This window comes from Geodermatophilus sp. SYSU D00698 (assembly GCF_054050335.1).
Window position 1 is genome coordinate 1 of sequence record NZ_JBJGZD010000028.1, and the last position, 56106, is coordinate 56106.

At 70.9% G+C, this 56106-nt stretch carries 47 protein-coding genes and 1 pseudogene; 32 read left to right on the plus strand and 16 right to left on the minus strand.

Translation table 11 applies throughout. From position 1 onward, the window contains the following. On the minus strand, positions 1-231 hold a 231-nt coding region (locus tag ACI8AB_RS20010; RefSeq protein ID WP_456951553.1), incomplete at its 3' end, for a hypothetical protein. A 178-nt stretch (positions 232-409) separates the two neighbouring features. Between ACI8AB_RS20010 and ACI8AB_RS20015 the strand changes: the two genes are divergently transcribed. After that, positions 410-913: a hypothetical protein gene (locus tag ACI8AB_RS20015; protein WP_456951554.1), complete on the plus strand. Its 504-nt coding sequence runs from the start codon at positions 410-412 to the stop codon at positions 911-913. A 7-nt stretch (positions 914-920) separates the two neighbouring features. On the opposite strand, the gene ACI8AB_RS20020 is transcribed toward ACI8AB_RS20015, so the two are convergent. After that, a complete protein-coding gene (locus tag ACI8AB_RS20020) occupies positions 921-2288 on the minus strand; it encodes a glycosyltransferase family 2 protein (protein ID WP_456951555.1) in 1368 nt (455 codons plus the stop codon). 273 nt (positions 2289-2561) lie between these two features. Here ACI8AB_RS20020 and ACI8AB_RS20025 point away from each other — a divergent pair, with 273 nt between their 5' ends. Beyond that, entirely contained in the window at positions 2562-3551 is a 990-nt protein-coding gene (locus tag ACI8AB_RS20025) for a glycosyltransferase family 2 protein (RefSeq protein ID WP_456951556.1), read from the plus strand. A 19-nt stretch (positions 3552-3570) separates the two neighbouring features. After that, positions 3571-4938: a hypothetical protein gene (locus tag ACI8AB_RS20030; RefSeq protein ID WP_456951557.1), complete on the plus strand. Its 1368-nt coding sequence runs from the start codon at positions 3571-3573 to the stop codon at positions 4936-4938. A 68-nt stretch (positions 4939-5006) separates the two neighbouring features. Here ACI8AB_RS20030 and ACI8AB_RS20035 read toward each other — a convergent pair whose 3' ends face one another. Beyond that, positions 5007-6083, minus strand: coding sequence for a glycosyltransferase family 4 protein (locus ACI8AB_RS20035; RefSeq protein WP_456951558.1), 1077 nt, complete (start codon positions 6081-6083; stop codon positions 5007-5009). A 37-nt stretch (positions 6084-6120) separates the two neighbouring features. Further along, the gene (locus ACI8AB_RS20040) at positions 6121-7455 is read right to left on the minus strand and encodes an NAD(P)-binding protein (RefSeq protein WP_456951559.1); all 1335 of its coding nucleotides are present in this window, start codon (positions 7453-7455) and stop codon (positions 6121-6123) included. Between the two features lie 251 nt (positions 7456-7706). Between ACI8AB_RS20040 and ACI8AB_RS20045 the strand changes: the two genes are divergently transcribed. Both ACI8AB_RS20045 and ACI8AB_RS20050 read left to right on the plus strand, forming a co-directional pair. Continuing rightward, positions 7707-9110, plus strand: coding sequence for an oligosaccharide flippase family protein (locus ACI8AB_RS20045; RefSeq protein WP_456951560.1), 1404 nt, complete (start codon positions 7707-7709; stop codon positions 9108-9110). Positions 9111-9230: 120 nt separating this feature from the next. Next, a complete protein-coding gene (locus ACI8AB_RS20050) occupies positions 9231-10274 on the plus strand; it encodes a glycosyltransferase (RefSeq protein ID WP_456951561.1) in 1044 nt (347 codons plus the stop codon). On the opposite strand, the gene ACI8AB_RS20055 is transcribed toward ACI8AB_RS20050, so the two are convergent. Next, positions 10271-11128, minus strand: coding sequence for a glycosyltransferase family 2 protein (locus ACI8AB_RS20055; RefSeq protein ID WP_456951562.1), 858 nt, complete (start codon positions 11126-11128; stop codon positions 10271-10273). The two genes, ACI8AB_RS20050 and ACI8AB_RS20055, sit on opposite strands and share 4 nt — an antisense overlap. A 172-nt stretch (positions 11129-11300) precedes the next feature. Here ACI8AB_RS20055 and ACI8AB_RS20060 point away from each other — a divergent pair, with 172 nt between their 5' ends. Then, complete coding sequence (locus tag ACI8AB_RS20060; protein ID WP_456951563.1) at positions 11301-12392, plus strand: glycosyltransferase; 1092 nt, start codon at positions 11301-11303, stop codon at positions 12390-12392. Here the strand turns inward: ACI8AB_RS20060 and ACI8AB_RS20065 are convergent. Beyond that, complete coding sequence (locus tag ACI8AB_RS20065; protein WP_456951564.1) at positions 12379-13482, minus strand: glycosyltransferase family 4 protein; 1104 nt, start codon at positions 13480-13482, stop codon at positions 12379-12381. The genes ACI8AB_RS20060 and ACI8AB_RS20065 overlap by 14 nt on opposite strands. 380 nt (positions 13483-13862) lie before the next feature. On the opposite strand from ACI8AB_RS20065, the gene ACI8AB_RS20070 reads away from it, so the two are divergent. The 3 genes from ACI8AB_RS20070 (at position 13863) to ACI8AB_RS20080 (ending at position 17167) form a co-directional block, all read left to right on the plus strand. Further along, the gene (locus ACI8AB_RS20070) at positions 13863-15302 is read left to right on the plus strand and encodes a sugar transferase (protein WP_456951565.1); all 1440 of its coding nucleotides are present in this window, start codon (positions 13863-13865) and stop codon (positions 15300-15302) included. A 285-nt stretch (positions 15303-15587) separates the two neighbouring features. Next, the gene (locus tag ACI8AB_RS20075) at positions 15588-16946 is read left to right on the plus strand and encodes a sugar transferase (RefSeq protein WP_456951566.1); all 1359 of its coding nucleotides are present in this window, start codon (positions 15588-15590) and stop codon (positions 16944-16946) included. Between the two features lie 47 nt (positions 16947-16993). Beyond that, positions 16994-17167, plus strand: coding sequence for a hypothetical protein (locus ACI8AB_RS20080; protein ID WP_456951567.1), 174 nt, complete (start codon positions 16994-16996; stop codon positions 17165-17167). A gap of 3 nt (positions 17168-17170) precedes the next feature. Here the strand turns inward: ACI8AB_RS20080 and ACI8AB_RS20085 are convergent, their stop codons facing one another. After that, on the minus strand, positions 17171-17302 hold the full coding sequence (locus tag ACI8AB_RS20085; protein ID WP_456951568.1) for a hypothetical protein: 132 nt from the start codon (positions 17300-17302) through the stop codon (positions 17171-17173). A 702-nt stretch (positions 17303-18004) separates the two neighbouring features. Here ACI8AB_RS20085 and ACI8AB_RS20090 point away from each other — a divergent pair. The 6 genes from ACI8AB_RS20090 to ACI8AB_RS20115 all read left to right on the plus strand — a co-directional run bounded on the left by ACI8AB_RS20090 (position 18005) and on the right by ACI8AB_RS20115 (position 25189). Beyond that, positions 18005-18709, plus strand: a complete 705-nt coding sequence (locus ACI8AB_RS20090) for a methyltransferase domain-containing protein (RefSeq protein WP_456951569.1) — start codon at positions 18005-18007, stop codon at positions 18707-18709. Positions 18710-18831: 122 nt separating this feature from the next. Further along, complete coding sequence (locus ACI8AB_RS20095) at positions 18832-19740, plus strand: polysaccharide deacetylase family protein (RefSeq protein WP_456951570.1); 909 nt, start codon at positions 18832-18834, stop codon at positions 19738-19740. Beyond that, positions 19737-20711, plus strand: a complete 975-nt coding sequence (locus tag ACI8AB_RS20100; protein ID WP_456951571.1) for a glycosyltransferase family A protein — start codon at positions 19737-19739, stop codon at positions 20709-20711. Before ACI8AB_RS20095 ends, ACI8AB_RS20100 begins: the two co-directional genes overlap by 4 nt. A gap of 288 nt (positions 20712-20999) precedes the next feature. Next, a complete protein-coding gene (locus ACI8AB_RS20105) occupies positions 21000-22394 on the plus strand; it encodes a polysaccharide biosynthesis tyrosine autokinase (RefSeq protein WP_456951572.1) in 1395 nt (464 codons plus the stop codon). A gap of 389 nt (positions 22395-22783) precedes the next feature. Then, positions 22784-24094, plus strand: a complete 1311-nt coding sequence (locus tag ACI8AB_RS20110; protein WP_456951573.1) for a methyltransferase domain-containing protein — start codon at positions 22784-22786, stop codon at positions 24092-24094. Positions 24095-24175: 81 nt separating this feature from the next. Further along, positions 24176-25189 (plus strand): hypothetical protein, encoded by a 1014-nt coding sequence (locus ACI8AB_RS20115; protein WP_456951574.1) that lies wholly within the window; start codon positions 24176-24178, stop codon positions 25187-25189. Positions 25190-25786: 597 nt separating this feature from the next. Here the strand turns inward: ACI8AB_RS20115 and ACI8AB_RS20120 are convergent. Then, positions 25787-27145 (minus strand): oligosaccharide flippase family protein, encoded by a 1359-nt coding sequence (locus ACI8AB_RS20120; protein ID WP_456951575.1) that lies wholly within the window; start codon positions 27143-27145, stop codon positions 25787-25789. Between the two features lie 541 nt (positions 27146-27686). Between ACI8AB_RS20120 and ACI8AB_RS20125 the strand changes: the two genes are divergently transcribed. After that, complete coding sequence (locus ACI8AB_RS20125) at positions 27687-28889, plus strand: glycosyltransferase (protein WP_456951576.1); 1203 nt, start codon at positions 27687-27689, stop codon at positions 28887-28889. 31 nt (positions 28890-28920) lie between these two features. On the opposite strand, the gene ACI8AB_RS20130 is transcribed toward ACI8AB_RS20125, so the two are convergent. The 3 genes and pseudogenes from ACI8AB_RS20130 to ACI8AB_RS20140 all read right to left on the minus strand — a co-directional run. Continuing rightward, a complete protein-coding gene (locus tag ACI8AB_RS20130) occupies positions 28921-29907 on the minus strand; it encodes a glycosyltransferase family 2 protein (RefSeq protein ID WP_456951577.1) in 987 nt (328 codons plus the stop codon). Further along, the gene (locus tag ACI8AB_RS20135) at positions 29904-30767 is read right to left on the minus strand and encodes a hypothetical protein (protein WP_456951596.1); all 864 of its coding nucleotides are present in this window, start codon (positions 30765-30767) and stop codon (positions 29904-29906) included. Before ACI8AB_RS20135 ends, ACI8AB_RS20130 begins: the two co-directional genes overlap by 4 nt. A gap of 78 nt (positions 30768-30845) precedes the next feature. Next, positions 30846-31010, minus strand: a pseudogene (locus ACI8AB_RS20140) (SAM-dependent methyltransferase); the annotation flags it as partial. 38 nt (positions 31011-31048) lie between these two features. Between ACI8AB_RS20140 and ACI8AB_RS20145 the strand changes: the two are divergent. Beyond that, entirely contained in the window at positions 31049-31612 is a 564-nt protein-coding gene (locus ACI8AB_RS20145) for a dTDP-4-dehydrorhamnose 3,5-epimerase family protein (RefSeq protein ID WP_456951578.1), read from the plus strand. Positions 31613-31623: 11 nt separating this feature from the next. Here the strand turns inward: ACI8AB_RS20145 and ACI8AB_RS20150 are convergent, their stop codons facing one another. Genes ACI8AB_RS20150 through ACI8AB_RS20160 form a run of 3 tightly spaced genes read right to left on the minus strand, consistent with a single transcriptional unit; the run spans position 31624 to position 34145 of the window. Then, positions 31624-32646 (minus strand): NAD-dependent epimerase/dehydratase family protein, encoded by a 1023-nt coding sequence (locus ACI8AB_RS20150; protein WP_456951579.1) that lies wholly within the window; start codon positions 32644-32646, stop codon positions 31624-31626. Further along, positions 32643-33338: a PIG-L deacetylase family protein gene (locus ACI8AB_RS20155; protein WP_456951580.1), complete on the minus strand. Its 696-nt coding sequence runs from the start codon at positions 33336-33338 to the stop codon at positions 32643-32645. The genes ACI8AB_RS20150 and ACI8AB_RS20155 overlap by 4 nt, the downstream gene beginning before the upstream one ends. Continuing rightward, positions 33339-34145 carry a sugar phosphate nucleotidyltransferase gene (locus ACI8AB_RS20160; RefSeq protein ID WP_456951581.1) on the minus strand — a complete coding sequence of 269 codons (807 nt, stop codon included), beginning with the start codon at positions 34143-34145 and terminating at the stop codon, positions 33339-33341. A 256-nt stretch (positions 34146-34401) separates the two neighbouring features. Here ACI8AB_RS20160 and ACI8AB_RS20165 point away from each other — a divergent pair, with 256 nt between their 5' ends. The 6 genes from ACI8AB_RS20165 (at position 34402) to ACI8AB_RS20190 (ending at position 42522) form a co-directional block, all read left to right on the plus strand. Beyond that, a complete protein-coding gene (locus ACI8AB_RS20165; protein ID WP_456951582.1) occupies positions 34402-35352 on the plus strand; it encodes a TIGR03621 family F420-dependent LLM class oxidoreductase in 951 nt (316 codons plus the stop codon). Positions 35353-36698: 1346 nt separating this feature from the next. Next, complete coding sequence (locus tag ACI8AB_RS20170; protein ID WP_456951583.1) at positions 36699-37331, plus strand: WecB/TagA/CpsF family glycosyltransferase; 633 nt, start codon at positions 36699-36701, stop codon at positions 37329-37331. Beyond that, positions 37328-38320, plus strand: a complete 993-nt coding sequence (locus ACI8AB_RS20175; RefSeq protein WP_387988496.1) for a glycosyltransferase family 4 protein — start codon at positions 37328-37330, stop codon at positions 38318-38320. Before ACI8AB_RS20170 ends, ACI8AB_RS20175 begins: the two co-directional genes overlap by 4 nt. A gap of 23 nt (positions 38321-38343) precedes the next feature. Further along, positions 38344-39378, plus strand: coding sequence for a glycosyltransferase family 4 protein (locus ACI8AB_RS20180; RefSeq protein WP_456951584.1), 1035 nt, complete (start codon positions 38344-38346; stop codon positions 39376-39378). A 280-nt stretch (positions 39379-39658) separates the two neighbouring features. Next, positions 39659-41182, plus strand: a complete 1524-nt coding sequence (locus ACI8AB_RS20185; RefSeq protein WP_456951585.1) for an O-antigen ligase family protein — start codon at positions 39659-39661, stop codon at positions 41180-41182. 392 nt (positions 41183-41574) lie between these two features. Beyond that, positions 41575-42522, plus strand: coding sequence for a hypothetical protein (locus ACI8AB_RS20190; protein ID WP_387988493.1), 948 nt, complete (start codon positions 41575-41577; stop codon positions 42520-42522). Between the two features lie 357 nt (positions 42523-42879). On the opposite strand, the gene ACI8AB_RS20195 is transcribed toward ACI8AB_RS20190, so the two are convergent. Beyond that, complete coding sequence (locus tag ACI8AB_RS20195) at positions 42880-43962, minus strand: LCP family protein (RefSeq protein ID WP_456951586.1); 1083 nt, start codon at positions 43960-43962, stop codon at positions 42880-42882. Positions 43963-44099: 137 nt separating this feature from the next. Between ACI8AB_RS20195 and ACI8AB_RS20200 the strand changes: the two genes are divergently transcribed. From ACI8AB_RS20200 to ACI8AB_RS20215, 4 genes are all read left to right on the plus strand, one after another. Continuing rightward, on the plus strand, positions 44100-44267 hold the full coding sequence (locus tag ACI8AB_RS20200) for a hypothetical protein (RefSeq protein WP_456951587.1): 168 nt from the start codon (positions 44100-44102) through the stop codon (positions 44265-44267). A gap of 553 nt (positions 44268-44820) precedes the next feature. Further along, positions 44821-46359, plus strand: coding sequence for a sugar transferase (locus tag ACI8AB_RS20205; protein WP_456951588.1), 1539 nt, complete (start codon positions 44821-44823; stop codon positions 46357-46359). 122 nt (positions 46360-46481) lie between these two features. Beyond that, positions 46482-47477, plus strand: a complete 996-nt coding sequence (gene rfbB, locus ACI8AB_RS20210) for a dTDP-glucose 4,6-dehydratase (protein WP_456951589.1) — start codon at positions 46482-46484, stop codon at positions 47475-47477. Continuing rightward, the gene (locus tag ACI8AB_RS20215; RefSeq protein ID WP_456951590.1) at positions 47474-48319 is read left to right on the plus strand and encodes an SDR family oxidoreductase; all 846 of its coding nucleotides are present in this window, start codon (positions 47474-47476) and stop codon (positions 48317-48319) included. The genes rfbB and ACI8AB_RS20215 overlap by 4 nt, the downstream gene beginning before the upstream one ends. Here ACI8AB_RS20215 and cysC read toward each other — a convergent pair. Continuing rightward, positions 48300-49337 carry an adenylyl-sulfate kinase gene (gene cysC / locus ACI8AB_RS20220; RefSeq protein ID WP_456951591.1) on the minus strand — a complete coding sequence of 346 codons (1038 nt, stop codon included), beginning with the start codon at positions 49335-49337 and terminating at the stop codon, positions 48300-48302. The two genes, ACI8AB_RS20215 and cysC, sit on opposite strands and share 20 nt — an antisense overlap. A 133-nt stretch (positions 49338-49470) precedes the next feature. Here cysC and ACI8AB_RS20225 point away from each other — a divergent pair, with 133 nt between their 5' ends. The 5 genes from ACI8AB_RS20225 to ACI8AB_RS20245 all read left to right on the plus strand — a co-directional run bounded on the left by ACI8AB_RS20225 (position 49471) and on the right by ACI8AB_RS20245 (position 56034). Beyond that, on the plus strand, positions 49471-50790 hold the full coding sequence (locus ACI8AB_RS20225; RefSeq protein ID WP_456951592.1) for a UDP-glucose dehydrogenase family protein: 1320 nt from the start codon (positions 49471-49473) through the stop codon (positions 50788-50790). 60 nt (positions 50791-50850) lie between these two features. Next, entirely contained in the window at positions 50851-51873 is a 1023-nt protein-coding gene (gene galE / locus ACI8AB_RS20230; RefSeq protein WP_456951593.1) for a UDP-glucose 4-epimerase GalE, read from the plus strand. Positions 51874-51916: 43 nt separating this feature from the next. Next, complete coding sequence (locus tag ACI8AB_RS20235; RefSeq protein ID WP_456951594.1) at positions 51917-52786, plus strand: hypothetical protein; 870 nt, start codon at positions 51917-51919, stop codon at positions 52784-52786. Between the two features lie 720 nt (positions 52787-53506). Then, positions 53507-54973, plus strand: coding sequence for a hypothetical protein (locus tag ACI8AB_RS20240; RefSeq protein WP_456951595.1), 1467 nt, complete (start codon positions 53507-53509; stop codon positions 54971-54973). A gap of 191 nt (positions 54974-55164) precedes the next feature. Beyond that, positions 55165-56034, plus strand: coding sequence for a glycosyltransferase family 2 protein (locus tag ACI8AB_RS20245; RefSeq protein WP_387988483.1), 870 nt, complete (start codon positions 55165-55167; stop codon positions 56032-56034). The last annotated feature ends 72 nt before the right edge of the window (positions 56035-56106 follow it).

The window sequence follows — 56106 nt, forward strand, 5'->3', positions numbered from 1 at the left end:
GCCGGGCGCGGATGCCGGGACGCCGGCCACCGGTACGCCGGCCTCGCCCGGTACGGGCACGCCGGCCACGGACGCGTCGACCCCGACGACCGGCACCCCGACCACCGCCACGCCGACGACCGGCACGCCGACCACCGGCACGCCGACCACCGGCACGCCGACCACCGGCACGCCGACCACCGGCACCGCGACCACCGCCACGCCGACCACCCGCACCGCGACCCCCGGCACGCCCCCCCCCCGCCCCGCCCCCCCCCGCACCGCGACCTCCCGCCCCCCGCCGCCCCCGCGCCCCCCCCGCCCGCGCGCCCCCCCCCGCCCCCCCCCCCCCCCCCCCCCCCCCCCCCCCCCCCCCCCCCCCCCCGCCCGGCAGGCCGGGGCCATGGGGGATGCCGGTACCGGAGCGGACATGGCCGTCCTGCGCGAGCCGGCGCTCGCGCTCGGTGGCTTCGATCCAGCGCTCGACGTGGGCACGCCGACCGGCGGCGCCGGGGACCTCGAGATGTTCTTCCGTGTCGTCGCGGCCGGGCACACGCTCGTGTACGAGCCGTCGGCCGTCGTCCTGCACAGGCACCGCACCACGATGGCCGCCCTCCACCGCCAGCGTCGCGGTGACGGGACCGGCTCCTACAGCTGGTGGCTGGGGGCGGGCCGGCGGTACGGACGCCGGGTGTACGCCGGATTGCGGCGGCAGGCCCTCCGTTGGGCGGTGACGCACCACGGCCGCAACCTCGCGCGCACCCTGCTGTACCCGGAGCTGTGGCCTCCGGGACTCACCTGGGCCGAGGCTCGTGGAGCGGCCCGGGCCGCCACCGGGAGCCTGTATCGAGCCGCGCTCGCTCAGGCGGCCGAGCAGGCGGCCGCGCACCCCGAGGAACCGACGGCGCCGCCGTTGGTCCATCCGCAGGTCTGAGCGGGCGTCACAGTGGGTGGAGAACGGGTTCGTCCGGGTGCGCTGCCGCCTCCCGGCGGGCCTGGGCGACCGCCTGACGGTAGTAGCCGCGGGTGAGGGCGGCGATCCAGCCGCCTGCGGTGGCGAGCGTCAGGGACATGGGGCGAGCGCGCGGCCAGAGCAGGCTGCCGGCCAGCGTCCAGGAGGTGTTCTTGGCGAACCACCGGGCGGCGATGAGCTTCCACTGACGGTGGTGCGCAGGCCCGAGCTTCCGCCCTCCACCCACCAGCAGGCTCGCGCTCCCGGTCCCGTCGCTGCGTCGCTGGGCTCTGAGCTCGGCCATCGTCCGCCGGTGCCGGTGGCGGACCACGGCGGCCGGCTCGTAGACCAGTAGGTCCCCGGCGGTCAGCAGCCGGCACAGCGCCTCGAGGTCACCGCCACCGTGGGTGGGGGTCCCGACGTCGAGTGCCGGATCGAAGCCGCCGACGGCGAGGATGCGCCCCCGGCGGAACGCCATGCTGGCGCCGGTGCCGATCGCACCGATGTGGAAGACGACCCGCGCGGTGTCCCGCGGGTCGGTCGACTCCGCCTGCAGACGTCGCTGCCGGTAGCCGCGGCCGAAGCCGCCGGCCGCCTCGAACTGGACCTGCGCGGGAGTGGAGAGCTCCGCCGGGGTGACGAGGCCGGTGATCGCGCCCGCGTCCGGGTGGGCGGCGAAGGCCATGAGCAGCGCCTCGGCGTATCGCGGGTGGACCAGCACGTCGTCGTCCACGTAGGCGACCAGGGGCGTCCGGGTCTCGATGAGGCCCCGGTTGCGGGCCCAGTCGAGGCCACGCCGCGGCTCCCGCACGTACCGGGCCCGGGGATGGGACGCCACGACCTCGCGGGTGTGGTCGGTCGTGGAGGCGTTGTCGACCACCAGCACCTCGGCGACGTCGACCGTCATGCCGTCCAGGGCCGTCAGGCACAGCTCCAGGTCGTCGGGCCGGTCGCGGGTGCAGACGACGACCGTGAGGAGCGCTCCGTCCGCGGTCGCCCGCCACCGGTCGTCCTCCGCCGTGCACGGAGCGCGCTCGTCGGGCGGCCGCCCACTGCCGGGCGCGTGCTGTGCGAGGTGGTCCTCCACCGCCTCTGCCGCCGCCGCTCGGGCTAGCCAGGGCAGCTCCTCGAGGAGCGTCTCCGGGTCACCGGCCAGCGTCACCTCCGCCACGGGGATGCCGTGCAGCCAGACGAAGGCGTGCACGCCCTCGGGCGGTTCGGCGAACGGCGTCGACACCGGGCGGGGGGTCGCCGTCTCGGCGTCGAGGTCCACGTCGGCCACGACGAGGCACCGGAAGAGCCGGGAGGAGCCGGGACGGCGCATGCGTCGGCCGAGGCGCCGCACCTTGCTCAGCATCGTCGTCCCCCGTCGGACGGTCGCTCACCCACCGGCCCGTTCAGGCGGTCGACGCCGATCATGCCTGGTCTGCCCACCGAGGCGGCCCGGTCACCGGGGGGAGCACACCCCTCCGGGTCACCACGGGAGGCCGAATGCGACGTCAGCGCGTCCCCGCTCCCGCTTCGGGCCTACGCTGCGGGTCCAGGCCAGACGGCCCTGGGATGCGGTCGTCGCACGTGCCGAGAGGGAGGGACCCGTGCCGAGAGATCGAGCCGTCCCGACGACTCGGCCGTGAAGCGGCTCAGCGTGGTCGTCACCAACTACAACTACGCGGACTACGTCGCCACGGCCGTGGAGAGCGCTCTGGCTCTCCGCTGGGACGACGTCGAGGTGGTCGTCGTGGACGACGGCTCCACCGACGACTCGGCCGAGGTGCTGCAGCGCTACGCGGATCGCGTCACCCTCCTCGCCGGCCCCAACGGTGGTCAGCGGGTCGCCGCCAACCGGGGGTTCGCCGCGTCCACCGGTGACGTCGTGGTGTTCCTCGACGCGGACGACGTCCTCCCCCCGGAGCTGCCGGAACGGCTCGTGCGCGTCTGGGGTCCCTTGGTCAGCAAGGCGCAGTTCCGGATGCAGCGGATCGACGCGAGCGGTGTCCCCTTCGGGCGGCCCTTCCCCGAGTGGCGGCCGGTGCCCACGCCCGCCCAGATCCGGCGCTGGGCCGAACGCACGTCGGCGTACCCCACTCCTCCGGGATCGGGGAACGCCTACGCCCGGTGGTTCCTGGATCGGATCTTCCCGCTCGATCCGACCACCGGGCGCGCCGCTGATTCCGGCCCCCTCGCCGCGGCGCCGTTCCACGGTGACGTCGTCACCGTGCCCGACGTGGCGGTCGCCTATCGCAAGCACGGCAGCAACGACAGCGACGTGCTCGCCGACGACGACCGGCCGGCCCGCGAGGTGGAGCGGGCACGGGACCGGTGGCGCTTCGCCCAGCGGTCCCGCGGGGTCTCCGACGCCGAGATCGACGAGCGGCCACTGCGCCGGAGCCGCGAGCTGTTGCAGTTCCGGGTGGCGGCGGCCCGCCTGACGCCGGGCGAGCGCCCGTTGCGCGGTGACGGCCACCTGCGGTTGCTGGCCGACGTCCTGCGGTCCCCGCTGCACCCCGGCCCCGAGCGTGCAGTCGCGCGTCTGGTCGTCGCCGCCTGGTGCCTCGCCGTCCTGGTCGCCCCAGGGCGGTTGGTCCGGTCGTTGATGCAGCTCCGCTGGCGGCGCCCGTGACAGCGCAGGAGGAGGCGGAGTGACCGGCCTGACCATCGTCACGGTCGCCGTCGTCGTGTACGGAGTCCTCAACCGGCGCGGTTACGGGCGGGCTCTGGCGCTGGGCGCGGCGACGCCCACTGGCGCTGCCGTGGTCGTCGGCGCCGTCGCCGTCCCGACCTTCTACGCGGTCGCGATCGGTGCAGTCGTCGGCGTGGTGCTACGGGTCCTGCGGGACACGCGCACGCCCGAGGACGGTGCGCGGCTCCCTGTTCCGGGGAGTCGCGCATTGGTACTGCTCGTGGTGGTCGGTGTGCTCGTCACCCTGGTCGCACCACTGCTGTTCAGCGGGCTGGAGGTCGAGGGACCAGCCGGCCAGGACGAGTACCTGGCGGCTGGTGTACTGACCAAGTCGAACATCGCCCAGATCGTGTACCTGGTGCTCAGCGTGAGCGTGGTCGCCTACCTGGCGCGCTCTCGATGGGCGGGACCGCAGGTCGTTGGCCTGGCCGCTTGCACGACGACACTTCTGTGTTTGTGGAGTCACCTGCACAACATCGCGGGGGTGCCCTTCCCCGAAGGATTTTTTGACAATTCGCCGTCCTTCACCATCATCGAGACGCTGCCAGGGGGAGCACCACGGGTTCGAGGGATCTTCTCGGAGCCGTCGGGACTGGCCAGTTCGTGTCTCGTCACGATCGCCTATTGTCTGTCACGGATGCGAAGTGTGGGTGGATTGCACAGGTTTGCCCTCTTTACCGTGGCCGGTGTGGCCATGTATCTGGGTTCTGTCTCCACGTCGACGACCTTCCTGGTGGCCGGGCTCGCGCTCGCCGCAGTCGCCATGGTCGTCGCCGTGGCAACAGTCCTGTTGCGGCAAAGCAAGTTGAGCCGGACGTCCGTAGGTGTCTTGTGTGGCGGCATCATCGCCGCTGTTTGGGTGCTGCCCACACTCGCGAACACGGTGGGCCAGGAACTGGCGGACAAGGTGGCCTCCTCGTCTTACGCCGACCGATCGAACTCGGATTCGGAGTCCTATCGGGTGTTCCTTGACACTTACGGCTTTGGTGCTGGTCTCGGAGCCAACCGTGGATCTTCGTTCGTGGCCACGCTGCTGAGCACTGTAGGACTGATCGGACTCCTCCTCCTGATCGCCGCGGTGGCGTCCATCGTGAGGCGTAGTTGGTCCGTTCTCAGTGTTCGGCCAGCCGTATGGGCGCTAACCGCTGTCCTCGCCTGCAAGGTGGTGGCAGGACCTGATCTGTCCGACAGTGGCGGCATCCTGTGGCTGTCGCTCGGGGTGTTGGCGCACGCGGCGCTGCACGCGGCGGCCAGAAGTCAACAAGTCCGACCCCCATCGACCGTCGCGCAGAACCCAGTTGTGGGTGGTCAGCGCCAGATCGCCTGAGAGCGACATCCATCGACGTTCAGGTGTCGGTCTTCGGTCAAAGCTGGGGCAGGTGAATCGGTTGCGCGCTAACGGGCGTTCGGGCGCTCCCGACGGGCCACTGACTCGTAGACGCCCTGGTAGTCCTGAGCCATGCGTTCGACCGAGAATCGCTCGGCACCTTTCGCTGCTCGATCTTGCCATAGCGCCAAGGCGCCTGAGTCCGTCATGAGGGACTTGAGAACCTCCGCCATGCGCGCGACGTCAGCAACCGGCACCAACTGACCCGCCTGGCCGTGGTCTAGGACCTCAGGTACCCCCCCTACCGCCGTCGCGACAATGGCGCATCCCGCCGCGCGCGCTTCCGCGAGACTCAACCCAAAGGGCTCATCCAGCGACGAAGACACGAAAATCTGCGCTTGCTCGAGCAACCTCCATGGTGTCAGCGACGGGCCCAAGAAGTGCACGGAACCGTGGAGGCGGAGTTTGTCGACCATTGCCTCGAGGGCTGGTCGGTCCGGGCCTGATCCGACGATGTTCAGGTGCCACTCAGGCGCGAATGGCAAGGCAGTCGCGAAGGCGCGCACTGCATCCCCAACCGCCTTGCGGTGGTGCAGGCCAGACAGAGTCATGACGCACGGGACCGACACTTCGGTGATCTCGTGCTCATCGTCCAGGCTCTCACGAGGCGACGAGACGGAGCCGTTGAGGACGGTCCTCACCTTGTGAGTCGGATAGCCGCGTCTCAGAAGCCGGTGGCGCTCAGCTTCACTCACAGCGACAACGACCCTCCCCAGACGCATCAACCCGGAGTGCCGGTCGAAGGAGTTGTGCATCGTGGTGACCAGCGCGGCTCCGGTCACCTTCGCAACAGGGAACGCCAAGACGGCCGAGGACATCATGTGTGCGTGTATGATGTGGGGCCGGAAGCTGCGAGCGATTCGTATCAATGCCAGGGCAGCTCTCGCTGCGGACCGGGCGTTCGTCGCCTCGGGAACGTCGACGACCTCCACGCCGTGGGATTCGAGTAGCGCGTTGTAGGAGCCGCGGGTGCTGGCGAACGTGACTCGATGGCCCGCGTCGGCCTGGGCGCACGCCAAATCCACGGCGACATGCACGTGCCCGTTGCCGCGAGCGGCGTGCTTCAAGACATGCATGATCTTCATCGCCGAGCAGACCCCTGTCCGTACTCGTTGCTTGGCGTCATTGCCCTAGATGGCGACGCAAGGCGGCCTCAGCTTCGAGTGTCGATGCTCGCGCCGTCGGTTGGTACTGGAAGGCCCCCTGACGCCCGAGCGACTCCAGGCCGAAGGCCCGCAGGGCACGCACGCCTTCCCGGGCGCGGTCGCCGCTGCCGTGCGTGTAGATGGGATAGGCGTTCTCCAGCACGTGACCTCCCTCGAGCCTGAGGTCGCCCGCGAACAGGCCGTTGGCACGTGTGTGGTCCAAGAAGTTCCGCTCCCCGCGCTCGACGGAATCGCCCACCCGCTCACCGATCACCTCGGCGGTGAAGAACTGCCGACCGCCGGCTTCGCCGTAGAAGTCGGAGTAGACGGTCACCCGTTTCCAAGCGCCCTCGCGGGAGAAGTTGTAGAGGATCGTCGGCCCGAAGCCACGGTCTCCCTGGAAGCTGAAGAAGAGGCTGACGAGGGTCACTGTCGGCAGGGGCTCGAGACCGGACGGCTGCAACCCGCACAGAGCGAGGGCCCGCTCGACGGGGATCGTCGATACCAGCCGCAGGGTCCGCAGGACGCCGCCATCCGTCTCGACCTCGAACACGTCGCCGACCCGACGGACGGCTCGCAGGTCCACGCCGAGCCGGAAGCCCACACCACGGTCCTCGAGCCTCCGGACTGCCGGCTCATAGAGGTAGCCGTACCCCTCGCGTGGGCGGGCGAGCTGACGGTTGTGGCTCGGTGGTTCGGGCGAGCCGGTGCGCGACCGCACCACCCGACGGACGAGGTTGACCGGACTGGCCTGCTCGGCCAGCCAGGCCAGCCTGTTGTGGGCGAACTCTAGGTCGATGTCCTCCGGTGGGAGGCCGCACAGGCGCTCCATGTAGTAGCCCAGGCCGGAGCGTTCGACGAACCGTGAGCCGAGGAGGTGTTCGGTGAAGTCCCGGACGTTCCGCTGACGGCGCTTGCCGAGCCGGCCGGCCACGGCTGACGCCCCCATCCGCAGGCACTCGACCGGTCCGGCCGCGAGGACGTCGTCGCTGATGGAGAACGGGTAGTGCGTCACCACACCCTGGGGGTTCAGCCGGGCCCAGCTGGGCTCGATGGGGACGTACCTCGCGAGGATCTCCGGGAAGTGGGTCAGCAGCGGGGAGTCGTCCTGGAAGATCAGGCTCCCGATGTCGAACGTGTAGTCACCGATCGAGCGATCGATGTGGTTGCCGCCGACGTGGTCGTACTCGTCCAGGACCACGACGTCCTGCGCTCCCTCGTCGAGCAGCACGGAGGCCGACACCAGGCCGCTGATGCCGGCGCCGAGAACGATCACGTCTCGGGTCGAGTCGTCGCCCCGGATGGGAGCCATTCCACCGTCCTCACTCGAACGACTCATACCCGATCACGTCGACGGGCGTGCCAGCACGGCTCGTCACCCTACCCACGAGGTCCGGAGGCACCTGGCCGACGGAACGAGAGGAGCCCCATCCGGGGGATGAACAGCAGTGGGACCGGTCTGACCGGACCACTCCTCGGACCCTCTGTCATCCTGGCCATGACCGATGACGGGGGCGGCCACCGACAGCACTGTGGTCGAGGCGATCTGAGTGGAGAACCTGCTTGGCGACCACCACGGGGGAACCACCGACGTTCCGCCGCGCACTCGTGCTGATGACCGCGACCAGTTTCCTGGTGCCCGCCGCCGGTGTGCTGACTGCGCCGATCCTCGCGCGAGCCCTCGATACAGCCGGCCGCGGTGAGTTGGCAGCCGCGCAGGCGCCCGCGGCGCTCATGCTGGCCGTTGCCACGCTGGGCCTGCCGGATGCCCTCACCTACCACCTCGCCAAGCGTCCGGGGCGGACGCGAGCTGGACTCCTGTGGGGAAGCCTGATCACGAGCGTCCTGGGCATCTTGTGCGTCCTCGTGACGTGGGGTGCTCTGCCGTTCTTGTCGGCAGGCGCGCGGGAACTCGGGCGCTTGATTCTCCTGGCCGCAGCGCTGACCATTCCGGCGCTCGTCGTCGGGGTCTTCAGGGGCGCGGCTACGGGCCGGCAGATGTGGGGAGCGGTCGCGGCTGAGCGTTTACTCACGACCGTGGCTCGGGTCGGTGGACTCGTCGTGCTGTGGCTGCTTGGCGACTTGACCGTGCTCACCGCCCTGCTCGTTGGCGCGCTTACTCCCGTGATCGCAGGTGCCGCGTACTGGCGCCTACTTCTCCCCGGACCCACCGATGCTGCGGGGAGGGTCTCGAGCACCCACTTCGTCAGAGAGTTGACGTCCTTCGGCAGCAAGGTCTGGGTGGGTTCCATCGCCAGCATGCTGCTGGCGCGCATCGGCCAGATCTTCATGGTGCCGCTGTCGAGCGTCGAGGATCTGGGTCTCTACACCGTCGCGAGCACCATCTCTGACGTGCCGTTGATCGTTGCCCTCGCCATCCAGAACGCACTCTTCGGCGTGAACAGCAAGACGACTGACGCCGGGCAACTCACCGCGACAACTCGGGCCACCCTGCTGGTCGGTTTCGGGGGCTGCGCCGCTCTGGGGGCCACGCTCCCGTTCTGGTTAGGGCCTCTGTTCGGTGAGGCATTCACCGCAGCGACAGTCCCGACGTTGATGCTGCTTCTCTCGGCGGTGCTGTGTATCCCTGGTCTGCTTGCCGCGTCAGGCGTCGCTGCGTGGGGACGGCCCGGGCTCCGCAGCCTGGGGCTTGGGATCACCTTGGTGGTCAACACGATTGCGTTCGTGGTCCTCGTGCCCCTTTTCGGTGTCTACGGAGCCTGTTGGACGAGCATCCTCAACAACGTCGTCCTGACGACCTTTATGGTCGTCGCAGCCTCACGGGTCATGGGTGTCCCCGTCGGCGACTTCGTTGCCGTAAGAGGCGCTGACCTCCGGAGGGTGCAGGCAGAGGCTCTCCGGCTCGTGCACCGGTTCGTGCCCCGTCGCCTACGTCGGTGGCGCAGCACCGGCACATCGATTCCTTCGTCGAATGAGGTGCCCGTCAATGCAGAGGAGCGCGGGTGACGCCTGATCGCCCCACCTCTCCGGGGCATACAACCGACAGCATCGGCTGACGCGTTGGACGGCTGATGGGAGGATCAGCTGACTGAAGCAACGTTGGTAGCGACGACCATGGGCGGGGCAGTGGCGAGCATCTCGGTGGTTATGGGCACGTACAACGGAGAGCGGTACGTCGAGGAGCAGTTGAACACCATCCTCGAGCAGTCCCTCAGGCCGGCAGAAATCCTCGTCAGCGATGACGGCTCCACGGATTCAACGCTCGACATCGTGCAGAAGGTGGCCGCGGCAACCTCGGTGCCCATCCGTGTGCACCAGAACACCGAACGACTCGGGTTCGCCGACAACTTTATTCGAGCCGCGGGGCGCGCCAAGGGCGAAATCATCGCCTTCAGCGACCAGGACGATCGTTGGTTGCCGAGGAAGCTGCAGGCTGGCTCTGAAGCGCTGAACCAGGAAGGTGCAGTCCTGTCGACGCACCGGGTCCGATTCATCAACGGCGAAGGCCAAGTCGTTCCTCCGGAACGCCTCTCAGAGCCCGGGTTCGATGTGGTCGAACCTCTCGTCGGCAGCCCGTGGGGGAACTTCTATGGCTTCACGATGATGTTCCGTGCCTCTCTGCTCGAGCAACTCCCCACGAGCGAGCGAGGCATGGACGTCCACTCGTTGGACAAGCCCTTGTCGCACGACCGGTGGGTCTACTTCCTGGCGACGACTTTCGGCCGCACCGTCGTCCTCAAGGAGGTGCTGGCGGAGTACCGCCAGCACAGCGGCCAGTTATACGGTGGTGAGGTCGGCCGCTCGATGAGGCAGCGTATCGAGACGAAACTGGTCAACGGCCGCTCTCAGAGTCTCGACCTCGCGGAAGTGGCGACGTATCGGGCCGAACTCCTAGAGAGGCACTCAGGCACGGGGCTCGCCACCACTGCGGCGGTGAGATGGCGTGATCTGGCCAGTTACCTCGAGAACTCGGCGAAGCTATACGACGACGACCGAGGTCGGTTGCGGCGTCTCGGGCTTTTCGCCTCGGCAATCAGGAGCGGTGCTTACCGTTCACTGGAGCACGGCGGTCTGGGCAGAGAGCGCCTCGCCGAGGATGCGGTCATCCTGGCCGCCAAGCTGCTGCCTCAGCGTTTCCGAACGACGTTGGCTAGTGGCCCTGTGGCTTAGACGTCCAGGTCGAGAATTCGCTCTGGCATGAAGCGGCGGCGGAGGACGTCGCGGACGGCGAGCAGGTTGCCCCGCAGCCGTTCCCGTCGCCAGTCCGCCTCGGGGCCGCGGACGGCACGGACGGCGTTCTTCCCGACCCGGGGGAGCGTCTCGTAGACGGTCAGCCACAGCGGGAAGCTGCCCTTGTGGTGCAGGTACGCGGGGTTCATCACCTGGGAGTAGCCGAGCCGCCCGTGCGCCGTCCGGCCGCCGGACTTCACGCCGCGGTGCACGATCACGCAGTCGTGTACGCGGGCCACGGTGCCGTGGCGCATGCAGCGCCGGGCGAAGTCGTGGTCCTCGAGCCAGGAGTAGAGCGGCAGCCGGGGGTCGAATCGCTCACCGGCGACGGCGTCGGGCCGGAAGCCGAAGTTGCAGCCGTAGAGCTCCCGCCTCCGCTCCCACTCGCCGGTGAGCGGCTCACCGCGGGATGCGGCGAGAGCGGCGTCGGCGGCCTCACGGGTGATGGCGTCCCCCGTGGCGCCGTCGAGCAGTACCCGTCCGGTCAGGGCGACGACCTCGGGGTGGGTGTCGAAGAAGGCCACGCCCTGCTCGAGGAAGTCCTCGCGCACCACGGCGTCGTCGTCGAAGCAGAAGACGTGCGTGGCTTCGGGGACGGCCGCCAAGCCGGCGTTGCGCTGAGCGGCCAGGCCGCGGTCGTGTACCACGAGCGTCCCCTCGGGCAGCGGCTGCGGGGGGAGGCTGGCCTGGTCGGGCACGGACACGACCAGGGTGAAGTCCTTCACGGTCTGGCGCTGGAGGTCCGCAATGACCTCGCCGAGCAGCTCCGGCCGGCCGGCGGACGCCAGCACCACCGCGACCCGATGATCGAAGCTCGTCGGCCCGGGCACTCGTCCTCCGTCGTGTTGGTCAGGCGAGGGAAGCCCCTGACGGGGGCCTCGGAAGGGTAACCGCAGGTGAGCGACCCCCGCCGTCGACCGTCATCATGTGCGGGTGCCGGACACCCCAGGAGACAGCCGCCCGCGCGTGACCCTCGTGCACGAGCGGTTCACCGAGTACGCCGGCTCGGAGATGGTCGTCGAGCAGTTGGCCCATGAGTGGCCGGCCGCGCCGATCCTCGCCCCGATCGCCCGTCCCGGGGTCCTGCCGGCGGACGTCGCGCCGCGGGTCCGCAGCACCCGCCTCAGCCGGCTGCTCCGCGGCACCACCTACGCCCACCTGCTGCCGGCGCTCCCGGTCGCGATGGGCCGGCTCCCGGTCCCGCCGTCCGACGTCGTCATCGCCTCCCACCACGCCTTCGCCACCCAGGTCGTCCGGGCCACGACCGCGCCGGTGGTCGCCTACGTGCACAGCCCCGCCCGCTGGGTGTGGGACCCGGCCATGCGGGCCAACGAGGCCGGCGGCCGGGTGGGTGCCGCGGGCCTGGCCGCCTTCTCCGCCGCCTACCGGCCCGTCGACCTGCGCGCCGCCGCCCGCGTGCACACGCTGGTCGCAAACTCGCGCGCCGTCTCCGACCGGATCCGCGACTGGTGGGGTCGCGACTCCGTCGTCGTGCACCCGCCGGTGGACACCGAGTACTACCGCCCCGACCCAGAGGTGCCGCGCGAGGACTTCTTCCTCCTCGCCGGCCGGCTCGTTCCCTACAAGCGGCCCGACCTCGCCGTCCGGGCGGCCAAGGAGGCCGGCGTCCGGCTGGTCGTCGCCGGCGACGGCCGCGCCCGCGCGGAGGTCGAGGCGCTGGCCGGCCCGGACGCCACCTTCGTCGGCCGGGTCGACGACGACGGGCTGCGCGACCTGTTCCGCCGCTGCCGCGCCCTGCTGATGCCCGGCGTCGAGGACTTCGGGATCGTCCCCGTCGAGGCGCAGGCGTGCGGCGCGCCCGTGCTGGCCATCGACGCCGGGGGAGCACGGGACTCCGTCGTCCCGGGACGCACCGGCGAACTGGTGCCGGTCGCCCCCGCCGAGGACGAGGTCGACGTCTGGGCGCGCGCCCTGGCGTCCTTCGACGGGGCCGCCTACGACCCCGCCGGCATCCGCCGGCACGCCGAGTCGTTCTCCCGGGCCCACTTCCGCCGGGCCATGGCCGACGTCGTGGAGAAGGTCCTCAGCTCCCGCTGACCCGGCCGCCCAGCACCGCGGCCACGGTCTCCTCCGCCACGTCGTCCCAGGTGCGCCGCGGGCGCGCCGGCGCCTGCGGCCGCGGGCGGTCCAGGTGGCGCAGCGCCGCCCCGGCCCACCCGTGCACGTCCTCGGCGGGCAGATGCTCGGCGTCGTCCCCGCTCACCTCGACCAGGGCGGGGTCGAGCGAGGTCACCAGCGGCGCACCCAGGTCCAGCGCCTCGACGGCGGGCAGGCCGAAACCCTCGGCCAGGCTCGGGGCCAGGACCACCGCACAGTGCTCGTAGCACCAGCGCAGGGTGCCGTCGTCAACGCCGGTGAGCTGGACGATCGAACCCTCGGCGAGCAGCCGCGCGTGGTCGGGCCCGTAGGCTTCCGTGCCCCAAGCCGGCGGGCCGACCAGCGCGAGCACGGCGTCGGGGCGTTTGCGGACGACCTCCGCCCACGCGGAGACGACGACGGCGACGTTCTTGCGCTTCGAGGCGTCACCGACGACGAGCGCGAACCGTCGCCCCGCCAGCGCCTCGACGGGGACCGGCGTGCTGGCCAGCAGTTGGGGGCTGGTCGTCAGCGGAGCGACCGCCGCACGGGGCGCGAGCCGGGGATCCCACCGCAGCAGCCGGTCCCGGGTGGCCGCGCTGACGCAGACCAGCGTGTCGGCCTGTCGCAACGACGCCGCGTAGGGGCGGCCGAGCAGCGTCCGCTTGGGCAGCGGGAAGTCGTCGGGACGGTCGAACAGCAGCAGGTCGTGGACGGTGAGCGCCGTCCGCGCCCGCGTGCCGCTGGGGAGGAGGTGCTTGGCGCCCTGGACGACGTCGAAACGGGACCCCAGCCGCCGGCCCAGCGTGTAGCGCTCCCACACCGGCAGCAGGGGGTCGGGCACCGCCGGGTGGGTGAGGACGCGGTCGCGCCCGCCTGCGAGCTCGGCCAGCGGCCCCGCCGCGGCAGGGGAGCCGAGCAGGTGCAGCTCGACGTCGTCGCGGCGGGCGAGGGCGCGCGCCAGCTCGACCGTGTAGCGGACGATGCCGCCGCCGCGCAGGGTCGGCGGGACGTGACCGGCCATCAGCAGCCACCGGGTGGGGCCGGTCATCGGCCGCGCTCACTCACGGCCCCAGCCTCACACACCTGAACGGGGACCCGCGTCAGTGCCAGTCGGTGATCGGTGTAGTGCCAGCAGGTCGTCAGAGGCAGGGGCATCACGGTGGGCGCGGGCAGGATGCTGCCAGTGACGATGATCATGCGTTCAACCAGTTGCGTGTCACACAATTGACGTCGGAGGGCTTCCGTGAGGGGAACGGCGCGGTTACGGTTTCCCTGCCGGTCGAACGACGACGTTCCTGGCATCCACGGGGGAATCCAGCGCGCCGAGCGCTGCTGCGCCGGTGTGACACGGGGGTTGGTGCCTTGACTCTGCTCGATGTCGGTGACGGACCGCTTCGTCACGATCTGCAGCCGGTCGGTCGCCGGTGGTTGTGGCTCGCTCCCCGACTGCGTGGCGAAGGGACCGCCGCGCGGCGCGCGTGGCGCCAGTCCTACGTCCGCCGCCTCGTTCTCCTCGACGCCGTCGCCGCCCTGCTGGCCGGCGTCGTCGGGTCGCTGGTGCCCGAGGACGGCCCGCTCATCGGGCCGGTTGCCAGCACCTCGCTCGTCGTCGCCCTGCCGCTGGTGTGGCTCGGCGCCATGCTCGTGGCCCGCACCTACGAGCAGCGGTTCCTCTGGGTCGGCCCCGAGGAGTTCCGACGGGTCTTCTCCGCCGCCGCGCTCCTGCTGGCCACGGTCGGCACCGTCTCCTGGGCGTTCAAGCTCGAGGTCGCGCGCAGCTTCGTCGTCGTCGCCCTGCCGCTGGCGACCCTGCTGACTCTCGCCAGCCGGGTGTCCCTCCGCCTCCGGCTGCACGCTCAGCGTGCCCAGGGCCGGCACGTGCAGACGACGGTCCTCGTCGGCCACCGGAACGGCGTCGCGGCACTGAACGCCCAGATGGAGCGCGAGGCCCGGCACGGCTACCGCGTCATCGGCTGCTGCCTGCCGCTGTCGGCCGGCGACCGCGACGTCTTCGACGGCCTGCCGGTGCTCGGCAGCCTCGACGAGGTCGTCGACGTCGTCCGCCGCTACGAGGTGGACACCGTGGCCGTGCTGCCCTCGCCCGAGCTCGACGGCGCGCACCTGCGCAAGCTCGGCTGGGATCTCGAGGGCACCGAGGCAGAGCTCCTGCTGGCCCCCGCGGTCACCGAGGTCGCCGGCCCGCGCGTGCACGTGCGCCCGGTCGCCGGCCTCCCGCTCATGCACGTCGAGCGCCCGGAGTTCACCGGCGTCCGCCGCATCGCCAAGGACGTCGTCGACCGCACGGCGGCCGGCATCGGCGTCCTCCTGCTGCTGCCGCTCCTGCTGACCCTGGGGGTCCTGGTCAAGGCCACCAGTCGGGGCCCGGTCTTCTTCCGGCACGAGCGGATCGGCCGGGACGGCCAGCCGTTCCAGGTCCTCAAGTTCCGCAGCATGGTCGTCGACGCGGACAAGGTCGAGCTGGACCTGCACGAGCAGAACGAGGGCAACGCGGTCCAGTTCAAGATGCGCCGCGACCCGCGCGTGACCCGGGTCGGCGCGGTCATGCGCCGCTACTCGCTCGACGAGCTGCCTCAGCTGCTCAACGTCCTCGGCGGCAGCATGAGCCTGGTCGGCCCGCGCCCGCACGTGACCCGCGAGGTCGAGCAGTACGGCTTCGACATGCGCCGCCGACTGCTCGTGAAGCCCGGCATCACCGGGCTGTGGCAGGTCAGCGGTCGCTCCGATCTCTCCTGGGACGACGCCGTCCGGCTCGACGTCCGGTACGTGGAGAACTGGTCGCTGGCGTTCGACTTCATGATCCTCTGGAAGACGGTGGGTGCCGTCCTCCGTGGTTCCGGCGCGTACTGAGCGTCGCCGACAGCGCTGCGTGACCATTCCGGTCCGGCGGGTGATGTGTTCGGAGATCACCTTTCGGGGTCAATCGCCGGAATGAGCCCGGAATGGCGAATGGTCGTGGGAGATGCCACGATCCGCTGACCGCGCCGGGCAGTCGGCGCGGCAACGGGGAGGGTCATGGTCGACGCCACGGGGGGCGACGCTGCGTCCGGGACGAGGACGCGACTGCCGGGACGCGGCCGCACGGGGGCCGTCCGGGCGGGGGGAGCCACGAAGGCCGCCCGTGCCCGGACGACCGTGACCGCCGGCCGGGGGACCTGGTGGCTGCGGATGGGAGTCGCGCCCTACCTCGTCCTCGCCGACATCGTCGCCTTCGCGGTGGCCACCGTGCTCACGCAGCCGGGCTCCCTGGTGGCGCAGGGGCTCGCGCTGGTCTTCCTCCTGCTCGTCTTCTGGCGCGCAGGCCTCTACCGTTCCCGGCTCACCCTGTCGCTGCTCGACGACCTGCCGTACGTCCTGGCCGCGGTCGCCGTGGCGTGGGCGTTCAAGGTCGCCATGGCGGAGGTCCTCCCGAACGTCGACACCGCGGGCCGCCAGGTGGTGCACGTGGCCGCGCTGCTCGTGGCGGTCCTCGTCGTGCGCCTGGTCGCCTACCGCGTCGTGCACACCGCCCGGTGCCGCGGGTTCGTCCGGCACCGCACCGTCGTCGTCGGGGCCGGTCCGGTCGGCCTCCGGGTAGCGGTGACGCTGCTCGAGCGGCGCAACTACGGCCTCGACCCGATCGGCTTCCTCGACACGGACGTGCCCGAGGACGCGCGGGCCCTGCTCCCCGCACCACTGCTCGGCGGTTACGACCAGCTCGGCCGGGTCATCCGCGAGGAGGCCGTCCGAGACGTGATCGTCGCCTACGGCGGGGTGGACGAGGACGAGCTCGTCGACATCCTGCGCACCTGCGACCGGCTCGACGTCGACGTCTTCGTCGTCCCCCGGTTGTTCGAGTTGCACGACATCAACCGCTACACCGACGAGATCTGGGGCATCCCGTTGGTCCGGCGGCGGCGGGCGGTCTACCGCAGCCCCTGGTGGCGGGTGAAGCGGCTGGTGGACGTCGCCGTGTCCCTGCTGACGCTGCTGCTGCTCACCCCGGTGCTGGCCGCCTGCGCGGTCGCCGTCCGGGTCGAGGGTGGGCCCGGGATCATCTTCCGGCAGGAGCGGGTCGGGCTGGACGGCCGTCCGTTCCAGGTCCTGAAGTTCCGCTCGCTCAAGCCGGTGGACGAGACCGAGTCGCAGACGAACTGGAACATCAAGCACGACGACCGGCTGGGGCCCGTCGGCAGGTTCCTCCGCGCGACGTCGCTGGACGAGCTGCCGCAGCTGTGGAACATCGTCCGCGGGGACATGAGCCTGGTCGGCCCGCGCCCCGAGCGGCCGCACTTCGTCAACCAGTTCTCCGCGCACATCCCGCGGTACACCGCTCGTCACCGGGTGCCGGCGGGGCTGACCGGGTGGGCGCAGGCGCACGGCCTGCGGGGGGACACCTCCATCGAGGACCGCGCCCGGTTCGACAACTACTACATCGAGAACTGGTCGCCGTGGCTCGACATGAAGATCGTCCTGAAGACCGTGGGGCAGGTGCTGCGACGTCAGGGCGGCTGACCGGCGAGGTCGTCTTCCGCTGGCTGTTCGCGCTGACGGCCGCCGGGATGCTGACGGCGTTCGCCGTGCTGTTGGTGACCGGCCGTTACTACAACGAGGGACCGGTGCTCATCCGGGTCACGGCGGAGCACGGGCTGCACAGGGGAGACGTCTTCGTCCTGACCGGCTGGGCTGCGGGGATGCTGTCCCTGATGGGGATCCTGGTGGGCCGACGCCGCTGAGGCTCAGGCGGCCGTACGGCGCCGCAGTGCGCCTGCCGGCGCGATGCCACACGCGGCCACGGCCATCAGCAGGGAGCCGTGCTCGGCGACGAACACGTTGAGCGCCAGCCAGGTCGAGCCGAGGAGGAAAGCCACGGCTGCATCCTGCGGGGAACGCAGCCGGATCCCGGCGGACAGCTGAGGTGTCCGTGACCTGCGTGATCACCGTGGCACATGGGCGGCGTCCGGGCGGTGAACGAGCCGACGTTCTCCGGGCGCGGTGGCCCAGGGGTAGAGCAGGGAAGCAGGTCGGCGTTGCTCAGCGTGTTGACGGCGACGGCGCCGGAGACTGGGAGTCGCGGCCGCAAGCCACCTGATCTGGGACATCACCGTAGGTGCCCGCCGACTCCCTGACGCGAGTGTTGAGAGGGGCTGCTGCCCTCCGGTTCCAGCGTGCCGACCGATGCGTGGGAACGTCGCGGGATCGGGACCCTCGCAGGCGGTCATGGCGGCATGGTGGACAGATGTCGTCACCATCGGGATCGCTGAGTGGAGCCGCACCCGCGGATCCCGTGCGGCGGCGGCACCACGATCAGCACGTCGGTGACGGGCTCCGCCGTACCGCTTCCAAGACGTCCGACCCCAGGTGCCCGCGGTCGTGAGTGAGCACGGCGACGGACGACCCGCCCTGCTCACCGGTCACTGTCTTCTTGTCGGCGAACGCTGGATCCAGTGGTCTGTTGCCGTCAGGCTGTGCAAAGAGCACGTGGTTGCGCTGTCACCCGCTCTCTCGAAGTCGCCGGCGGTGGCGGCGAAACCTCTGCCGCGGCATCCGGAGCGGGGGGATAGTCTCCGAACGTGCAGCTCGGTGCGATGGTGCGCAGAGCACGACAGCGAGTGGTCGCGAGGTCAGTGGCCCGGTCCTCGCTGGTCCGGAATGCGTCCTTTCGACTCGGCTGGGTCAGCACCCGTCGCCTCGATCCGCTCTCCGAATGGGGTTTCGAAAGAGGCACGCCGATCGACCGGTATTACATCGAGCGCTTCCTGCGTGCCCATCGGGGACTCGTCCGTGGCCGGGTCCTCGAGGTCAGGGAGGACCTCTACGCCTCCGGGCTCGGGGCCGACACGGTCGACGTCCTCGACATCGACGTCACCAACCCCCTCGCCACGGTCGTGGGTGACGTGTGCGATCCGACGACCCTGCCCCGGGGGGCATTCGACTGCGGGATCATCACGCAGACGCTGCAGCTGGTGCCGGACCCGCGGACTGCGCTGCAGAACCTGCTCGCGAGCGTACGGCCAGGGGGCAGCATCCTCGTCACGGTCCCGTCCATGAGCCGGCTCGCCGGCTCATGGGACCGGTGGCGCTGGACCGCACACGGCTTCGAGGACCTGGTGGACGTGACCGGCGGGGTGGGAGAGGTGCGTGCCTTCGGCAACCTCGTGACGTGCCGGGCTTTCCTGTTGGGTGCCGCGGTCGAGGAACTCCCTCGCCGGGTGCTGGAGCGCGATGACCCCGAGCTCCCGCTCATCGTGACCGCGGTCGTGCGTCCGAAGGGTTGATCAGGACGAGTGGAGCCGCCGATCGATCCGCCTGGTGAGCGATGAGAGGTCTGCGTCGTCTTCACGGGCTCTGGAACCGGCGACCGGTCTTCCCCCGCCGATTCCGGCCGCGCGGGCGGAACGTGGTCCTGCTGTATCACCGGATCTCCGAGGACGAGTCCGATGACCCCGGCGGGATGGTCGTGCCGCCGTCGTTGTTCCGGGAGCACATGACAGCGTTGAGCGACTGGTTCTCGGTGGTTCCCGCGCGCGGGATCCTGTCCGGACACGGAGAGCCGGCGGCCGCGGTCACGCTGGACGATGGCTACCTCGACAACCTCGAGCAGGCCGTGCCCGTGCTCCAGGAGTTCTCCCTGCCCGCCACGTTCTTCGTGGTCGCTGATGCCCTCGCCGGCGATGGGAGGGGTCCTGTGGAGGAGTACTGGTGGGACCGGCTCGAGCACCTGCTGCTGGAGCACGGCTCCGGCGGCAACCAGCTCGACGTGCAGGTCGGCCGACGGATGCTGCGGTTGGACCTCGCCAACGCGGACTCCCGCAGGTTGGCTTACTGGCAGCTGAGTGCGGCCTTGTATCGGCAGCCGCCCGCCGAGGTGCGGCGCGTGGTGAGGGTGTTGGAGACCGTCCGACCTCGTGCCGCGACCTGCATGCGGCACCGCCGGATGACTGTCGAGCAGGTTCAGCGGCTTGCCGAGGACCCGATGTTCACGATCGGCTCGCACACCTGCTCCCATGCAGCCCTCGCGCAGCTCCGAGGAGAGGAGGCCCGGCGCGAGCTGACGCAGAGCCGGGACGCCCTTCGCGCGATCCTCGGCGAGTCACCCGAGTTGCTCGCCTATCCCTTCGGGGCGCCAGGGACGGTCACCCGGCGCAACGCGCAGGAGGCCCGCGCGGCCGGTTATCACTTGGCGTTCGCGAACGTGGCAGGTCCCGTGGACGGAGCGGACCCCTTCGCGGTCCCTCGGATCACGGTCGGCCGATGGAGCGTGGACCGCCTCCGGCGGGCGGTCACGGCGTGGGTGCCGGCCGCATGAACGCGACGTGGCCCTTGTTGGCTCCGGATGCAGAGATGCTCGAATCCCCCCAACACGTGAGGGTCGGCGTCGTCGTCACGGCGCACAACGTCGCGCCCTTCCTGCCTGCCGCCCTGGAGTCGGTGTTCGCGCAGACCCGGCTGCCGGACGAGGTGGTGCTGTGCGACGACGCGTCCGACGACGACGTGCTCAGTGCGGTCGAGCCCTACCTGGACCGCGTCCGGGTGATCCGCCGGCCGGTGCGAGGAGGGGAGGGCGCGGCCAAGAACGCCGCGGTGGCCGCGATGAGTGCCGATCTGGTCGTCATCCTGGACGGGGACGACGAGATGGCTCCCCAGCGGGTGGAGGCGCTCGTGTGGGTGGCGGAGCGCCGCCCTGATCTCCACCTCGTCACGACGCCCTGGGAGGAGTTCGGTCCGAGGGTGCAGTCCCCCGGCTACTCCCTGGTGGAGCGCTTCCCCGTCCGCGACCAGCGGAGGGAAATCCTGCGGTGGAACTTCCTCCCCGCCCCGGCGATCCGTCGGCGGCCGCTCCTGGAGGCCGGCGGCTTCGACGAGACGCTCGACTACGGACCCGACTGGGAGTGCTACGTCCGGATGTTCCTCCGCGGCGCGGCGGCCGGACTGGTCCCCCTGCCGCTGTACCGGTATCGGCAGTGGGGTGGCCAACAGACGGCGGACCTGGAGCGCGTCCTCGCGGGGAGGGTGCGCGTCGCCCAGACGATCACTGGTTACGAGGGACTGCGCGAGGACGAGCGAGTCATCGCGGCTGGCGTGCTGGCGGAGGCCCGGTTCCGGCGCTGGGCCTGGCGCGTACGAGAGGGTCGCGCCGCCCGGTCCGAGGCGCTGTCACTGGCCTGCTGTGCAGCACTCTCCGCACGTCAGCGAGCCGCCGTGTGCGTGGCGGTGGGCGCGCCACGGTTGGCCCGTGCTGTCCTGGTCCACCGGGACGAGAAGGTGACCGGGCGTTAGCACCCCGAGGAGCCGCGCTCGACCGATGCCGCGAACGCGGAACGTCGCCGCCAGGAACCGCTCAGGCGCTGGGACCAGGGCGCGGCCACTCGAGGAGGTGTAGTCGGAGCATCGCAGTTGGTTGCGACTCTGTCGTCGCACCGCGTCATGGGACAGGTAGCGAGTAATCGCATCCGAGCGTCCCCATTGAGCACGGGTGATCCGGCCGTTCAGACGGGCGACGTGACCTATGTTGTAGCCCTTCTACCAGGGGCTCCGGGCTCGAGGATCAACCGAGGAAAGAACGAGATGAGTCTTCGCGAGGTCATGGCTGCACTTCGGACTTCCTCATGGTTGCTGTTCGTCAGCCTCCTCGTCGGCGGCCTCGCGGCTTTGGGCGTCAGCCTCCTGCAGACGCCGACCTACACCTCCTCCACCCAGCTGTTCGTCTCCACCACGGACTCGGCCTCGGCTTCCGAGGTCTTCCAGGGGAGCCAGTTCTCCCAGCAGCGAATTGCCTCGTATGCGCGTCTGATCACCGGTCAGCAGTTGGCCACCCGGGTCGTCCAGCAGCTCGGGCTGCCCATGTCGCCGGATCAGCTGGCAGCCGAAATCACGGCGACACCGGTGACCGACACGGTGCTCATCGACGTGACGGTGACCGATCCTTCCCCTCAGCGCGCCCAACAGATCGCCGATTCGATCGGCCCGCAGTTCAGCGCGCTCGTCCAGGAGATCGAGACCACGGAGCCGGGCGCTCGGTCTCCGGTGAAGGTCACCGTCACCCAACGGCCTCAGGTGCCCACGGCACCGACCTCGCCCAAACCGGTCCGCGATGTCGCCCTCGGACTCGTCGTCGGGTTGGTGCTCGGAGCTGGGGGAGCCATCGCGCGAGCTCGGCTGGACCGCTCGGTCAAGGACGTCGAGGTGGCATCAGAGCTGGTGTCGGCCCCAGCCATAGCCACCATCACCCGCGACCGGACGCTGGACAAGCACCACGTCATCGACCGTGGCAGCACCGGCCGAGCGGGCGAGGACTTCCGGCGCTTGCGTACGAACCTGCAGTTCCTCAGTGTCGAAAAGCCACCCAAAGCCGTCATGGTGTCCAGTGCGTTGGCCGCCGAAGGCAAGACGACCGTGGTGGTCAACCTCGCTCAGGTGCTCGCGGATGCCGGCCGGCAGGTCGTCATCGTCGACGCTGACCTGCGACGGCCCAAGGTCGCCGATTATCTCGGCTTGACCGGGGATGCGGGGCTCACGAACCTCCTGGCTTCGACTGCGAGCGTCGAAGATGTCATCCAGACACCTCGCGAAGGCATCTCGGTCATCGCCGCGGGACCCGTTCCACCCAACCCCGTCGAACTGCTCGGACTGGGCGCCATGGCAGATCTGCTGGAGAAGCTCCGCGCACAGAACGACTTCGTCCTGCTCGACACGCCGGCGCTCCTGCCTGTGGCTGACGCCAGCACGATAGCGCCGTTGACCGATGGAGTCCTGCTGTCCATCCGCTACGGCAAGACGGACAAGATCCAGGTAGCACGCGCGGTGGAGAGCCTGGAGCGCGTCGGTGCACTGATGCTCGGCACGATTCTCAACATGGTTCCCCCCGGGATCGATGATGGGGCCGCTCGCGGGTACCGCACCGCCCTGCCGGACCGCCATCGCGGTGGAGCAGAGGGCCGGCACCACCGAAGGCTCCCCTGAGACCACCACCGGTCGGCGATGTTGAGGGAGCCTCGCGGAGCGACGGCTCGCTGGGTGCACCCTGAGCAGCGCGGCGGAAGCGTTCAACGCGTCCTGACGGGACTGTGCCAGGGCGCCAGACGGGCATCGTCGTGCTCGAACGGGCAGGCAGTGCCTCGGTGCGCCTGCGGTGCGCGCAGACGGGTTGACGGCGAGCCAGGGTTCCCCGAGTCTGCTCCTGCTCTGGCGGCCTTCGAGCGGGGTCGGTGCACGGGGCCCCGGTCGACACAGGGGGTGCGGATGTCCCGCAGCACGCAGGTGCCGGTTGTTCGACGACGACACAGTGCCGATCCGACGAAGACCACCGTTGGTCTGCCGAGCCTGGCTGCACCGGCAGGACTGCTGCAGGCATGCGCATGACGGCCTCGATGAAAGACCTGATGCCCGCTGCCGCCCTCGAGAAGTCGTCGATCACACGGAGCTCCGGAGCTCTGGGAGGCGGAACCTGTCGACTGTGCGACCGGCCGTTGTCGGACGTGTTCGTCGACCTCGGGATGTCGCCGCCTTGCGAGAGCTACTTGACGAAGGACAAGTTGGAGTCGCCGGAGGTCTTCTACCCCCTCCGTGTCTGGATCTGCGCGAATTGTCTGCTCGTGCAACTCCCGTCACACATCCCCGCCGCGGACATCTTCTCCGACTACGCCTACTTCTCCTCGTACTCCACCTCCTGGGTGGAGCACGCCAGGCTCTACTGCGAGCGCACTGTGGAGCGGTTGGGCCTGACCTCCTCGAGCCTGGTGGTGGAGGTCGCGAGCAACGACGGCTACCTGCTCCAGCACTTTGTCGCGCAGGGGATCCCGGTCCTCGGCATCGAACCGGCGGGCAACATCGCAGCCGTGGCGGAACAGCGGGGGATCCCCACGCACGTGGCCTTCCTCGGGGGTGAGGAGGGGCGCAGACAACGGACGGAACACGGCCCCGCCGACCTGGTGGTGGCCAACAACGTGTTCGCGCACGTTCCGGACGTCCGGGACTTCAGTCTCGGTCTGGCCGCACTGCTCGCTGATGAGGGATGGCTGAGCATCGAGATCCCGCACCTCATGCGGCTCATCGAGCGATCGCAGTACGACACGATCTACCACGAGCACTTCTCGTACTACACCCTGCTGACCGCCCAACGCGTGCTCGCGCATGCCGGACTCGCCGTGGTGGACGTCGAGGAACTCCCGACGCACGGTGGCTCCCTCCGGATCTGGGCACGGCACGAACGGCACGCCGACTCGGTGACGGGAGCGGTCACCGAACTCCTGGCCGAGGAGGAGCGTCGCGGCCTGCACTCCCTCGACGGCCACCGGGGTTTCGCGGCGGCCGTCGACAAGGTCAAGCGTGACCTGGTCGTCTTCCTGGCGGAGGCTGCGTCAGGGGACAAGCGCGTGGTCGGGTACGGGGCGCCCGGCAAGGGAAACACCCTGCTGAACCACTGTGGCATCCGGTCGGATCTGCTGTCCTTCACGGTCGACAGGAGCCCGCACAAGCAGGGGCTGTTCCTCCCGGGCACCCACATCCCGATCCTGGCACCCGAGGCGATCTCCGAAGTGCGGCCGGACTACGTCCTGCTGCTGCCGTGGAACTTGCGGGAGGAACTCGGCGCCCAGCTCTCCCACGTGCGGCAGTGGGGCGGCCGTCTGGTGGTGCCCATCCCAGAACTCGAGATCTTCTAGTCGTCGGGCGAACCGGGTGCCGGGCGTCGTCGTCCCGACCTTCATGCCGTCCTCTTCCTCCGTCGAGTTGGAGTGCCTCGCATGCGCGCAGCCATCGCTCCCCGTCCCCGGGCCCTGCGGCCCGGAGACGTCGTAGAAGTCCGTTCTGCTGAGGAGATCCTCGCGACACTCGGTCCTGACGCCTCGGTGGACGGACTGCCGTTCCAGCCCGAGATGCTGGCCCACTGCGGCTCACGCTTCGTCGTGGACAGTCGGACGGACACGACCTGCTTCCTAGGCATCCTGCGGCATCTGCCGGCGAGCGTTCACCTCACCGGCGTTCGCTGCGACGGTTCCGCCCACGGCGGGTGCCAAGCCGGCTGTCTGCTGTACTGGAAGGAGGAGTGGCTCCGAGGAGTGGACGAACTCCCGCCCAGCGATGCACCGGTCCAGATGGCCGCTCCCGTCCGGCGCGAAGGATGCACACGGGAGGACGTCGCGAAGGCGGTCCATCCGCATCAGCCGGGCCCGGAGGGTGAGGAGTTGTGGTCGTGCCAGGCCACTCGGATCCTCGAGGCGACGACGCGTCTCGCACCGTGGGACCTGCGCCACTACGCGACCGACCTGCGGAACGGGAACGTCCGGCTGCGGGCTGTGCTGCGCTTCCTCCTCCCAGACCTCGTCAACATGTTCCAAGGCGTCAGTCGGCGTCACTTCCCCCGCTGGCTGCAATTCCGTCGCGGCCAGCCCTTCCCGTTCGTACACGGACGGCTCACCCGGACCCCCGCCGTCCACCTGGACCTGCAGCCTGGGGAGTCGGTTCGGATCCGCAGCCGGCGCGAGATCCGCAGGACCGTCGATCGCAACGGTAAGAACAAGGGCCTGTCGTTCGACGGCGAGATGACTCCGTACTGCGGGCAGGTCCGCCGCGTGGACCGGGTGATCAACCGGATCATCGACGAGTACACCGGGCGGATGCTCACGCTGCCTGGCCGGTCCCTCGTGCTCGAGGGAGTCGTGTGTCAAGGCCGGTACCACGGACTGTGCCAGCGCAAGACGCAGCCGTTCTGGCGCGAGGCGTGGTTGACGCGCGAGGGGGCAGGCTGCGACCGATGAGGCGGACGGGACCGCACACTGTCATCGGCACGCCCAGGGGCGACGAGACACCTCCCTGACACGTCTCGGTCGGGGATGTGGTCGCAGTTCCGTCGACGGGCTGCAGGTCGCTGGTCTGCCTGTCGACGCCGCCCGGACAGCGCCTCCCCGCCACTGGTCACAGGGGATCGGTTCTCAGGCGGTGCCGACTGTGCCCGACCTCGAGGCAAGAAGTGGCCTGCTCGTGACCCACGTCTGTAGTCGGTGCCTCACTTGAGCCGCTTGGGCGGTGACCGTGCGCTCACAGCCCCATGGGCGATTCGACTGAACCTGAATCGCTCCGCATGAGGCGATGAGACACCCGCTCATCCCCGCCGCGGACGGCAGAGGTGCTGTGCCGCTCCGGTGACGCAGGCCGGCTTCGTCCTGGACGATTCGGTGCACCTGGACGTCGGCCATGGCTGTCGGCTCTCGACGCCGAGCCGGCCAGCAGTCTCGAGGCGACGATCCAACAGCAGGAGCGGTGCCGGTGCCGAGGGGTGGCCGGGCTCCAGGCCCTCCTTGACGCGCCCTGCCATCATCCGCCGCCCCGCGCGGACCCGCCAGGGGACTCGGAGTTCATCCCTTGCCGGCCCTCACAGCTTCTCGCACTCGGCGAAGGGCCAACGTTAGGTCGGAGGACTTGACCACAACTGAGTTGGCCAAGCTGATCCCCTCGTGTCGACGGAAGAGGAGAAGCGCCAGGATCGAGGACGCGAGATAGGCGACGAAGGTCGCCAGTGCAGCCCCTGTCGCACCCCACCAGATCACTGCGACCGGGGCGACGACGGCTGTGACCATCAACCCCAACAGGGTCGGAAGGGTTGACAACCCAGGATGGCCGAATGCGATCAGCGAGGCAGACATCAGCGAGCCGGGCACGAAAACTGCCGTGCTGGCCAGGAGGACGACCGTCGGCAGGGCAGCCCCGGAGAAGGAGGCGCCGTAGAGGAGATAAATGCCGATCGGCGACAGCGCCGCACCCACGAGGGCAATCGGGATCATGCAGGCGATCCCCAATCGGCAGGCTCTGGCCACCAGGTGGGGATCGCGCCGTGCTGAAACCTCCGCCAGCAGGATCATCCGTACCGAGTCAGCAGCGAGCAGGGGGATCTCCGCAAGCGTCACCGCGACTGCGTACAAGCCGAGTTGCCGCGGACCGGCCAGTGGCGTGAGGAGCAGCTGGTCGGCTCGCATCGTCAAGATGTATGCCAGGCTCCCGATCAGGAGCACCGAACAGCGGCTCAGTTGTCCTCGGATGGCGTCTCGAATGCCCCTCCATGCCCGGGTCACTTCCAACGGCGGAGGTCTGCCGAGAAGGAGACCGGTTCCGATCATGAAGAACGCCGTGGTGACGGCAGCGGTCGTTACGTTGAGCCAGCCGAACGCCCACAGCAGCAGCAAGCAGCCCAGGCGCCCGATGGAACCGAACAACGGTTCTCGGTTCAACATCTTGTAGCGCCTCTCGCCTTGCCGGAGTGCCCGAAGGCTGACCTGTACACCGGCAGGAACCAGGCACCACGCGAGGATCTGCAGTAGCCGAACCGCATCAGGGTGGTCGGGCACCAGGGTCGGGGCGAGTACGTGGATGATCGTCGCCAGGACAATCCCGATGGAGACACTGATGACAGTGCCGCCCCAGAAGGCGTCCCGCTTGCTCGATCGCTCCGAGGCCACATCGGCGGTGAGCAGCTCCCCCATGGCCGTGAGTACGATCATCAACCCGAGCGTCAAGGGGACCGTTATCGCGGCCACGAGGCCCCGTCCCTCGACCCCCAGCGTTCTCGCCAGGATCGGCCCGGCGATGAAGGAGCAGAGGGGCAGCGTTCCGTGAGCTACGAACCGTCGGAACGTGGACTGCCACACGCTGGGTTGCACGTCCCGACGGGCCGGAATGCTCAACGTGGCACTCTCCTCTTGGACACCCTGCTCTCTCACCGAGGCCGTCCTCGCAGAGCTGGTCTATGAGGTGAGCCGGCCGATCCCTTCCTCTCGGTTCTCCTCGAGGAGCAGGCGATCCAGGGCCTTGGGTGACCTGGCTCCGGTCAACCGGGTGACTGAACCTACCCTTCTCACGGTCGGCGGTCAGCATCCTCGCGAGCCGTCCGGTCCTGCAGGAAGCGGGACCCGACAGCGGTCCGTACAGCGGAGACCTGGCGGTCAGAGGCGCCACGCGCCGGCGCAGAACCGTCACACATGTTGATCCGGGCCCTACTCCTTCCGCCCTGGCTCAATCCCGCGGGGCTCAGGACCGGTCAGGTGGTGACGAGTCAGCACAGACTGGCCTCCGGCGAAGGAATGGAGGTCGTGGCGACGCGACTCCTTGTGTCATCGCGATTCGCGGTCCACAGTCGTGGTGCCGCGACGAACGACTCCGTCGCTCTCGTCTGCGCACGAGTGCCTGTCGCCAGGTTCTCCGGGCGCGGTCGTGTGCCGTCGCGCGCCTTGCCGCATGCCGAGTGCGAAGGGGAGTCGTGCCGTGCCCTTCCCGCCTTCGGTCCTCGTCATCGTCGATACCCTCGACGACAACGGCGGCCTTCGTTGGATCCATGAACTGAGCAGGCACTGGCTCGCGGCAGACCGTGACGTCAACTACTTGTCGCTCAAGTTCGACGTCGCCGGGAGGCGTGCCACGCCACCGGACGGCGCAACGCTGACGTACGCCGACACCAAGGTCCGGAGGTTCCGCAAGGCACTCCCTGGAGCGCTCCTGCATGCGCTGCAGGCGGTGGCGGCATCCGACGTCGTCCTCGTGATCAGTGAAGTGGCGAAGTCCCTACCACTCGGCTACGCCTTGGCCCGCCTGACTCGCCGTCCCTTCGTCGTGTACGTCCAATCCATCCCCGATCACGCCCAAGGCCTCTACCTCTCCCGACGGCAACGTCGCCTCTGGCACTTCTGCATGGCGCATGCCGACGCGGTCCTCTGCGTCTCTCCCGCATCGGCTGAGTCGACGAAGCAAACCGGCGTGGCACCCACCAGGATCACCGTCGCGCCGGCGGGAATCGACGTGGACGCCGCGAGGCGGCGGTCGACCGAGCGCGTTGACCGAGCGCCACGGACAACGGAGCAGCCGCTGGTGGCGTGCGGGGAGCTGCAACCGCACAAGGGTTTCGACATCCTGATCCGCGCCCTGGCCATGGTGCACGAGACGGGGCGTCGAGTCGGCCTGGTCATCATGGGACGGGGGCCCGAGGAGTCTGCTCTCAGGAGCTTGGCCGACAGTCTCGGGGTCGGGCACGCCGTCACCTTCACGGGGCATGTGGAGAACCCCTTACCAGAGATGGCGCGAGGCGCAGCCTTCGTCCACGCTGCTCGAGTGGAGGCCGTCGGGCTGGTACTCCTCGAGGCCTTGGCGCTCGGGGTCCCCACGATCGCGGCGGACTGTGCGTCTGGTGGACCTCGCATGGTCCTCGGCGGAGGAGAATACGGTCGACTCGTCGAACCGGAATCGGTCCCGGCGATGGCTGAGGCCATCTGCGCTCATCTCGACGCTCCGGGGCAGTTGGCTCGCCAAGCGGCCCACGCTGAACCCCATCTGCGTGAGCTCTTCTCCGCAGCCGACACGGCCGCGGTCGTCCTCGACGTCTTGTCCCGGGTCTCCAAGTCCTCGACCCGCACTCCACGAGATCGAGTGGCTTCCACGGAGCGCCTTCGTTCCGTCCTGCGCCGCACGGGCTGAACGCGGTCCCGGACTCAGGCGTTGGACGTCCTCATGCCCGCGCGTCGCGACGGGAACGCAGGCGCGCGACCGCGTCGATGACCGTCCTGCGTACCGGCAACGGCCACGGCACCAACGCCGCGGTGGCCAGCGTCCTGGGACTGACCGCGCCTCGCAGAGCCGGCACGAGGTGACGGATTGCCTGGCGGCGAGCTGCCGGATCCCCGCGACGTAGAGCAGCGAGGGCCAGGCTGGTGTGGGGGAAGGCGGCTGCCCGCCGGATGTCCGCATGCACGGGCTCCAGCCGGTCGTCCTCGAGGAAACGGGCGAAGCACCAGAGCGCTGCCTCATCCGTCTCGTCGACCGAGGTCGAGGCAGCGGCGTGATGCCGGTACCGCGACACTTGCGTCGGCTCGTACCAGGCCGCTCCACCGGAGCGAGCCAGCAGGTAGGCCAGCCACAGGTCGCAGGCGGTACGCGCCTCCGCACGCCAGTCCCTCCAATCGACGGCGGTCGCCCGGAACACTGCCGCGATCGGGACGTTCAACGCGCGGCGCGTGATGGCCAGGTCGAAGAAGGGCTGGTGCAGCCCTGGCCGGAGGCCCTCCCGGTCGCGATATCTCACGGACAGGTCCGGTCGCACAGCACCGGTCAGGTCGATGATCGAGAAGTCGCCGAACGAGACGGCGACGTCCGGGTTGGCGACGAGCGGCGGCACCAGGGAGCTGAGGAAGTTCGGTTCCCAGATGTCGTCGTCGTGCAGAGTGGCGATCAGCTCGCCTCGGGCGGCGGTGTACACCGACTTCAGGTTCGTGACGAGGTCGCTGACCCCACCATTGTGCCGGTAGTGCAGACGGGGGTCCCCGTAGCTGGCCACCAACTCCTCGATCGTCGGGTCCGCCGCGCTGTCTGACACGAGGATGTCCATGTTGCGGTAGGTCTGGGCCAAGGCGGATTCGATCGCCTGCTGCAGCATCGCCGGCCGCCGGTAGGTGGGCATGGCCACCGTCACCAGGGGTTCGTCGGACTGCGAGATCACCGAGGGACTCCGTTCTGCAGGAGACTGTCGACGGAGTGCCAGTGCCCGCCCTGCCGCTCCACCTCCGGCAAGGAGGCTCGCACCTCGTCCAGGAGATCGGGCAGGAACAGCAGCACCTCGTCGGGACGAGCCGCGACCAGCTCTGTCGGGCTGATCACGGGGATCCCCACCCGCGGGATCAGCCGGCCCTGCTTGGCCGGGGATGCGTCGGCCACCCCGGGCAACAGGTCCGGCCCCGTCCCGGCTGCGACGAGCAGTGGGACGGCGCGGGAGGCGGCGCCGTAGCCGAGCACCCGTCGGCCGGCCGCCGCCTGGCGCCGCAGGTGCTCTCGCAGCGCCGCGGTGGCCACATCGACCTCCCGGGCCAGGTCCACCAGGGCGGACCTCGGGACGTCCGGTGGCAGCGGGACGGACGTGGCCTGCAACGCTCCCCGGCGGCGTCTGCGTGCGGCCAGCAGCCGGGTCCCGCCGTAGAGGGGATGCAGGTCCGTCGCCACGACGGTGAGTCCACACTCCTGGAGTTGCCGGGCCGCCACTGCTGTCGACGGATAGGCGTGGTGTCCGTGGCGGACCGCGTTCCACTGGCCGTGCTTCACGACGGTCTCCAGCGGGGGGAAGACGAGAACGAGGACTCCAGAGGGACCCAGTACGTCCAACCGACGTCGCAGCCCGCCGCGTTGGTCCTCCTCGTGCATGAGCCCCATGACGTCCACGACGATGTCGACCGGCTCGTCGCCCCTCGTGCGGTCGTGCAAGCCGGCGGCGGTGAGCGGGCCGAGCCAGCTGCCGCCGTGGGGGCTCCCGAACTCCATCACCGACTGCCCGGGGATGAGCAGTCCTTCGGCGAGGCCCCAGGCCACCGAGTCACCCGCGTGAGCTCGTAGCGCTGCCGGCTCGACCGCCCGGGGCTCGTCCGGGGTGGGAGAACGGTCAGGCAGCTGTACCAGCACGCACCGGTCGCACGACCACAGACGGAGGGGATGGTCGGCGACCGGCGGGTCGCCGGGCAGGGGGAATGAGTCGGCCGCCGGCTGCCGGCCGAGGTCTAGCACCACCTGGCCGGTGTCCGAGCCGCACCAGCGACAAGACCCCCGGGTACTCACCGCGACCTCCGGGCCGGAGTCTGCGCGAGACTCCTGCCGTGCGGATCGAGCGGTCTGACCTGGACGACGTGGTGTGCTTCCTCCCGGAGAAACGGCATGCCGATGAACGAGGGTGGTTCGTCAGGACCCTGGACGTCGCGGTCGCCGAGAGGGCCGGCGTGGACACGCGCAGCTTCCGGCAGGACAGCCAATCGCGGTCGCGCCAGGGCGTGGTCCGCGGGATGCACGGACGCTCCGGAGCGGGGGAGGCCAAGCTGGTGCGCTGCGCCAGAGGCGCGGTGCTCGACGTCGTCGTCGATGCGCGCCCGGAATCGCGCACGTTCGGCGGCATCGCGACGTTCAGGCTCGACGACGAGGAGGGACGGCATCTCTATGTCCCCCCTGGCTTCCTGCACGGCTTCCAGGTCCTCACCGAGTGGGCGGATGTCTGCTACCGGATTGACCGTGAGCACGACCCGGTCGAGGACGTGGCAGTCCGGTATGACGACACCGATCTGAACATCCGCTGGCCGGCGCCGGTGACCCTGGTCTCCGAGCGGGACGCCGGAGCGGGGAGCTGGCGGGACCTCCTGCGGCAGCTCGGGGCCGTGTCGGGGCGGTGAACCGGAGAAGCTCACCGCCACCGCATGTCCTCGGTGAGCCGGCCCTGCTCCTGCAGCCGGCGCAGCCAGGTTAGGCGGGTGAAACGGTCCCGGAGCATGGGGCGGGTGAGCCCGAACCTGCGGTACGCATCGGCCAGCTCACACGCCCCGTCCAGTGTGGTCCACGTCGGCTTGAAGGCCGGCACGACGCGGCTGATCCGGCTGAAGTCGACCCGGTAGGAGCGCGGGTCACCGCCGAACTCGCCTGTGATGCGCACCGTGGCGCCGGGCACGGCCTCCGCGACGACCTCCGCGATGTCGGCGACGCGGCGGTTCTCGCTGTCCATACCGACGTTGAGAGCCTGGTCGTGGACCGCCTCGCGCGGTGCCTCCAGGCAGGCCAGGAATGCTCCTGCGATGTCCTGGGCGTGCACGAGAGGACGCCACGGCGTGCCGTCCGACTTGACGACGATCTCCCCGTCCAGCACGGCTGCTGCGACCAGGTCGTTGAGGACGATGTCGGCTCGCAACCGCGGGGAGAACCCGAAAGCCGTGGCGTTGCGCAGGGAGACCGGTTCGAAGTCGTCGTCGGCGAGGTCGTGCAGGTCGGCCTCGACGCGCACCTTGCTCTCGGCGTAGGGGGTCACCGGAGCCAGAGGCGCGCTCTCGCTCAGCGCCTCGTCGGTGCCGGACGCGCCGTACACGCTGCACGTCGAGGCATAGAGGAACCGACGCACTCCGGCGTCGCGGGCCAGCCGGGCCAGCCGTGTGCTAGCTGCGTGGTTGATGTCGTAGGTGACCTGGGGCGCGAGGCTGCCGAGCGGGTCGTTCGACAGGGCCGCCAGATGGCAGATGGCGTCGAAGCCGGCGAGGTCCTCGACGGTGACGTCCCGGAGGTCCCGGCGGATCACCGGCGGCCGCTCCGGCTCGGGACCCAGCGTGGCCCCCATGAAGAAGCCGCTGTCCAGGCCGACGACGTCGTGGCCTGCGCCGGCCACGACGTCGGCCATAACGGTGCCGAGGTATCCCTCGCTACCGGTGATGAGAACTCTCACGACATCCCCCGCTCGCGTTGTGCCGGGGCGCTGAGGCCCAGGACGAACTTGTCGCAGTAGAAAGCCTCGGCGTAGCGCGCGTGGCACTCGATGCCGCGCACCCGCATCAGACCCAGGAAGGCCTCACGGTCGAACCAGTCGTGATGGTGCTGGGACCGGTAGTGCTCGAACAACAACTCCACCTTGCGCTCGGCGAGCTCCGGGGGCACCGGGACGTGCACTGCTGGCCGCCCCAGGTCGCCGTCCCACTTGGCTATCTCGTACCCGAGCACGAGGTGACGTCGGAACACTGTCGGGGTGAGCTCCGCGACCAGGCGGTGGTCCTGGTGCAGGTCGCCGCGGGACGGCGCGAGGACCAGGTGGACGTCCCCTGCGTCCTGAGCCCGCGCTCCGGCGTCCTCCATCGCCTGCTTGACGGCGTTCCAGTGCGCCGGCAGTCGGCCATCGGGGAGATCGAGGACGGTGAGCTCGAGGTCCAGACCGGCGGTGAAGGACCTCATGGAGGCGGCCGCCTCAGTCTCGCGCTCGCGTGTCGAGGAGAGCACGAGCGCGTGCAGCCGCGCACCCGGGAACGACTCGGCCAGTTGGAGCAGCAGGCATCCTGCACCGATCTCGATGTCGTCGCAGTGCGCGCCGACAGCCACCACGACCGGTGTGCAGTCGCTGCCCAGGCGGAGATCCAGGTGGAGCACTCAGACCGCCGGCGCGGGCGCGCGCGTGGGGTCGGTCTCCCAGACCATCCACGGACGTTCACCGCGGGCGAAGCGGGCCTCGAGGTTGTTGCGCTCCTTGATCGTGTCCGTCGGATGCCAGAAGCCCGTGTAGGGATAGGAGAGCAGCTGGCCTCGCTCGGCGAGCGCCGTGCAGGCGTCGTCCACCAGATCACCGCCCTTGGGGATGAAGTCGAAGACCTCCTGCCGCAGGACGAAGAAACCCCCATTGACCCAGAGGCCCATGTCAGCACTGGCCCGGATGCTGCGTATCCGGCCTTCCGTGCCGATGTCGACGCAGTGGAACGACTTGTCGGGTCGCGCGGCCAACAGGCTCGCGACGGCGTCGCTGCGCTCGAAGCGGTCGACCATCACGTCCAGCGGTGCGTCGGTGAGGACATCGGAGTAGTTGGCGAGGAAGACGTCCTCGTCCTGGAGGAGGTGCCTCACCCGGCGGAGCCGTTCCCCGATGGCGGAATCGACCCCCGTGTCAATGAAGTGGATGGTCCAGTTCGCGATGTCGGTGGACAGCAACTCGACGCGCTGGCCACCGCCGGTGAGGGTGAAGTCGTTGCTCGCCGTCTCGCGGTAGTTGAGGAAGTAGTCCTTGATGTAGTGGGCCCCGTAGCCCAGACACAGGATGAATTCCGTGTGCCCGAAATGGGCGTAGTACCTCATCACATGCCAGATCAGCGGTCGATGGCCGACCATGATCATGGGCTTGGGGAGATCGGTCACGCCTTCGCGCATGCGCAGACCCTGACCGCCGCAGAAGAGCACGACCTTCATGAGCCATCCGATCCTGGATGTCCGTTCCCGACCTTTGCCTGTCCGGATGCGCGGGCAGCCGAGGAACGACTTTGGGGCTCCTGCCTCTCCGGGTCAACCACTGCCGTCGCGCCGAGCACCACTCACGCGGATTCGTCGTCGCGCAGTGCTCGCTACATCGCTCGACGTGCTCGCGAGCGGACGACGACCACGGGCTTGCCCGATCCCATGGGGAGGGGGCTGGTCCCCCACGTGCGCCTCGGCCAAGCTCACCGTCATGCGCCCCTTCCGCTTCATCGCACCCGTTCCTCGGTGGGATGGAGACCTGCGGGGGTGGAGATCGGAGGTTCGCCGTATCGAGGATCTCGGATTCGACACCATCTCCATCTCGGACCATCTCAGCGGGGGGTGGGCCCTGGATCCGCTCCTCGCGCTCCAGGCGGCGGCGGACAGCTCCGACCGCCTGCGCCTGCTCACCCTCGTGCTCAACAACGACCTCCGGCACCCCGTGCTGTTGCACCGCGCCGCCGCCAACCTCGACGTGTTCTCCGGCGGCCGCGTCGAGCTCGGCATCGGTGCGGGATGGATGGCCACGGACTACCAGGCCTCCGGGCTGCCGTTCGACCCTCCGGGTGTCCGCATCGATCGTCTGACGGAAGCCGTGGCTGTGCTCAAGGCGCTGTTCTCGGGGCAGGAGGTCTCGCACCAGGGGAAGCACTACGTCGTCGACCACCTCGTCGGCGTGCCGACGACCGTGCAACGGCCGCGGCCACCCCTGCTCATCGGGGGAGGCGGTCCCCGCATGCTCGAGTTGGCGACCCGTGAGGCGGACATCGTGGGCGTGCACTCTCGCTTGTCGTCTGGACGTCTCGATCCAGCCGCTGCCGCCGACCTGTCGGCCGAGTCGGTGGCCCGCAAGGTCGGTCTGGTGCGCGCCACGGCCAGGGAGATCGGGCGGAACGTCGAGGACCTCGACCTCCAGTTCAGCATCCTCCACTGCCAGGTGGGTGTCGTCGGACCCGTGGGTCCTCGCGCGAGCAGCTACGCCAGGTTGCTGGACGAGTCGCCGGAACTACTGGCGGACTCGCCCGCTGTACTGCGCGGTTCCGTGGAGCAGTGCATCGACCTGCTGCTGCAGCGTCGGGAGGAGTACGGGTTCAACTACCTCAACCTCGGGGGGGACGTCGACGCGGTGGCCCCGCTCGTCGCCGCCTTGGCCGGACGCTGAGGAGGTCCGAGCCGGCCGGTTCGCGGTTTGCGGCCAGGGCCGGTGCAGGGGAGCTCGTGCCTGGAGCCAGTCGGGGCCCGAGCTGTGCAAGACGTCGTGCATGCAGTTTCCGTCGCACATCCCTGCAACGGGACTGAATCCGCCACTGAGCAGGACCGATCACGGTGAGTCCAAGTATTCCTGCTCGGAGTCGACTCGGCGCATTTCGGTAGTCAGGAGACCACGATCCGTGCGCGAGGTCGAGAGATATGGTCGGCGCGTCCGGGACACCCTGCTGTCCCGCTTCTCGACGCTAGGGTCACCGCCCATGACCATGGCTGGCAATGACGCTCGATCTCAGCGACCGGATCCGTCGCGAGGAGCGGTTCTGCGCGCCACCCTCCCCTGCAATCGCGCTCATCGGGGCGCAGGCGTTCATGGCGCGGAGACATGATCGAGCAGGCTCTTGCGGACCCGACTGGCGCACCGAGCAGGAGCACTTGTCTGTCGACAACCGAATTGCCCGCCCGGCTCGGCCCCGACTCACCCCCTCCGCACTCGGAGGAGTGTCTCCAGGTGGTGCTCGCGGACTTCCGCGCCAATCGGCAGGTACTCACAATGCGCTGCGGATCCGCGCGTCGACGCCCGGTGACTGACTCACCACCGGTATCGCTTCCGGCTTCCGTGGACACGGGGATGCAAGGCATCCCACGCGATGCGCCGGCTCACCTGGTGGATGCGCATCGACGGGATGGAGCCGGACCATGGGCGACACCCTGCAGATCGGCTGCCTGTCACACATCCCCGAGGACCTCTTTGCTGCCCGGCACCAGGAGGTCAGCCAGGAGCGTCAAGGACCGTGGGCGCGCTCCCGGAAGAGCCACCAAGCCGATCCCACCGGATGAACGGCCCGGCCGGCGTCGGAAGTGCCACTTCGCACGCGCAACGCCGCACGAACGAGGAACCTGACGGCCAGGGCCGGAGACAGTGGATGAGGTGGTGTCATGCCGACACTCCGGATGCGCACGTCGAGACAGGACGGAGCGGCTCACGAACGTCGGCCGGATGGCGGCACCGATGCCGGCGTCCTGGCACGGGCGATCGGATCGAGGTCGATGGCCGCCGTACGGCCGTGGCGTCCCCGGCTTCACCCCAGGCCCAACCGGCGAGTGCCCCTGTCCGGCGCCGTGGCGGATCGCAGGCGGATGGCGCCCGACAGCGGGGGGCTCCCAGGGCGGACCATGCAGTCCTGTGTCGCGTCGGTTCTCGCACTGTGGCTGGAACGTGCCGCGGTCGGTCGTGTCATAAGACGTCGCGAGGATCTCGTCGCGCTCATCGATCGACGAGCCACCGGACGAGTGCAGACCGTGAACCTGGAGCACCTGCACCTGGCCGGCACCAGTGAGGCCTTCCTGAGCGCCCTCCGGTCAGCGGACTGGTGGACGCCCGATGGCTGGCCTCTGGTACTCGCGGCCCATCGGAACGGCACGGAACGGGTCACGGGCAAGGACCTGTGCATCGGTCTGACGATCCCGGGCAGGGTGGCTCCGCTGAGATACGCCGTCCTCGGCTCGGATGAACGGACCTGTGAGGTCTTCAGAGCACGGACTGCGAAGGCGGGCCACGCCTGCGTGTGGTGCGAGCACGGAGATGCCGGATCGCTCGCAGTCGAGCGTGTGGTGCACGACCTGGGACAGGCGCGTGCGGACCTGGTTCTCGTCGCCCTCGGAGCAGCGAAGGGAGAGCCGTTGGCCGCAGATCTGGTGAGCCGGGGTTGTCCTGGGATCCTCATCGGGGTCGGCGGCGGCATCGGCATGTCCGTCGGGACCGCTCCGTCGGCTCCGCCTCTCGTGGAGCGCGCAGGGGTCGAGTGGGCCTTCCGTTTGCTCAGGGAGCCCACCCGGTTGTGGCGCCGCTACCTGGTGGGCTACCCGCAGGTCGTCGCCGCGGCCGTGGTGGTGGTGTTGCGGCGTGCGCTGGGGCGGCCGGTACCGACATGATCAACGTCTTCGTCGACGCCCGCAGCGCCTGCCTCGACCGGCTCACTGGCTGGGAGAGGTATGCGTCCTCGCTGCTTCGGGAACTGAAGGACGACAGCACCACCACGTGGAACCTGTGGCAGCCGACCAGAGGCACCGTGTCGAGCGCATCGGCCCGTGTCAAACAGGACCTCTGGGATGTGCCGCGCCGCTGCCGCTTCTCGGACGTCCTGTTCTTCCCGACGTATCCGCCGGCACGGGAGTACCCGGCTCCGACCTTGTGGACACTGCATGACCTGACGTGGCTGCGCCATCCCGAGTGGGCGAGCCCACTCGGCCGCACGTACTACCGTCGGCTTGCTGCCAGGCGGCTGAGCGGCTCGACGCACGTGGTCACCGTGAGCGACGCTGTTCGGGCCGAGCTGCTCGACGCAGGCCTGGCCACCGATCGCGTCACCCGCGTGTACCCGGGCCTGTCCTCCCACCTGGTCGAGCTGGGATCCGTGAGTCCACCTCCTCTGGATCGCCCGTTCGTGCTGTGTGTCGGCACGGCGGAGCCGCGGAAGAACCTCGGCACCCTGGCCCGGGCGTGGTCGACGTCGGATCTGAGGATCCGGTACGACCTGGTCCTGGTGGGCCGACTGGGGTGGGCCGAGCTCCCGGCGGGAATCAGGCACGTCGACCGGCCCGGTGACGAAGAACTGGCGCGGCTCTACCGGACCGCTTCCGCTCTGGTCCTGCCTTCCCTGTACGAGGGATTCGGATTACCGCTGGTGGAGGCTCTGCAGTTCGGTCTCCCTGTCGCGTGCAGTGACATCCCGGTGTTCCGAGAGGTGACCGACGGGCACGCGCACTTCTTCGACCCGCTGGACGAAGCCGACATGGTGAAGGCGATCGGCGCTGCCATCGGCGACGGGAGGCAGGCCCCGCCCCACGACGTCCTCGCCCGCTACCGCTGGCAGTCTGCCGCGGGGGAGCTGGGGGACCTCGTCGCGAGACTCTGCGGCTAGCTGGGGAACCGATGGACGTCGGAGTGGTCTACGCGACGGATTTCGGCCTGCTGAGCCCTGGCGGCATCGCACGATTCGTGGCGCGGATCGGCGCCCAAGCGCCTTCCGACCTGAGGATCACCTACTACCTGGCCGGCGAGCCGGCCGAGCTTCCTCGTGCCACGGACGGAGCGGTGATCGTCCACACAGCAGGAAGGCGGGGGCCGCTCAACGCGCGGTTCTCGGCAGGCCTGTGGAGTCGGCGTCAGGAACTGGCCCGTCACGACGTCGTGATCTGCCACCGCCCGGAGTACGTGCCCTGTCTCCCCCGTAAGGCGAAGACGGTTCTTGTTCTCCATGGCGGTAGCTGGAATGCCTGGCGCTTCGGCCGCAGACTCTTCGGCCTCGCCTACCACGTGGCGGAGATCCCTGGCTGCGCACTGAGCGATCTGGTCATCAGCGTCGATCCGGCGTCCCTGAGCCGAGCCGCCCGGTCGGTCACCCGGCGCCTGGTACCCACACGGGCTCCCGTGGACGACGTGTTCGCCCCCGGCCCCAAGTCGTCGAACGGGTGCCGCCGACTGCTCGTCGCAGCTCGTCTCGTCCCCGAGAAGCGCATCCCGATCCTGTTCGAAGTCGCCCACGACGTCGGTCTGCCGGTCACCGTCATGGGGGACGGCCCGGAACGCCGCCGTCTCGAACGTCTCGCCGCATCGCTCGAACTTGATACGACGTTCCTCGGTGCGGTCACTCCGTTGCAGATCCGGGACGAATACCTTCGCGGGGGGATCCTCGCGATGGCGACGAAAGCAGAGGGATACCCGTTGGCGGTGGCCGAGGCTCTGTCGGTGGGGGTACCCGCCGTCGGGCTGCACGGACCTGGCCTGACCCAGCTGCAGCCGTACGGGCTCTCCCTCTTCCGGTCCCCGCGCGACCTCTCCGCCGGCGTCCGAGCACTGCTGTCCACGAGCGATCTGGACGGCCGGGCGGAGCGGGCCGCCCGGGCATGGCAGGACCACCGGGCTGAGGTGGTCGCGGAGTCCTTCTGGGAGCACGTCACGGCCCTGGTGGAGCTGTGAGCCCGACTCGGGGGCGCGGGGGAACGGCGAACGGATCAGGTCGTTCTCGGCGCGCGGGCGGGCGCGACCGAGGTGGCCCGTCCGGGCCGGCGCGCGGCGACGGATCGCATCAGGCGGAACGGGACCGCTTCCCCGTGCTCGTCCGTGGCGGTGCCCGTCCCGGCTCGTTCTTCGGAGGTCCGCGACCGCGGCTCGGCGGGAGTGATCGCCGCACTCCTCCGACCGGCGCTGACGACTCCCCTCGTCGGGGCCCGGGAGTGACGGCGGAGGGCGCAGCTCGATGACTCTCAATCCGTTCCACGGGACACGGCCGTCACGACTGGACCTCCGGTGGCGTCCCGACCCGTCGATCCGCGGTCCTGCATCCCTGACCCGGCTGAGGCTGGCCGGAGTCGTCATCCTCACCGCGGCGGTCCTGTCGTCAGTCGCCGTGGTGACAGCCCAGTGGCCTCTCGCCCTGGGGGTCGCGGGAACCGTGCTCGTTCTCGCTTACCGGCCCGTGCGCATCAAGATCGACCGGACGTGCTTGCCGCTGGTCATGGTGGGGTCGTCTGCCCTGCTGCCTCTGCTGATCATCGGAGGGCTTCCCGCGGACAACTACGTCGCGGCACTGGCGGTGCCTCTCGCCGCGGTCCTCCTCCCGCGCTCGGTGTCGAGCGAGGGGGTGGCCACTTTCGGCGTTGGGACGGCTCTGCTGGCTCTCTCGTCGATCGTCTCGTCGGCGTTGCACAGGGGACAGTCCGCGGATTCGTCCATCCGTTTCGTCTCCTACGCCGTCTTGCTGGCGGTGATCGTCCGACTCGGCGATGCGGATCGCGACCGTGTAACGAGGGGCGCCGTCCTGGTGGGCGTGGTCCTCGCGGGCAGCATCTACGCCTCCGACGCGGGGCTGCTGAACCTCCCCGCGTACAGCGACACGGAATCCGAAGGGGAACGCTACGGCGGTCTGATCGGTCACCCGAACTTCGCCGCGTACTTCCTGAGTCTGTGCATCCTCTACCTGCTGGCGCGCAGAGACCTCCCGACGCTGCACCGGTTCGGGGGGCTCGCGGTTCTCGGTGGCGCTCTCCTCATCACAGGCAGCCGAGGGGCCATCACCTGGCTGGTGGTGGCGATCGTCCTGCTGTTCCCCTACTGGCGACGCCGAGCGCTGGCCATGGGCGCTGTCGTCGCGGCCGTGCTGGTGACTTTCGGTGCGGTTGTGTTCGAGCGGTTCGCCTTCATCGAGAACAGCGGGGGACTGGCAGGGCAGAACTCGGCCGGCTGGCGGCTCGGCCAGTGGGACCGCGCGCTCGCCCTGCAGCCCTCCTTCTCCCTGTGGGGAGTGGGCTGGCGTGAGGCGGTGAACTACCTGCCTGGCCACCTCGAGGTCCACAACGGTTACCTGCAGATCTGGGTCGAACTCGGCGCCGTCGGGGTGCTCGGCGCGCTGGTGGTCATCGGGGCCGTGATCGCCGCCGGCCTTCGACGAGGTCTCCCTGGGATCGCGCTGACCGTGTTCGTGCTGGGAGCAGGCCTGACCGACCCGGTTCTGTTCTACCCGCCGACGGGATACCTGCTCATCGTCTTCCTGTGGTCCCTCCGGCGGCGCGGCCCCCAGCAGGGCATCGGGACCGCGCCCGGCAGCGCAGCTCTGCATAGGGGTGGGATGAGCTCGCCAGCCCAGCGACTCGACCGCGAGTCCAGGGGGGTCTCCGCCCGATGGGGGTCGGGGACGGGGGCCCCAGTTGAGCACCGGGGCCGTCGGCTGCGATCGGCGGCGAAGCCCGGGGGATCTGGTGGCCCGGACCTCGAGGTCCGCTGAGCCGAGGGGTTGTGGCGACCCGAGGCCGTGAGGGCTGGAGCATCACCACTCCGGAGGTCACCATGGATCCTCGAACGGCCTGGAGGAGGAGGGGTGGAACTCTCAGGAGCCTCGCAAGGCAACCGGTCGACGTCTGGGCACCAACCCGTGTCGGCGGTCTAGCGGGAATGGTTGACGGAGCGGCATCACCCGCACGTGAGCCGTACGGCCGGAGGACTGCCGAAGGCGACGCGCCAACCGTCGTGACAGCCCGGTGGTGGCCGCCCTTGCGCCGAGAGGACCAGTTCGTCACGCCCGATCCAGCGAAGGGCCGAGTGCCGCCATCGGCACCCGGCGGGGGAGACCTCCGGCGCCCGCGCCGCCGGCGTCGTCGTGGATTCGTCCGGACGGCGATGTGTGCGTTCCTCGTGGTCCTCCTCTGCGAGCTGATGGCCCTCTGCCAGGCCCAGGTCCTGCAGCCGGGACAAGTCCGGACCGTCGACCGGCAGCCCTTCAGCAGCGATTCCGTCTGGAACACCGGGATCGGTTCCGGTGCGGTCTTCCAGGACGCGGACGAGCCTATGACCCGCAACCTGATCGACGGGTCCCCCAGCGCCACCATCAACGCCGCCTTCTACTCGGTGGCGGTGAACATCGCCTCGCCGACGGATCCGATCGGAACCGTGAGCACGCCGGCAGGGGACTTCCACCACCGGATCCCGACCACCACGAGCATCGCGGCCGGAACGGACGGCCACATGGTGGTCCTCGACGGCAGATGGGCGTTCGAGTACTGGCGGGCAGAGCGCCGCTCGGAGACTCAGTACACCGCCTCGTACGGGGGTCGTGTCGACCTGCTCGGACCCGGCGTTGGCGGTGGTACACGGGCCAGCGGCTTCAGCGTTCTGGGGGGGTTGATCCGCTGCCAGGAGATCCGTGACGAACACATCCCGCACGCACTCGTCATGGCGCTGACCACCGAGCAGTTGCGAACGGGATGGGTGTGGCCCGCCGAGTCGGAGGACAGCGGCGGGGCGTCGACCTATCGCGGCCTGATACCCATGGGGTCCATGGTCGGTATCCCGCCGTCCGTCGACCTGGGATCGTTGGGCCTGTCGGCCGACGGGCTTGCTCTTGCCAAGGCGCTGCAGGACTACGGCGCCTATGTCGGGGAGCGCTCAGCCCAAGACGTCCTCTACGCAGAGCCGGAGTGCGAGGGGGCGGCCCTCGACCGCATGAGGAGCGACTTCCGGTCGACCATCCGGCCCCTGCTGCGGATCATCACCAACAGCAGTGCCGACACGGTCGCCGGCGGTGGAACCCGCCGGGTGAACGCGCCGCCGCCCGTGGTCCCGGGGTGAGCGCCGGGGGCGTGGAGTACCGGTCGTCGGCCTTCGACGCCATGATGCTGTGGAGGCCGCCTGAGCCGTCCTCCGACTCTCCGGCGCCTGGTGAGCCGGAGCGGACGGGGACATCCGGACAGGGCGCCAGGCCACGGCACGCCGCAGCAGCATTCGTGAGGTCGTCGCGCCGCACACCGCGGTCGCCGTGAGGCGGGCCCGTGCAGTGACGCGCGAACGCGGACGCAGAGGTGTTCGGGACACATGGGATCCGGGTGCCCGGGATGGCAGGTGGGAGGTCTCAACTGTCCGCCATCGCACCTTGGGCCCTCCGGTGAACAGGACCGCCGCGGGGTGGGGAGCGGTGTCTCGGCCGCGTCAGCGGGGGACGTCCGGCAGGATCTGGGTTTGGAACTCGTCAGCGTTTTGCGACAGCGAGTCGTTGCGCAAGTACGCCCACATGCGCTCGCCGGTGACCTCGTCGAGGTAGACGACGCTGGCCGAGCCCTCCGTCCCCGTACCGAGCACCGGAGCGGTGAAGGAGTCGACGTTCTCCGGCCGCAGGTCGCGCAAGGAGTAGGCGAGGGACAGCAGGTCACCGTTGCCGAGGGAGTCATCGACGCTGACGGCGTTGGTCACCGCCAGTAGTGCGGCGTCGAGCCGGCCCGGATCGGTGAAGGTGTCGGACGTGAACAGCTGGGAGAACATCGCCTCGAGGTACTGCTGCTGCCGGCGCACCCGGTCGAAGTCGCCGCCGTTCAGCCCGTAGCGCTGCCCCAGGTACCAGCGGGCCTGGTCGCCGTGGAGGTGGTTCACGCCGGCGGTGAAGGTGTACGGCCCCCAGCTGGTGGTCTCGGCCACGACGACGTCGACGCCGCCCAGCGCGTCGGTGACCTCGACGATCCCCTCGAAGTCGATGGCCACGTAGTGGTCGATCCGGACCTCGGTCAGCTGCTCCACCGTCTGGATCAGCAGCGACGGCCCGCCGAAGGCGTACGCAGCGTTGATCTTGTTCATCCCATGGCCGGGGACGTCCACCCACGAGTCGCGTGGGATCGAGATGAGCTGCGCGTGCTGCCGGTCGCCGGAGAAGCGGGCGACCATGATCGCGTCCGAGCGGCCGCCCTCGGCGATGCCCGCACCCGCTGTGGCCCTCGTGTCGCTCCCGACCAGCAGGAAGGTGACCGGCTCAGCGGCAGCCTTCTCGATCGGGGTCGCAGGGGCCGGTCGAGCCTCCTCGTCGAGGTCGGCGAAGACGTCGCCGACGCGGTCGATGTTCCCGGCGTAGCGGTCGGTGAGGTACCAGAGGCCACCCCCGACCAGCACGACGAGGACGGTGACGAGCACGCCGACCGCGACGAGGAAGCGCCGCAGCCGCCGCCGCCGGCGGGGAGGGCGCTCCTCGGTGGTGGGCTCGTCGGCGACGAGCGTGGACCCCGACCGTTCCTGGTCGTCGCTCACAGTGACCCCCGTGGCTGTCGTTGCCACGAGGCTAGGTGCCGATCAGCACATCCGGCTGCCCGTCCCACTCTCGAGGGTGGGACGGCGCGACGCTCGGTGACGCTCCAACGAGCGTCCGGGTGCGGCAGCATGGGCGGATGTCCGCGCCGCAGTGCCCCGTCCGTCCGGGTGAGTGGCGTCCCGACGTCCCGGCGGCGGCGCAGCGGCGCCACCTCTGGCACCGCTTCCGCTGGGTCGGGGAGGACTCCTTCAGCGGCGTCAGCCTCTACGCCTGCCGCTGCGGTCGGGTCCGGCCCGGCCTCTGAGGATCCTCGGACGCCCGGTCAGCCGTCGTCCGACCGGGCGGTGGCGCCGGGGTCGCTCAGAGCCTCGTCGGACCGGCAGCGGCGCGGAGGTCGGCCTCGAGGTCGGCCAGACGGAGTCGAGCTCCCGGCGCAGGTCCCTGCCTCCAGGCAGCTGCCGGCGGTCCGCCGGCCGGACGACCTACTTCAGCCCGAGGGCGACGGCGATCGCCACGGCCGGCCAGATCAGCGCAACGAGAGGACGGCGGTCAACCCTCCTTGGTGCGGGGACGCGGGGGTCTGACCGGCCAGGCCACGCGGGCAGATGCTGCCGAAAGGTCCGGGCGCCGGTGTCGCCGGCCCGATCGCTGCCACAGCGATCCCACGACCACCGTGTGACCCGTCGGCTGCTCGACTGGTCGCGCTCGCGACGCACGGTCACCGCTGTCCGCAGGTCTCCCCCCGCGGGGTGGAAATGGCCCGTGCGACCCGGGTCCGCCTCCGTCTGGCCTTCCGTCCCGGCTACCGGGTGCCGACGCTGCGCGTGCACCTGACTACGACAGACGAGGGAGACAGCGTGACCGCCAGCACCACCGTGCCGCCGGCGCCGGGCGACGATGCGCCGCGGCCGGTGCGGACCCTGTCGCTGACCGGCGTCGAGGAGCGCGTCCCCGGACCGCTGCTCGACCGTCCCGTCTACGACCCGTTCTCCGCGCGGCGCCGCCGGACGCCCGAGTGGCTGGTGTACTACACGGTCGCGCTGGTCGCCGGTGACCTGCTCGCGGTCGCCGCGGGCCTGGCGCTCGCAGTCCCGCTCCCGTCCGGTGCCGCCCCCGCCTCCGCGGCCGGCCCCGTCCTGCTCGGCCTGGGGTGGCTCGTCCTGCTCGCCGGCGCCGGCACCTACGCCGAGCGCCGCCTCGGCACCGGCGACGACGAGTACCGCCGCGTCCTCACCGCGGGCCTGCTGGCGACGACCGCGCTCGGCGCCGCTGCCGCGCTGCTGCCGTCGACCTCGCTCGACCGGCTCCTGCTCGTGGCGGCGCCCACCACCGTGCTCGCCACGCTGCTGGGCCGGCTGCTCAACCGGCGGCGGCTGCACTCGGCGCGCCGCCGCGGCCTCATGACCAAGCGGGTCGTCGTCCTCGGCCGCGACGTCGCCGTGGCCGACCTGGTCCGCCGGCTGCGGCGGGACGCGACCGCCGGCCTGCGGGTCGTCGGCGCCTGCGTGCCGCGGCCGGAGGAGGCCCTCGCCGTCCGGGCAGAGGGGGTCCCGGTGATCGGCACCCTGGCCGGTGCCGTGCGCGCCGTCGACGACGCCCGCGCGGACGCCGTCGTGGTGGCCTCGGCCAGCGAGACCGCGGGGGAGTACCTGCGCGACCTGACCTGGCGCCTCGAGGGGACCAACGTCGAGGTCCTCGTCGGCCCGGGACTGGTGGAGGTCGCCTCCAACCGGCTGCAGGTCCGGCCGACGTCGACCGTCCCGCTCATCCAGGTGCAGGAACCGGAGTTCCGCGGCGGCCGCCGGCTGGCCAAGTCCCTGGTCGACCGCGCCGTCGCAGGCGTGCTCCTGGTCGTGTTCGCGCCGTTCCTCGTCGCCATCGCGGTCGCCGTCCGCGCCACCAGCCGCGGCCCGGCTCTCTACCGGCACCGGCGCATCGGCAAGCGCGGCCGGGAGTTCGACCTGCTCAAGTTCCGCAGCATGGTCGTCGACGCCGACTCGCGCATCGAGGCCCTGCTGGTGCTCAACGAGGGCAACGACGTGCAGTTCAAGATGCGCCAGGACCCGCGGGTCACCTGCGTCGGCGGCTTCCTGCGGTCGTTCTCGCTGGACGAGCTGCCGCAGTTGGTCAACGTGCTCAAGGGCGACATGTCCCTGGTCGGGCCGCGCCCGCACGTGACCCGCGAGGTCGAGCAGTACGGCGCCGACATGCACCGCCGGTTGCTGGTCAAGCCCGGCATCACCGGCCTGTGGCAGGTCAGCGGCCGCTCGGACCTCACGTGGGACGAGTCGGTGGAGCTCGACGTCCGGTACGTGGAGAACTGGTCCTTCGGCCTGGACCTGGCCATCCTCTGGCGCACCGTCCGCGCGGTCCTGCGCCGCTCCGGCGCCTACTGACGTCCGCTCCTCCCTGCGGGGGTGCGGGACGGGCCGCGCGACCCCGGACGCCCGACCGCGGGGGAGGATGACCCCGGCCGTCCTGGAGGCGGCCGCGACCCCGCCCCGGAGGAGGACCACCCGTGCGTCTGCTCGTGACCGGTGGCGCCGGCTTCATCGGCGCCAACTTCGTCCACCAGACCGTCGAGCGCTTCCCGCAGTACGACGTCACCGTCCTCGACGCCCTCACCTACGCGGGCAACGAGGCCTCGCTGGCCGGGGTGAAGGACGCGATCGGCTTCGTGCACGGGTCGATCACCGACGCCGCGCTCGTCGACGACCTGGTCCGCGACAGCGACGCCGTCGTCCACTTCGCCGCCGAGAGCCACAACGACAACTCGCTGGCCGACCCGGCGCCGTTCCTGCAGACCAACGTGGTCGGCACGTACACGCTGCTCGAGGCGGTGCGCCGGCACGGCGTCCGGTTCCACCACGTCTCCACCGACGAGGTCTACGGCGACCTCGAGCTCGACGACCCGGCGAAGTTCACCCCCGAGACGCCGTACAACCCGTCGAGCCCCTACTCGTCGACGAAGGCGGCCTCCGACCTGCTGGTGCGCGCGTGGGTGCGCTCCTACGGCGTGCAGGCGACGATCTCCAACTGCTCGAACAACTACGGGCCCTACCAGCACGTCGAGAAGTTCATCCCGCGGCAGATCACCAACGTGCTCGCCGGCCGCCGGCCGCGGCTCTACGGCGCCGGCCACAACGTGCGCGACTGGATCCACGTCGACGACCACAACGCCGCCGTCCACGAGATCCTGGAGCGCGGCCGGATCGGCCACACCTACCTCATCGGCGCCGACGGCGAGGTGGACAACCGCACCGTCCTCGCCACGATCCTCGAGCTGATGGGCCAGCCGGCCGACGCCTTCGACTCGGTTCCCGACCGGGCCGGGCACGACCTGCGCTACGCCATCGACGCCACCGAGCTGCGCGAGGAGCTGGGCTGGCGGCCGCGCTACACCGACTTCCGCGACGGACTGGCCGCGACGATCCAGTGGTACCGGGACAACGAGGACTGGTGGGGTCCGCAGAAGGAGCGCGTGGAGGCGGCCTACGCCGCCCGCGGCCAGTGACGACGGTCGTCCTCGGCGCCGGTGGGCAGGTCGGCCGGGCACTGACCCGCCGGTTCCCCGGGGCGGTCGCGCTGACCCGGGCCGGCCTCGACGTCAGCGATCCCGCGGCCGTCGCGGAGCACGACTGGTCCGGCGTCGACGTGGTCGTCAACGCCGCCGCCTGGACCGCCGTCGACGCCGCGGAGGACCCGGCGAACCTCGCCGCCGTGCGGGCGGTCAACGTCGACGGCGTCAGCGCCCTGGCGGAGGCGGCTCACAGTCACGGGTTCCTGCTCGTGCACTTCTCCACCGAGTACGTCTTCGACGGCGGGCACCCGGGGCCGATCCCGGAGGACGCGCCGGTGCACCCGTTGAGCGTCTACGGGCGGAGCAAGGCCGACGGCGACGCGCTGGTCACCGCGCTCGACCGGCACCTGCTGCTGCGCACCACCTGGGTGGTGGGGGAGGGGCCGAACTTCGTGCGGACGATGGCCGGCCTCGCCGACCGGGGCATCAGCCCGTCCGTCGTCGCCGACCAGATCGGCCGGCCCACGCTCGCCGACGACCTCGCCGACGCCGTCGCGCACCTCGTCGACCGCGGGGCGACGGGCACCTACAACGTCACCTGCGGGGGCCAGCCGGCGTCGTGGGCCGATGTGGCAGAGGTCGTGTTCGCCGCCCGCGGCCGTGACCCGCACGACGTCCGGCGGGTGAGCACCGCCGAGTACACGGCCGACCAGCCCGGCCTCGCGCCGCGGCCGCTCAACAGCGTGCTGGACCTGACCCGGCTGGAGGCGACCGGCTTCCGGCCACGCGACTGGCGCACCGCCGTCGGGTCCTACCTCAAGAGCCTGGACGGCTGAGCACCGCAGCGAGCACCTGCCGGGCGCACTCGTCGACGTCGCGCCCGGCGGTGTCCACGGTCACCTCGGCGTCGGTCGGCGTCTCGTAGGGGTCGCTGATGCCGCTGAAGGCAGGGATCTCCCCGCGCCGCGCCCGGGCGTACAGGCCCTTGCGGTCGCGCGCCTCGCAGTCGGCCAGCGACGTCGCCACGTGCACGAGGACGAAGCTGCCCGGCCCGGCCTGCGCCTCGACCTCGCGCCGGACGTCCGCCCGCACCTCCGCGTACGGCGCGATCGGCGCGCAGACGGCGATCCCGCCGTGCTTGGCGATCTGTGCGGCCACCCAGCCGATCCGCCGGACGTTGGTGTCCCGGTCGGCCTTGGAGAACCCGAGCCCGGCGGACAGGTGGTGCCGCACCTCGTCGCCGTCCAGCAGCGTCACGGTGCGCCCGGCCTCGATGAACAGCTCCACCAGCCGCGCGGCGATCGTCGACTTCCCGGCCCCGGACAGGCCGGTGCAGAACACCACCGTGCCGCCCGTGCGCGCCGTCCCCGACCACGGGCGGCTGCCGAGGAGCGAGGCGCCGTGGGCGGCAGCGAGCTCCTCCGGCCCGGCCTCCGGCGCGTCCGGGCTGACCGGCACCGGCACCACGATCACGTCCCGACCGCCCTCGCAGACGGCCGCCCAGGCGGCAGCGGCGGACGACAGCGCCGCGGAGTCGGGGGGCAGGCCGGCCGCAGGCAACAGCGCGAGCAGCCGCTGCGGCAGCTCCGCGACGTCGTCCGGCGGCGGGCCCACCCAGGCCACGGTGTCGGTCCAGCCCTCGTCGTGCAGCCGCTCGACCACCGCGGACGGCGGCTCCCAGCGCGGCACCTCGACGACGGTCAGGTCGCCGTCGGCCGCCGTCGCGACCAGCACGCCCTGCGCGTCCTCGTACTCCTCGGCGGGCGGCAGGTCGGGGCGCGGGGCGAGGCCCGCGCGATAGCGGGCCACCGCGGCGACCTGGGCGTCGTCGAGGCGGGCGCGGGCGTCGGGCATGGCGTCATCCTGCCCGGGTGTGGAACCAGCGGCGACGGTCACCTGATGGGCCGACGTGCCGCCATCGCTGGGCACCCGGCGGGTTGACGTGGTGCACTCCGGTGTCGAAGTGTCGGCACACGGGGAGGAAGCAGTGCGGATCGCGGTCATCGGCTGCGGCTACCTGGGCGCGGTCCACGCGGCCTCGATGGCCGAGATCGGTCACGAGGTGGTCGGCATCGACGTCGACGAGCGCAAGGTGGCGGCGCTCCGCGACGCCCGGGCGCCGTTCTACGAGCCCGGTTTCGAGGACCTGCTGCAGCGCACGCTGGGGACCGGTCGGCTGTCGTTCTCGACCGACATGGCTGACGCCACCGGCGCCCAGGTGCACTTCCTCTGCGTCGGGACCCCGCAGAAGCACGGTGAGTACGGGGCCGACCTGCGCTATGTCGACGCCGCCGTCGAGTCCCTGCTCGAGGTCCTGCAGCCCGGCGAACTGCTGGCGGGCAAGTCGACCGTCCCGGTCGGGACCGCCGCACGCCTCGCCGAGCTGGTCGACGGGAAGGTGCCCGGCGCCCTCGTCGCCTGGAACCCGGAGTTCCTCCGTGAGGGGTTCGCGGTGGAGGACACCTTGCACCCCGACCGGCTGGTCTACGGCCTGCCCGCCGACGGCTACGGCGAGGCCGCCGAGCGGCTGCTCGACGAGGTCTACGCGCCGATCGTCGCCCGCGGGACGCCGAAGGTGACCACCGACTACGCCACCGCCGAGATGGTGAAGACCGCGGCCAACAGCTTCCTGGCCACGAAGATCAGCTTCATCAACGCGATGGCCGAACTCTGTGAGGCCACCGGCGCGGACGTGAAGCTGCTGGCCGATGCGATCGGTTACGACGACCGGATCGGGCGCAAGTTCCTCAACGCCGGTCTCGGCTTCGGCGGTGGCTGCCTGCCCAAGGACATCCGGGCGTTCATGGCCCGCGCCGGCGAGCTCGGCGCCGACCAGGCCCTGACGTTCCTGCGCGAGGTCGACAACATCAACATGCGCCGCCGCATCCGCATGGTCGAGCTGGCGCGTGAGGTCCTCGACGGGTCGCTGCTCGGCAAGAAGGTGGCCGTGCTGGGCGCGGCGTTCAAGCCCGACAGCGACGACATCCGCGACTCCCCGGCGCTCAACGTGGCTCAGCAGCTGCAGCTGCAAGGTGCCGTCGTCCGGGTCACCGACCCGGCGGCGATCGAGAACAGCCGGCGCGAGTGGCCGCACCTGGACTACACGAGCACCCCGGAGGAGGCCGCGGCCGGTGCCGACGCGGTGCTGGTGCTCACCGAGTGGCGCCAGTACCGCGAGCTCGACCCGGTCGCCTTCGGGGAGGTCGTGGCGAGCAGGCGGGTGCTCGACGGCCGCAACGCCCTCGACCGCGAGGCGTGGACCGCCGCCGGCTGGACCTATCGAGCCCTGGGCCGTCGCGCCGGCTGAGGAAGGACCCTCGCGCTCGCAGCGGTCCCCAGGACGGGGGCCGACCGTTAGCCTTCGCCGATGACCTGGCTGGTGACCGGCGGGGCCGGCTACATCGGCGCCCACGTGGTCCTCGCCATGCGTGCGGCGGGGGAGCAGGTGGTCGTCCTCGACGACCTCTCCACCGGCGGTGCCCACCGCGTCCCCGGCGTCCCCCTCGTCGTCGGCAGCGTCCTCGACGGGCCGCTCGTCGCCCGCACGATGCAGGAGCACGGCGTCACCGGCGTCGTGCACGTGGCGGCCAAGAAGCAGGTCGAGGAGTCCGTCCGCCGCCCGCTGCACTACTACCGCGAGAACGTCGAGGGCCTGCGCGTGCTGCTCGAGGAGGCGACCGGCGCCGGCATCGACCGGTTCCTCTTCTCCTCGAGCGCCGCCGTCTACGGCATGCCCGACGTCGACCTCGTCGGCGAGGACACCGACTGCCGCCCGGTGAACCCCTACGGGGCGACGAAGCTGGTCGGCGAGCGGATGGTCGCCGACGTCGCGGCCGCCACCGGCCTCCGCTACGCGAGCCTGCGCTACTTCAACGTCGCCGGCACGGCGGCGCCCGCGCTCACCGACCGCGGTGTCTCCAACCTGGTCCCGATGGTCTTCCAGCGGCTCCAGGACGGGCAGCCCCCGCTCGTCTTCGGCGACACGCACGACACCCCGGACGGCACCTGCATCCGCGACTTCGTGCACGTCGCCGACATCGCCACCGCCCACGTGGCCGCCGCCCGCGGCCTCGCCGAGGGCCGGGTGACCGCGCTGACGGCCAACGTCGGCCGTGGCGAGGGCGTCTCGGTCCGGGAGATGGTGGGGGTCATCCGCGAGGTCACCGGCACGGCGGGGGAGGCGTGGTCCGAGCCGGTCGTCGTCCCGCCGCGCGCCGGTGACCCGGCCCGGGTGGTCGCCTCGGCCGACCGGATCCGGGCGGCACTGGGCTGGACGGCGCGGCACGACGTCCGGGACATGGTCTCCTCGGCCTGGGAGGGCTGGACGAGCATCCGCGACGTCTCATCCGTCCGGGTGAGCGCACCCGTCCCACCCGCCCCCGTGGTGTGACCGGACTGTCACGTCCGGGCGCGGACCTGCCGATGTCACGCACGTGTGGACGTGGATCGTCGGCGGGCTCGCCGCGTGGGTGGTCGTCGCCGTCGCGCTCGGCGTCGTCCTGGGCCGGGGCATCCGGCTGGCCGACCGCCGCTCGCCGGGCACCGGGGTCGGGGAGCCGCTGACCACCGCGGCGCTCGGCGGCTCCCCGACCGCCGCGCGGGCCGCCGTCCGCCCGGCCCGCCGGCGCGTGCCGCTGCCGCCGGTCGGGGTCGGCCTGGCCGCCCTCGCCGTGGCGCTCGAGGCGGTCGGCTACGCGCTGCGCCTGCAGGGCACGACCGGCCAGGTGTCCCGGGTGCTGTCCATGGACGCCCCGTACTCGCTGCCGCGCATGTACGTGGCCGCCCTCTTCGCCGCCGCCTCCCTCGCCGCGGTCGCGGGAGCGGCGCGCAACCCCGGCCGCCGCACCTGGTGGCTGGCCGTCGGCGCGGTGGCCGGCGGGATCGCGGTGGTCAAGGCCGGCAGCACCGTGCACGTCACCGGCATGCAGGCGCTGTCCTCGGTCGTCTCGCCGGTGGGCGCCGTCGTCGTGAGCGTGCTGCTCGCCGGGGCGGTCCTCGCCGTCCTCGCGTTCATCAGCCGCGCCGAGCGCCGCGACCGGCGCCGCGTGCTGACCACCCTCGGCCTGTACGCCGTCGCCTCGGTGGGGCTGTCCGCCGTCTCCGGATGGGTCGGCGCCCAGTGGTCCGCCATGGCGACGTTCGTCGAGGAGTCCGGCGAGGCGCTGTCCGCCGTCGCCGTGCTGGTCGCGGTGCTCGTCGGTGTCGCGCCGCGGCTGGTGCTGCCGGCGGCCTGGCTGCGCCGCCGCGACGACGCGCTGTCGCTCGAGGCGCCCGCCCAGCGGGTGCCCGCCCCGCAGGACTGAGACCCGGAGCTCGGCCCCCTGGGCGGCCGGGCGAGCACCGGGCGCCTGACGACCGGCCCGTGGGGGAGGACCGGGAGCTCCACCCGGTCGGCGACGTCGGCGTGACGCAGCGTGCACCCGACGGCTCCTGGCCACGCCGGCTGCGCGAGCCCGCGCATCAGCGGGTTGCGCAGGGCGTTCGCCGCCGTACCATCTGGGCTCACCAGGACGCCACTGCTGCGGGGGGCGTCGGAAGGGCGCGCGGTGCATGCTCCGGGTGAGGGACCACTGCCGAGTCCGCGCGGCCTGCCCCCGGACGACGCCGGGTCCGTGACGCGGCGTCACCTGCGTGCCGTCGAGGAGCCGCCAGCCCCGACGGGCCTGCCCTGCACCTGCGGTCACGGGCGGACGGCACACGAGCACCACCGCCGGGGCAGCGACTGCGCGCTCTGCGACTGCCGTACCTACCGGCGGCGTCACCGGTGGTTCCGCCGCGGTAGAGCCTGAGCGTTCCCTCTCCCGGGTGAACCTGCGGCGCATGCCGGGCGGATGACCCACTCCCCAGGAGAGGGAGACCGCTACGGAGAGTGAGACACGCCTGGTGGGTCGGAAGGCCGTCGCCCGATCCGATGGACGCCGGACGATCTGCCGGGGAAGGTCGCCTCCGGGGTGTCCGCGGGCCCGGTGCTCGCTGCCCCTGCCACGTCGCGACCGGCGCGCTGTGGCCGCGAGGAGGGCAGCGTGCTGGCGAACGGACACTCCGCGGGAGCGTTCGGCTCCGTCGCGGTGCCCGTTCCGGACGTGGCCGACCGTCGCACGCGCCGCCCGCTCCTCGTCCGCGTCCTCGTGCTCCTCGTGTTCCTCGTGGGCGCCACGGTGGTCCTCGGGGTCCTGGCCGGAGCCGCACGCGCTGACGAGGGGCTGTCCGCCGACCACACCCACCGTGGAGCGGACGGGTACGCCGGCTCCTGGGAGGACCACGGCGAGGCGGAGGACGACGGCGAGACGGAGGACACCGGCACCGGTCCTGCCGAGCAGCCGGTCGAGACGCCGCCCGTCACCGCGCCCCCGCCTGCCGAGACCGCGGCCCCGCCCGTCCCGGTGACGCCGCCCGAGCCGGCCACCCCGGTCCCGCCCGTCGAGCCGCCCGCTCCGGTCGAGTCGGCGCAGCCGCCGGCGTCACAGCCGTCCCCGGCTCCTGTCTCGCCGCCAGTGCCGGCGACGCCGGGCGCGGATGCCGGGACGCCGGCCACCGGTACGCCGGCCTCGCCCGGTACGGGCACGCCGGCCACGGACGCGTCGACCCCGACGACCGGCACCCCGACCACCGCCACGCCGACGACCGGCACCCCGACCACCGGCACGACGACCACCGGCACCCCGACCACCGGCACCCCGACCACCGGCACGACGACGACCGGCACCCCGACCACCGGCACGCCGACCACCGGCACGCCGACCACCGGCACGCCGACCACCGGCACCGCGACCACCGGCACGCCGACCACCGGCACCGCGACCACCGGCACGCCGACCACCGGCACCGCGACCACCGGCACCGCGACCACCGGCACCGGTGCGCAGCCCGCGACCGCGCCGGCCGAGGACGGGCAGGCGACGAGCGGGACCACGGAGCCCGAGGCCGCCGGTCCCGAGGCCGGTCCCGAGGCCGAGGCCGTGGAGGAGGCCGCTCCCGCGGACAAGGCGGTCACGCACGCCGTCATGCACCCGGCCTGTGACGCCGGCGAGCGTGTCGTGACGCCGGAGACGGCTGAGTCCGTCCCTGCTCGCAGCGACGACGACGGCGGCAGCCGGAGTGCGATGGCGTCCGAGCAGAGCGCGCGCGACGCCGCGGAGAAGACCTCCCACGCGGGCGGCACGGCTGTGAGTCCTCCGGTGCCCACCCTCGAGGCGACCCCCGCGCCCGCGTCCGCACTCCCGGCCGAGGCTCCCCTCAGTCCTCCTCCGCCGCCCGTGCCGGCTCCGCTGCCGCCCCCGGTGCCCCTCGCGCCCACCGGCTCCTGCGGCACGGGGACCGCCGGCAGCTACGTCCCGGGTGGCGGGCAGCACGGTGGGTCCGCGCAGGACCTCGCCGTCCTCGGCGGGACTCTCCCGGCCCCCTCCCCGTCGGCGGCGGGTCTCCCGCACGGTTCCGACGTCGACCCGGTCTCCCCCCGCGCCGACGACCCTGGCTCGTCTCCCGACTGAGGCACGCGCGGCAGGTCGCCCGACCCGCCGCTCCTGTGGTCGAGCTCCGGCGCCAGCCGGCACCACACCTCGGCCCGCCTCCTCCCGCGCCCTGTGCGCACCGCCTCGCGGACCCGTCGTGGTCCCCGGCGTCCCGGACGAGGTCGCGGCCCAGTGCCCAGAGACAGCCCACCAGCCACGAGAGCCGAGACATGACAGAGACCCAGAGCCACACGGACGTCCGCATCCCGACGCAGGCCCGCATCCACCACGTCCCCGTCCGCACCGCCGTGCCGCGGGTGAGCGTCGTCATCCCGACCTACAACGAGGCGCGGAACCTCCCGCACGTCTTCTCGCGCCTCCCCGCCGGCCTGCACGAGGTGATCGTCGTCGACGGGCACAGCGTCGACGACACGATCGAGGTGGCCCGGGCGCTCCGGCCCGACGTCCGGATCGTCCGGCAGAACCGCCACGGCAAGGGCAACGCGATGGCGTGCGGCTTCGCGGCCGTCACGGGCGACATCGTCGTCATGCTCGACGCCGACGGTTCGGCCGACGGGCAGGAGATCGAGCGTTTCGTCGCCGCGCTCACCGCCGGCGCGGACTTCGCCAAGGGCACCCGCTTCGCCGGCGACGGCGGCAGCTCGGACATCACCCGGACGCGGGCCTGGGGCAACCGGTGGCTCAACCGCGCCGCGAACGTCCTGTTCGGCACGCGCTACACCGACCTCTGCTACGGCTACAACGCGTTCTGGACGCACTGCCTCTCGTCCCTCGACCTGGACCCCGGCACGGAGCACGGTGACGTCAAGCTGTGGGGGGACGGCTTCGAGATCGAGACGATCATCAACACCCGCATGGCCAAGGCCGGTATGCAGATCACCGAGGTGCCCAGCTACGAGCACCCGCGACTGCACGGGACCAGCAACCTCAACACCTGGCGGGACGGCTTCCGGGTGCTGCGCGCGCTGGCCGTCGAGCGGTGCAACGGCAAGGGCCGCCGCGTCCCGGTGGCGCCCATCGCGCTGCCGGCGCAGCGCCTGAGCGAGGCCGGGTCGCGCGGAGCTGAGCAGACGGCGTGACCGTGCCCCCGGCGACGGGGGCGAGCCCAGGTCGTCCGGAGGCCCCGCGCGCTGCGGGTGGGGGGGGGTGGG

Coding starts and splice junctions, on each gene's coding strand:
- ACI8AB_RS20015 (WP_456951554.1), top strand. CDS start 410: ATGGCCGTCCTGCGCGAGCCGGCGCTCGCGCTCGGTGGCTTCGATCCA.
- ACI8AB_RS20020 (WP_456951555.1), bottom strand. CDS start 2,288: ATGCTGAGCAAGGTGCGGCGCCTCGGCCGACGCATGCGCCGTCCCGGC.
- ACI8AB_RS20035 (WP_456951558.1), bottom strand. CDS start 6,083: ATGAAGATCATGCATGTCTTGAAGCACGCCGCTCGCGGCAACGGGCAC.
- ACI8AB_RS20040 (WP_456951559.1), bottom strand. CDS start 7,455: ATGGCTCCCATCCGGGGCGACGACTCGACCCGAGACGTGATCGTTCTC.
- ACI8AB_RS20065 (WP_456951564.1), bottom strand. CDS start 13,482: ATGACCGGCCCCACCCGGTGGCTGCTGATGGCCGGTCACGTCCCGCCG.
- ACI8AB_RS20080 (WP_456951567.1), top strand. CDS start 16,994: ATGCTGACGGCGTTCGCCGTGCTGTTGGTGACCGGCCGTTACTACAAC.
- ACI8AB_RS20100 (WP_456951571.1), top strand. CDS start 19,737: ATGAACGCGACGTGGCCCTTGTTGGCTCCGGATGCAGAGATGCTCGAA.
- ACI8AB_RS20105 (WP_456951572.1), top strand. CDS start 21,000: ATGAGTCTTCGCGAGGTCATGGCTGCACTTCGGACTTCCTCATGGTTG.
- ACI8AB_RS20110 (WP_456951573.1), top strand. CDS start 22,784: ATGCGCATGACGGCCTCGATGAAAGACCTGATGCCCGCTGCCGCCCTC.
- ACI8AB_RS20115 (WP_456951574.1), top strand. CDS start 24,176: ATGCGCGCAGCCATCGCTCCCCGTCCCCGGGCCCTGCGGCCCGGAGAC.
- ACI8AB_RS20160 (WP_456951581.1), bottom strand. CDS start 34,145: ATGAAGGTCGTGCTCTTCTGCGGCGGTCAGGGTCTGCGCATGCGCGAA.
- ACI8AB_RS20165 (WP_456951582.1), top strand. CDS start 34,402: ATGCGCCCCTTCCGCTTCATCGCACCCGTTCCTCGGTGGGATGGAGAC.
- ACI8AB_RS20175 (WP_387988496.1), top strand. CDS start 37,328: ATGATCAACGTCTTCGTCGACGCCCGCAGCGCCTGCCTCGACCGGCTC.
- ACI8AB_RS20185 (WP_456951585.1), top strand. CDS start 39,659: ATGACTCTCAATCCGTTCCACGGGACACGGCCGTCACGACTGGACCTC.
- ACI8AB_RS20190 (WP_387988493.1), top strand. CDS start 41,575: ATGTGTGCGTTCCTCGTGGTCCTCCTCTGCGAGCTGATGGCCCTCTGC.
- ACI8AB_RS20200 (WP_456951587.1), top strand. CDS start 44,100: ATGTCCGCGCCGCAGTGCCCCGTCCGTCCGGGTGAGTGGCGTCCCGAC.
- cysC (WP_456951591.1), bottom strand. CDS start 49,337: ATGCCCGACGCCCGCGCCCGCCTCGACGACGCCCAGGTCGCCGCGGTG.
- galE (WP_456951593.1), top strand. CDS start 50,851: ATGACCTGGCTGGTGACCGGCGGGGCCGGCTACATCGGCGCCCACGTG.
- ACI8AB_RS20245 (WP_387988483.1), top strand. CDS start 55,165: ATGACAGAGACCCAGAGCCACACGGACGTCCGCATCCCGACGCAGGCC.